The following is a 40,413-nucleotide window of genomic DNA, read 5'->3' on the forward strand; positions in this document are numbered from 1 at the left end:
CGCTGTTACTGTTGCATCATCTACAGGCGTTACTGTGATATTTACAGTTGCCGTATCTGTACCGCCGTTGCCATCACTAATAGAGTAAATGATTGTATCGCTGCCATTGAAGTCTTGATTTGGTGTGTATGTGATTGTTCCATCATTATTGATCGTCACAGTACCGTTTGCAGCAGTTGCACTTGTCACAATAAGGCTATCACCATCGACATCAGTATCGTTTCCAAGGACACTAATAGTTACGGCAGTATCTTCATCAGTTGTTGCTGTGTCATCTGCCGCTACCGGGTTGTTATTATTTGGATTATCTATCGGGGTCTCAGTATCTTCTTCTGTATTTGTTAATAGAACAGGAGTTCCATCTATATCCACCCCATTATCAGGAGAATTAAACTGTGCATCTCTTAAACTACTTTGCACATCAACAAAACCATTATCACGTGCTAGGAAGCTATCTTCTTGGAGGTGCCCTACTACTGCTTCGCTTCCTGCAGCAGTTTCATCATCGATGCTTCCTTCTTTTTCTTTGTCTGTTGCATCATCTTCAGCATATACACCTGTTTTTTCAATTGCTTTGTCTATATTATTTGGAGAGATAAATTCATCTAGATTGTTGTCTTCGATAAGAGAGAGGTCAAAGATCTGTTTTTCAAGCCCCGTCAGTTCAAGAGCCTGTTCAAGATTCATCATGCCTATTTTTATATGTGCACTTGGGCTGTTGCCATCTGCACCAAAGACAAGCATATCTTTGCTGATTTTATCTCCAACATGCAATTCTACGATATCACCATGTTCATCTTTGGCATAAAATTTTCCGCTTATCTCTTTGACTGTTCCGATAATTACCTTCATTTCTCTCTCCTAAAATATAGACAATTTCCTAGTTTGTTAGATTATAGGCAAAAAAAGAAAGCAATACTATTGTCCCTAGGGACAGTATGGAAAATGTATTAAAAAAATTATTTTAAAAGGAGTGCGAGACCGAGTCTGTCTTTTACATCAAGCTTTTGATAAGTTGCCTGTGCATGGGCTTTGACAGTTCTTGCTGAAATATCAAGTCGCTCTGCTATCTCATTATAGGTAAGTCCCTCTTTTAAAAGGAGTGCGACCTCTTTTTCACGTGGCGTTAATTTTTGTAACATGATTTCGTTATTTTTTTCTTCACTCTCCGGAAGTTCTAAAATAAGTTGGGATGTGAGTTCGGGATAAAGCCAAATCATACCCTCACGCAGAGCATCAAGTGCAGAGAGTATAAAGTGCGGTCGCATCAAAGCATTGCCATATCCAAATGCACCAAACTTCAGTACTCTTTTTGCTCTGTTTAGCTCAGGTAATCTATCAAGCACAAGAACACGGTTGTCTCTTTCACGGGATACTTTTAAAAATTTTTCACAATCTCTCTTGCATGATTCATAATCTATGATGATTATGGAGTTTTGTATATCTTCTAATTGATATAACTCATCAACACTTTTGTATGTCTCATTTTCAAGAGCTTTTTCCCAATGGGCTAAGAGATTAATATCATCACTGTAGAGGATTATTGACATTAATTTATCGCTCCGTGAATGTATACTGTTTTGTTTTTAGTATCGGTTTTAAAATATAGTCAAGCACAGTTTTTTGTCCTGTAATAATATCTACACTTGTTGTCATTCCAGGAATGATTTTGAGTTTTTTCCCATGTCTTCCTATGTAGTTCTTATCTGTTTTGATACGTACTTCATAAAAGACATTCCCTTCTTCATCTTTAATACTGTCAGGAGAGATAAGAACTACTTTTCCTTCAAGTCCACCATAAATAGAGAAATCATAAGCGGTAAATTTTACTATGGCGCGTTGCCCAAGATAGATAAATGCGATATCTTTTGGTTTTATCTTCACTTTTACCAGTAAAGTCTCATCACTTGGAACGATTTCCATGATGTCCTGACCCGGTTTAATTACACCCCCTATTGTATGTACATAAAGTTTTTGTACGATTCCCTTCATCGGAGATTTTACAATGGTACGGGTTACCTGATCTTCCAAAGCCGTTGAAGTCACGCGCAGGCCTCTTAGCTCTGCGACAGCCTCATTGAGTTTTGTTTTTGCTTCACTTTGAAAGTTTAACTTTGTCTCTTTGATATTACTTTTTACCTCTTTGATGGCAGACTTGAGCCTTGGAATAGATTTTTTAGCCGCATCATACTTAGAAGCGATCTCATTGGCCTCACGCTGCAGTTTTAAAAAGTCGATTTTTGAGCGCACCCCTTTTGCCACCATTGGTTTTGTCATACGAACTTCACGTGATATCATTGAGTAAGATGATTCTAAATGGTCACGTTGTGAATATGCTTCTGCCAACTCTTGCTTCTTTTGTGCAAGTTTCTCACGCAGTGCATTGAGTTTTGAATTAAGCTGTTGTTTGTTTGTATTGTAAAGACTTTTTTCATTGTCAATAAATTGTGCCAGTCTCTCTTTGAGGTCAGCAGGAACGATAAAGTCCTGACCGGTAGACTCTGCTTTTAAACGTAGTATCTGTGCCTGCAGAGCATCGGCTTTTATCTCGTTTGAACTATAAGAAGAGATAGATTTTTGATTGTCAATTTTGAGAAGTACCTGTCCTTTTTCAACGGGGTCACCTTCTTGGACAAGAATCTCCTCAACAATCCCACCTTCAAGATTTTGAATCATCTGGTTTTCACCGCTTGGAATGACTTCCCCCTGACCTCTTGCTATCTCATCAATATAGGCAAAATTTGCCCATGTAAGAAACATTATAATTGCTGCAAGCCAAAAATAGAGCACAATACGCAGTCGTGTCGGAGCAACCTCTAAAATGGCAGCACTCAAAGAGTGCATAAACTCATAATCACGTTTTGAGAGGTTCTTTTTTATCTCTTTTTTAGCCATTGGAAGCTCCACTTAGCTGCTTGAGAACCAGCTCTTTTTTATCATCTAGCAGTACTTGGGAATTATGCATGACTATCACTCTATCTACCATATCAAGGAGCGCTAGTTTTTGCGTAATGATCACGAGAGTCTGGTCTCTTAACTCCACTTTTAGTTTGTCCATCAAACACTTCTCTGTGGTTTGATCCATGGCATTTGTTGGTTCGTCCATAATCATAATAGAGCTGTCCTGCATTAGTGCACGTGCCACACCTACACTTTGTCTCTGTCCTCCAGAGAGTCCTGCACCACGCTCACCGATTGGCATATCATAACCCAATGGATGTGTGCGAACAAACTCTTCAACACCACTGACCTGAGCAGCATAGATAATATCTCCCACATCGGGATGCTGCTCTGATGAGACAATATTTTCTTTAATAGTACCTTTAAAAAGATGGATATCCTGCGGTACATAAGAGATAAATTTACGCAGATCTGCCGGGTCAATTTGCGTGATATCGATATCATCGATTAAAATTTTTCCACTTGTTGGCTCATAGAGTTTTAAAATCAATTTTGCAATCGTACTTTTTCCTGAGCCAATACGTCCAATAATGGCCACTTTCTCTCCGGCCTCTATCACGAAACTCACATTGCTAAGAGCTGGTACTTCTGTACCCGGGTAGTTAAAACTAACATCTTTAAACTCTATTTTTCCTTGAAATTTCGGACGTTCTACAAACTCTTTTCCAGCAGGACGTTCCACCTCACGTGAAATGATCTCATTGAGCGTATCATACGCTGTCTTTGCATCAGAATAGTTTGAAATAAGTGCTGCAGCCTGCCCAATCGGTGCTACTGTTCTTGAAGTCAAAATCACAATTGCAATAAGCCCACCCATTGTAAGTTCAAACTCTTTAATAAGATAGACTCCAAAAACAACTACAAAGACAGTATTGAGCTGAATAAAAAGATTTGTCACATTTGGAATAGAAGAGGAAAGCAGACGAGACTTCAGGTTTTTCTCTGCAATCTCACCTGTTGATTCTTCCCACTCCCACTGTTTTTTTCCATTCATACGCATCGTTTTAACCGTCTCGATATTTTGGAGTGTCTCAATCAGTATGCCGTTTTTCTTTGCACTTGCTTCATGCGATGCTTCGATACTCTCTTGTAAAGGTTTTCGAATGATCAATGAGTAGCTTAAAATTAAAAATATTGTAATTATAGGTACTAAAACGAGCAATCCACCAATATAATAGATGACAGCAAGAAAGATAATGGCAAATGGCAGATCTATAACAGCTGTCATCGTTGCTGTTGTAAAAAAAGAACGAACAGCTTCAAAATCTTTGAGGTTATTGGCAAATGAACCAACTGATGGAGGATATTCTGCCATTTTCAGATCAAGAACTTTTTCAAAGATAATAGAGGACATAATGATATCACTCTTTTTACCAGCAAGTTCTAAAAGGTATGCTCGAGTAAACTTTAAAAAGAAGTCTAAGATGTAAACAAGAACAATCCCAATAGTAAAGACCATTAAGGTCTCTTCTGCGTTGTTGGGAATCACCCTGTCATAAACATTCATCGTAAAGAGCGGTGTTGCCAAAACAAACAGATTTATTAAAAAAGATGCGATTAAAACATCACGATAGATTGGAATAGAGAGCTTGAGTGTGCTCCAAAACCAATGTTTTTGTTTGAGTTGCAGTGTACGTGAGCTTTTTTTATCATACTCAAACTCTTTTTTGAGAATATAAGCAAAGCCAAGGTACTCTTTTTCCAAATCATGAACATTTACCCACTGCTCTAGTCCATCACCTTCAGGATAGATAATCTTTGCCTGTGTCTTATCATCATTAAATTTTTCCAATATACAGACATTATCATTACTTAAGAGCAAAATTGCAGGAAGATGCAAAGAGAGCATATCTTCAATAGAGCGTTTGATGAGGGTTGATTTGAGTCCTGCACGGGCTGCCACACGTGAGAAAAGAGATTTTGAACTATCTTTAGAGAAAAGCTTTTGAGAATCATGAATAGGAAGACCTGCTAAGAGAGCCTCTTTACTAAAAGGCTTATGAAAGAGCTTAATAAAAAGGACAAAAGTATCTAAGAGTGTATCTTCATGTACCGTAATCTTATGTTCGTTCATGCTTTTCCTAAACTTTTAGTTGAATAACTTTATCTCAATACGACGATTCGCTTTTCGCCCCTCTTTTGTTCTGTTAGACTCTATCGGATCAAGCTCACCCCGACCTGTTGCTACAATTCTTGACGCATCAATACCCTCCGCAACTAAAGCAGCTTTAACCGCTTGGGCTCTTTTAATGGAGAGTGCCATATTTGTTACTGCTTTACCTATACTATCCGTATGTCCTATAATTTTTACTTTATAGCCTGGATTCTTTTTCAAAAACTCTGCAAATCTTTGCACTTCAGCGTATGAGTTTTTGAGTATTTTATCAGAACCAGTTTTAAAATTTAATTTTAATGTCTGTTTTACTGCACAGCCATGTGGATCTACATTTACGCCGGCAGGTGTGTTTTCACACTTGTCTTTGTAATCAACAACTCCATCATGGTCACTGTCAAGAGGGCAACCATGTGCATCCACACTTACACCTTCTGGTGGTGTATCTGGACATCTATCTTTATAGTCTAAAACCCCGTCATGGTCACTGTCAACCGGACATCCATTTTTATCCACTTTTGAGCCACGAGGAGTTCCTATACATCTGTCATATCTGTCATACACTCCGTCTCTATCACTGTCAATATCTTCAGGTTTGAGTACATAGACACTCAACATTACACGGTCTGAGAGTCTGCCACTCTCTTGTATCTCATCGCTAAAGCCCAGTACTTTACCTCTTTTTGAGTATAAAGAGAGTGTTTTTTCATTTACACCACTCTCTGTAAGTCTGTTTTTCACACTATCAAGATAGAGTTTTGTCTGGTTATCATTACTGCTGTTTATATTACTGTTATATGCTAAATTATTGTCTATTTTACCAACATAATAATCATCTGCACGGTAAATATGCCCAACCAATGTTATTTTTAATTTGTATGATTCATTGAGTTCTTTAATTTTTTCAATAGCAGTTTCTAAGGTTTTTTCAGACTTTTCATCAAGAGTATTCTCTGATGTAAAATGCAGCATTTCAAAACGAATAATCTCTTCAAAGTCATCATCATAGAAATTATCTTCAAGCTCTTGAGAGATAGAAGCATGCAACAGTGTTGTGATAACAAGCATCAAAAAAAGTTGTACTACATTTTTCATCCTGCTATCTCCAATCTTCAAGAGTTAACTCTACTTCAACTCTGCGGTTAATATATCTTCCCTCAGGTGTTTCATTGTCAGCTATAGGTTCTTCCTCACCTCGACCTTCTGTTGTAATTCTATCAGCAGCAATACCAAGCTTGACAAGAGCACGTTTCACTGAGTCAGCTCTTCTTTTTGAAAGTTTTTTATTGAGTACAGTATCACCGCGTGAGCTTGTATGCCCTACGATATGGATTCTATACTGTTTGTTTTTCTTTGCAAACTCTGCAAACTTTTCAATATTTGCATAGGAGTTTTTATCGATAACATCACTATAGTAGGCAAAATTAACACCAAGGTTCAGTGAAATCGCACAACCATCTTCATTGACATTGTATCCAAGCGGTGTATTTGGACATTTATCTTTGTAGTCTTTTACACCATCCATATCAACATCAACTGCACAGCCATCAGACGATACTTTTGCATTTTTAGGTGTATTTGGACACTTGTCTTTTGAGTTGATAATACCGTCACCATCACTGTCACGTGTCATCTTCACACAACCATATGGCATGATATTATTTTCTAAAAGAGAGTTGTCACACAGATCTTCATCATCTGCTATTTTGTCATTATCAACATCATATTTTACAGGCAATGTATCTATGACCTGGTCTGCATCACTGTTGATATAAAGATTTACTCTGGCATCAAACTCTTTTGTATCTCCGATAATGGCTAATGGTAAGAGTCCCATTGCATCAAGTATTCTATACTTAGCAAGTAGATAATCATACTCTGCTTTAATGATTTGCGCACGGGAGTTGATAACATCATTTTGTGCCGTTAAAAGATCAAGCAAAGAGCGACGTCCTAAATCATACTCTTCTTTATAAAGCTCTAAAGTCTTCTCTGCAAAAACTTTATAATCTCGTAAATCTTTGAGTTGCAGAGCTATCATCTCATAAGCATTCCAAGACAAGTCAAGCGCTTCAATGACTTGACGTTTCAAGTCTCGTTTTGTCTCAACTTCTTGGTTTATTTTACTCACATCTTTTTGCACTGTTGCTCTGTCAGCAAAACCTCTAAAAAGATTATAAGAAAGTACAACACGCGCTTTAAATCTGTCATCGGGCTGATCAAAAGCATTTGTCTTTTGCACATCATTAAAGTTTTGTGTCACTTCCAAATCGATTTTTGGATAAAACTCTTTTTGGTGCTGCTTCCAAATTGCCTGTGCACCTTTAATGTTATAACGACTTACCAATAAAGAGGGATTATGATTGATTGCATACTCAGCAGCACGTTCAACAGAGCTTGGCATACTGACATTAAGATCAGGCTTTTGCATCTCTGCGACGTGAGGCATACGACCAAGAACTCTTCTGAAGTTGTACTCTTTGTCTCTTGTGTTATTTTTTTGTACTGTCAGGTTTGAGCGAGCCAAAGAGAGTGCTGATTCGATCTTTTTTACTTCAGAATCCGTTGTAAGACCAGAGTCATAGAGGTCTTTTACCTTCTTGAAAATCTCTTCATTTATCTGCACATTTTCACGAGTAGTTTGCAAAAGCTCATATTCACGCAGTACATTCAAGTAGGCATTAGTCATCTTATAGGCGATATCATTGGCTTTTTCTATGTAGTTATATGCAGCAGCTAATATTCTTGCCTCTTGATACGAGACTTTGTATGTCGTACCAAAACCATCAAAAAGATTTTGCGTTAGCACTAAAGAAGATTCATAATTACCATAACTTTCATCACCTACGGCATGATTCCAACTACTATTAGCACCTTTTAGTAAACCGGCTTTTGTATAACCTAGACTTGCTCTAAAATCTACACTTGGCAGGTACTCTGCATTTGCAATATTTAAATCTTCTCGTGTAGCTCTATAGTTACGTAATCTCTCTTGAACAACAGGGTTAGTATCCATAACTTCAACAACACTCTCTTTAATTGTTAAAGCTGTTAACGTGTGTATGTTTATTAAAGTAAAAAGACCAATAATTATGACTCTTTTAACCACTAAGTTCCCTTTTGCAATTTTAATTTGTATTATATCTTAAATCCTGTGATTTCTTGATTATATTATGTGTTTTATATATAAAAACAAGAGAATCTCATTACATAAACATGGAGTTAACACAAAATTAACACATTTTCGCTATCTTTTATGCAAGTAATGTACCAACTTCTAATCTTCGATCCATGCATCTGTTTTGATAACTCTATTATCGTCAAATATTTTTAATTTATAAGCAGATCTACAACTCCCGGAGCTTATCTCCATAATGGCAATCTGCAGTATCTTTTTACACTTTTTTGGAACATCAAAATGGCCTTTCATTCCCGTTAAAAATTGCGTTAATGGTACTTTTTTATCCATCCCTATAACATTGTCACGACATCCGGTAAGTCCAATATCACTGAGGTATACAGTTCCCTGTACAATCTGAAAATCATCACTGCTGACATGTGTATGTGTCCCAATGATAGCGCTTACCTGTCCTTCAAGAAGCATCATCATTGCCCGTTTTTCGCTTGTGGCCTCTGCATGAAAATCAATAAATATATTTTCTACTCCATCCTCACGCAGACGCTCTACACTCTTCTGTGCACAGCGAAAAACATTATCAGCATATGGCATACTGTAATGTCCCATCAGATTAAGCACAGCAAGCTTCTCACCTGCGACATCATAAACTCTGCAGCCCGTTCCTGCAACTTCCTCAGGATAGTTATGCGGACGCAGTATCTCATGGGTCTCAAAAAGGGGTAAGATATCTTTTTTATCCCAGGAGTGATTGCCGCCTGTCATCACATCAACACCGTAAGCAAAAAGCTCATTACAGTTCTTTGCAGTCAGGCCAAAACCATGTGATGCATTTTCATAGTTTGCTATAACAAAATCTAACTTCTCTTCTTCTCTTAATTTTGCCAAATGCATCTTGAGCATATCTCGCCCAGGACGTCCTACGATATCGCCAATAAAAGCTATTTTCATTATAGTACCTTTGGTTTGTTGTTTCTAAGATAAAAGAGCGTTGCTTTGATGATGTCATCATCATCTTTGCTCTCTGATTTTATCGTCTCTTTTGAGTCATTGAGATAAGTAAAGGTGATATTTTGCCCATAGTTTCCGATGAACTTTATCTTCTTATCAAGTGCTAAGAGTTTAATGACCATTAACTCAAAAAACTGCTTTGTCGGCATATCAAGTTCACCAAAACGGTCAATCACCTCCTCTTCTATCTCATAAATTTCAACTGCCTCTTCACATTGTGAAAGACGACGGTAAATATCTAAACGGAGCCTATCTTCTTGTACCACATCATCAGAGATATATGCCGAAATAGTCAGTTTGATATCTACTTTTATCTTCTGACTCTCTTTTGTATTGCTAAGCTCTTTGATGGCATCCTCAAGCATACGCAGATAGAGCGAATAACCAATATTTTTGATATGTCCGCTCTGTGCATCACCTACCAGGTTCCCACCACCACGAATCTCTAAATCATGATGTGCGAGAACTGAACCTGAACCTAAAAATGAGTTGGACTCCAGTGCCAAAAGGCGTTTTTTCGCTTCATCTGTGAGAGCTTCTTTGTTTTGAACTATAAAATAGGCAAAACCCTCAACATGTCCACGTCCAACACGTCCACGCAACTGATGCAAATCTGCTATACCAAATCTATCCGCACCGTCAACAATGATAGTGTTAACCTTTGGCATGTGAATTCCACTCTCGATGATAGATGTTGCAATCATCATATCATACTCACCCGCTTCAAACTTTAAAAGCTCTTTTTCTGTTTCGACCGCTGAGATTTTAGAGTGTAACATCAAAATTCTCAAATCTGGAAGTAGTGCTTTTAACTCACCCATTTTAATAGGCATATGGTCAATTGAGTTATGTACATAAAAAACCTGTCCGCCACGACGAAGCTCACGCAGGATGACCTCTTTGATGAGTTTTTCATCATACTCTTTTACAAAAGTACGCACTCCTTGACGCTCACTCGGTGGTGTTAAGAGCTGACTCATGGTTTTAATGGAGCTGAGTGCCTGATTGAGACTTCTTGGAATCGGCGTTGCTGACATTGAAAGCAGATGCACATTATGATAGAGCTCTTTTATCTTCTCTTTTTGTTTCACACCAAATTTGTGTTCCTCATCAATGATAACAACACCCAGTTTTTTAAACTCCAGACCAAAAAGAGTATGCGTACCAACTACACAATCTATCTCTCCACTAGCCAAACCTTTGATGATGGCATTTTTTTCTTTCGTGCTTACAAATCTGTCAAGTTTTGCATAACGAATCCCCAGCTCACAAAAACGCTCATCCAGACTCCTAAAATGCTGTGCTGAAAGGAGTGTCGTCGGTACGATAAAGGCTGACTGATATCCTGATTTATAAGCGGCATAAATAGTATTAAGTGCGATTTCTGTCTTTCCAAAACCAACATCACCACTGAGCAGTCTATCCATAATATGCCCGGAGCTCATCTGCGTGAGGATTTCATTGACTGCCTGTGTCTGGTCCTCTGTATATTCAAACCCTGAGAGTGCCTGAAACTCTTGAAGTTCTTTTTTCGCAAGTGTAATTTTTGGAGCTTTTATTAAAGCCCTTACTGCGGCAGTGTTTACAATCTGTCCGGCAATCTCTAAAAGGCGTTTACGTACTTTGGCTTTGAGCTTTCCAAAGCTTCCTTTGCCAAGTCTGTCAAGCACAGGCACACTTCCACCACCTGCAATGTAACGGTCAATATAGTCAAGATTTTCAACCGGCAGTAAAATCTTATCATCACCAATATACTTGATCACGATAAAATCTTTTACCCCGCCTAAGATCTCTGCCTGTTCAATCTTTTCAAAAATTCCAACACCATAATCTTCATGAACGACATAATCGCCTGCCTTTAAATCATCAAGCAGGATTGAACTTTTTCTTCTACGTCGCTTCTTTTGAGGCTTGTTGAGCGATATAACAACCTCATCATCGGTAATAATATTTAAGATATAAGGCGCTTCCACAACTTCGATGTTTGTTGTATCATAAATCCCAGCTTGTTTTATGGTCGCTTTGTTTGCAGCGATAAGTATGATTTTTTTCTCTTGATGGACTTTGATAAGCTGCGCTGCATTAGCAACTACGAGCTCTTTTACCCTCTCATCTTCACTCAATACTGCAAGATTAAATACCTCACGTGAGATTATTGGGTTATTAATGGCATAGGCATCAATAAGAGCATCATCCATCTTGCATGAGAAGATCGCTTTCTTATCTGCTAAAAAGTTCTCTGCCATCTCTTCAAGATGCCAAAAACCAAGTGATGCGATATCACGAGAAAGTGCATCAAATTCACTCTTTTGTATCCGTTCATTGAGCCTTGCATATTCTGTTTCATTCAAAGCAAAAAATGCACTTGTAATCTCTATGGAGTCCAGTTCATCACCCACTGTCCGCTGCGAGTCAAGATCAAACGCTTTTATCTGCTCTATCTCTGTATCAAAAAGAGAGATTCTGACAGGATTTTGACTTGATGGAACAAAGATATCTATGATATCTCCACGGTGTGATATCTCTCCAGCAACCTGAACCATATCTACAAAAGTATAACCCCAAAAGAGCATCTTCTCTTTAAAGCTTTGCAGATCTATCTCACTGCCAAATTCCAAATTCATCGAGTCTAAAAACTCTTTTTTAGGAAGAGGGAAAAGGAATGTTTTCAGTGGTGAAATTATCAATGGCTTTTTTTGGGCTTCATGATAATTTCGCAAAGCAGCTAAAAGCTCATGCAACTCTTCTTTATAAGAGCGTAGATCATCCCCAAGGGATGGACGAAAATCCACAAAGGTGATAATATCTTTGTTAAAAAATTTTGCTACATTTTCTAACTTGTGAACCTCTTTACTATCCTCGCATATAAGGATGTCAAACTCTTCATGAGAGTTTTTAAAATAGTTATAAAGTGCGGCTTGAGACATTCAGTTCCTGTATTATGCTTTTTTTACTGCAGCAGTTTTATCTATAACGGCATGATTGGAGCTGTTCTTGACAATAGAATTCCCTTCAAAAATACCTTTTGACTCTATAACTAGCTCAATTGAAGTAATCTCACCATTGACATGACCAGCTGCTTTTATCTCTACTCTGTCAGCTTCGACACTCCCTTCAACATAGCCCTGAACAACAAGTCTATTTGTTACGATATTACCTTTAACACGCCCGTTTTTTCCCACATTGACCTCTTTGGAAGAGTTGATACTGCCGTCGAGTTCACCATCGATATATAAGTTACAAGAGAGCTCTACTTCCCCAGTGATTTTTGCACCTGCTGTGATGATTGCTGTGTTTGAATCTGTGGGGTTACTTTTAGTCGCGACGTCGCTGTTATTAAAGATTGCCATGGTACTTTTTTCTCCTTTTGGAATATTTCATTATAATTTTGCTGTGTCCATTTTATAAAATAGAACGGATTAAGTGCTCTATGAATAAAACGTACTTCATAATGCAGATGTGGGCCATTACTCAGACCTGAATTTCCACTGTATGCTATGAGGTCACCCTTCTTTACAAATTGACCAGATTTTACCACAACTTTGTTTAAATGCCCGTAGTACGACTTAAAGCCATACATATGCTCCAATATAACAAGTTTTCCAAATCCACTGCGCTTATGGTATCCTGACCACTCCACAATGCCATCGGCTGTAGCATAAACTGGAGTATTGAATTTTGCTTTCATGTCTGAGCCACGGTGAAACTCACGTTTTAGTAATGTTGGATGGACTCTATACCCAAACTTACTTGTAATTCCATGATACTCAATTGGTGAGCCACTTGGGATGAGTTGCAGAAGTGTTGCTCTTTGGGAAGAGCTGAGTTTGGCAATGCTTACCCGCTCACGCAAAGACTCATCCCCGATAGGTTTGAGACCTATGAGTGTCTCAATCTCTGCAAGTGAATCAGAGAGCTCATTCAACTCTTGTTTCTTGACAAGCAGTGAGTAACGTGTTGCTTTCATTGTCTCTTCAAGCAGTTCATTTTGCTCTTTGAGGTTTTCATAAGCATGCTCTATTGCATCTTTTTTATGCTGCATTGTATCGACACTGTAATCGAGGTACAAGATTGTCGCAACTGCAATAAGTCCCAGTGTTAAAAGAAAAAGCCCCGCATACAAAAAAGCTTTTTTGACAAACTTATGCAGATTAAACTGTTTGACACCATTATCATCATGAATAGTAATAGTAAAATGTTTATCCACGATACACCTTCAAAAATGCCTCCACTACACTAAAAGAACCAAATACCAAATAGTGCTCTTTTTTATCTATCTTCTTAAACTGACTATATTCTATACCTAATTTTTCAAGAGTCTCTTGTAAAAAGGTACTTTCAGCAACGCGAGCATTATAAACATCAATCAACTCTACTCTTGAAATTATGGGTTTTAAAATCGATAATATCTCTTTGTAATTTTTATCTTTGTAGCTATTATAGACTAAAATATATTTTTTATCTTTTAAACTCTCTAAAATTGATTTCGCTGCAAGTACGTTATGACCTACATCGACTAAAATATTTTTCTCTAAAACACTCAGTCTTCCAAATAACCTTGCATTATAAAAATTTTCTGCCGAGTAGTTAATTTCCAAATAGTTCAAGGCTGCTATTGCAAGAGAGAGATTTTGCACCAGATATGGCACCAGTCCCTCATGCTTTGTTATGTTCTCAATCTTTCTATGATCTTCATGCCCAAGCAGTTCTTCATACGAATATGTAGTGATATTATTATGCTCTTGTATCATCTGCAAACTTTTATATACTTCTTCATATTTCTGTTTTGCAAGAATTGCACTGCTTTGAATAGCAGAGAGTTTTGTTTGTGCAATATCACTGATATTTTCTCCTAAAAATGCCTCATGATCTCTGTCTATAGGAGTAACAAGTGTAAGTATATTTTCAAAAACGGCCGTGGCATCATGCTCACCTCCAAGACCGGCTTCTAAAATAATAAAATCACTCCTTTTACTAAAAAAGAGCATTGCAAGGAGTGTTGTATATTCAAAGTAGCTTAATGCCTCCGCTTCATCCTGCGTGAGGATAGATAAAAGTTCTTGATGAACAGTTTCTAAAATGTCCATAGAAACATTGTGACCATTAAACCAGATACGTTCATTAAATTCTACAATATGCGGGGAGGTGTAGTGTCCAGTGTTATATCCCAGTTTATACAGTGCTGTTGCTAGGAATCTCCCTGTAGTTCCTTTACCGTTTGTACCGATGATATGAATAACTTTTGGAAGCTGAAACTTCTCTTTTATACGTGCATATACACGTGGCATACGTGTGTAATCTATCTCATCATAGAAAAGAGGTTTTGCATCAAGAAACGCTGATAACACTACTTTTTATACTCTACTCTGTTACGTCCGTTTTTCTTGGCAATATAGAGATATTCATCTGCAGAATTGATTGTTGCCTGCAGGGAGACGTGTTTTGCTCGCTCACTCACCCCTGCACTTGATGTAATTGAAAGACGTTGTTTTTTATACATAAAACGGGCTTTTTCTACATGTTTTAGAACTTTAGTAGCAAAAGTAACTCCACCTTGCATATCTGTATCACTAAGGAGTGCCAGAAATTCCTCTCCACCAAAACGCCCGACAATATCAACACTGCGTGCCTCTTTTTTGAGTATTTTAGCAAAAGCTGCCAAAACCGCATCTCCCGCTTCATGTCCAAAAGTATCATTTACATCTTTAAAGTGGTCTAGATCAAACATAACAATAGCATAGTTACGGTTATACCGCTGATACTCGGCCTCTTTTAACTCTAAAAACTCATCAAGTGCCCGTTTATTGTAAAGCTTTGTCAAGAAGTCCTCTTTAGACTCTTTTTTTGCCTCTTCAAGCTCAGCTTCGAGTTTTTTTACTCTTTTACTAAGTGCTTCTACATCTTCGTTGTGTCCTTTTAAATTTTTGCTCAGCAATTGTGTATTTTCTTCCAAAGCAACAGCTATAGTAAAGAGCTTTTTATGTGCAATTTTAAAATTACTACTTGATTCTACTGTGTACAATTCCAACTCTTTTTTAATAGCCTGAATCTCCGCATTTGAGTTATCAGAACTTTCAATCATATCTATCAGACGAAGAGAGAGCTTGTCAAGAACACCATCAATGGATTCAACCATCTCTTTAACACTCCCTTTATCTAAAGCAATACGCAGTGATATGGCTGATTTTATCTCTTTTTCTATATTGTCATCATCTAATATTGCAGGATTCTTTGTGATCTTTTCACTTACATTTGCTATTGTATCATTGACACTTGAAGCGATAGAAGGAACAAATGATGCGACTAAGAGCTTGGATATTCTTTGCAGATTTATTGTTTCATTTTCTGAACTCTCTGCTGCCTTAAAAACCTGCAGGTTCTCTATCGTTTTTTGCAAGTCACTGCTGTCAACATCTCCGAAACTCTTTAGTTTTTGTAAAAAAGTATCATCGTAAGTTGTGAGAAAATTGACCCAGCGTTGACGAAAATTATCCAACTGTTCAGGAGTGGGAGCATTCTCAAGCAGATCAATACTATTTTTTGCCAACTCTGCAGCCTCTTTATTATGCAGTACTGTTATAACCTGCAAAGCACGTTTACACAAGATTGTTTGTGCCTCCAAGGTATCAGAGCATTGTGTAGGATTGGTACGATTGAGTTTAGAGATAAGAAAACGGACAAATTCACTCATTGTCTTGATGCGGTAGTTTTTCAAATCTTTTTGAAAATCTTTTGAGAGCATGTTTTTAAATTTTTCTACATGATTACAATCTTCTACACTCATTTTGGCATGCTCGACCTCTTTACAAAAAGCCTCTGCATAAAAGTCGGGAGTTAAAAGTCTCCCCTCTGCTTTGAGTCGTTTTACTGCATTGTTTATAATCGTCTGTATTGTCATTACTCTCTCCTAGGGTTGTCTTGAGCCTTCAGCTGAAACCTGTGCTATAAAAGCTGCAATCGCTTTTTGTGTACTGTATTTAATAGCATCAAATCTCTCTTGATCTGTAATCACTGCATTTGGAGCAATAGCGAAATCATAAGTGCCTACGGCATTATAGTTCTTTTTCACATCTTTTGTCTCTCGCGTGATATGCATTGTAATTGTAGCACGATAAGCGATAACAAAACCATCTGCATTATATTGAATCGGTGTATATCTTGGCTCAGAGATACTAAAACTCAAATCTGTATCAGCATATCTCTTTTCAACCAAAGAGGCACGAAAAACCTCAATAATAGCCTTGTCTACAGCATCTTTGATAAGAACTGTATTTTCGGGGTCTTGCGCAGAGATTACAACATTTGTACTAATTTTTTCTCCGACAACTACTCTAGAATATTTTGAGCTCGGTTTATAACCACATCCGCTAAACTCTAACAATAAAAAAGAAAAAAGAAAAAGCGGAAGCAAAGATTTCATGATTTAACCTTTAATTACCAGGTTGACAAGTTTTTTAGGAACAACAATCTCTTTGACTATCTCTTTATCCTCAAGCCACTTGGAAACTTCAGCTTTTGCGGCTTCTATGATATCCTCTTTTGAAGCATCGTGTGCAACTTCAATCTCTCCACGTTTTTTCCCGTTAACAGAAACACCTAAAGAGATACTCTCTTCTACAAAAACTTCTTCAATAATCTCCTGTTTTGTAAAGTTTTTGAGATTAAAATATTTTTCACTTATCTCTGAGGCTGTATGTGGAATGACAGGCTCCATTATAGAAGTCAAAATCCAATACGCTTCACTCCATACATCAACATTGCTTTGCGCATTGAGTGCATTCATCGCTTCCATAACACCTGCTATCATCGTATTAAATGTATAACGCTCGTTATAAACTTCTTCGGCACGTTTTAAGGCTTCATAAACTTTTTTACGAGCAAATTTTTCCTCTTTTCTTAGACTTGCATGTTCAATTTCAGGTTTTTGCTCACATGCAACTACATTAGCGCTTCTCTCATAAAAACGTTTGATAAATCGAAATGCACCCTCAACAGCACTGTCATTCCACTCTAACTCTTGTGTTGGCGGTGCAGCAAAAAGAATAAAAAGACGGGCAGTATCTGCACCATACTTTTCAATGATAGCATCAGGATCAACGGTATTGCCTTTTGATTTAGACATTTTAGCACCATCTTTTAGCACCATTCCCTGCGTGAGCAGTCTATCAAATGGTTCATCAAAATCAAGGTATCCCAAATCACGGAAGACTTTTGTAAAGAAACGTGCATAAAGTAGATGAAGTACCGCATGCTCAATTCCACCGATGTAGTGATCAACACCCATCCAGTACTTAATCTGTTCAGCAGAAAACGCCTCTTTTTCCCAGTTCTGCGGTGATGCACAAAAACGTAAGAAGTACCAGCTAGATTCAACAAATGTATCCATAGTATCTGTCTCACGAGTCGCATCTTTGCCACACTCAGGACATTTACAGTGTTTCCATGTTGGATGTTTTTCAAGTGGATTACCCTCACCTGTAATCTCAATATCTTCAGGAAGTGCGATAGGGAGGTTCTCTTTTTTCTCCATCACAAGACCACACGAGTCACAGTGAACAAAAGGAATCGGTGCACCCCAGTAACGCTGACGGCTCACACCCCAATCTTTGAGTTTATAGTTTGTTGTCTTCTTCCCTAGATTTTTTGCTTCAAACATCTCGATGATTTTAGCTTGTGCCTCTTTAGAATTCATGCCCTCAAACTCATCAGAGTTTATAAGCTTTCCAACTTCCGTAAATGCTGATTTGCTAAAGTCATGCTCACCCTCATACGGCTCAATTACCGGATTGATTGGAAGGTCATATTTTTTAGCAAAATCATAGTCTCTCTCATCATGAGCAGGTACTGCCATAACAGCCCCGCTACCATAATCCATCAACACAAAATTTGCTATCCACACAGGAACAGTTTTACCCGTAAGCGGATGTACAACATTCAGCCCCAACGCCAAACCTGATTTCTCTTTTTGTCTATCAATTGAAGAGGCATTTTTCATCGTATTGATTGCTGCTACTGTAGTCTCATCAAGTAAGCCATTATCGATCATATACGTAACGATTTCATGCTCAGGGGCTAAAGCTGTATAGCTTACACCATAGATAGTATCCGGACGTGTTGTAAAGACATCAAAGCTCTCAAACTTGCTATCAAGTTTTGCTTTGCTTGCTTCATCAAAGTAGAGGTCAAATGCCAAACCATTTGATTTACCTATCCAGTTCTCCTGCATTGTAAGAACTTGCTTCGGCCAGCCATATTCTAACTTTTTGAGGTCTTCTAAAAGCTCATCAGCATACTTCGTAATTTTAAAGTAGTACTGATTCATATCTTTTTTCACTATCGGAGTATCACAGCGCCAACAGCATCCGTCAATCACCTGTTCATTTGCAAGAACAGTCTGGTCATGCGGACACCAGTTAAGCATCCCTTTTTCACGGTATAAAAGCCCTGCATTGTACATATCTATAATAAAGCCCTGCTCAAATTTCGTATAGAGCTCATCCGAAGTTGCTAGTTCACGTTTGCGTGAAAATGAAAAACCAAGCGAATAGAACTCGTTTTTCATATAGTCTATATTGTCATAAGTCCAAGATTTTGGATGACTTCCGTTTTTGATAGCTGCATTTTCCGCAGGCATACCGAAACTGTCAAATCCGATTGGATGCAGAACATTTTTGCCCTGCTGTCTGTGATATCTTGCAAAAGCATCAGAGATTGAGTAGTTTCTCACATGTCCCATATGTAATCTTCCACTCGGAAATGGAAACATCGAAAGGATATACTTCTTCTCTTGTGTGAAATCTTCACTCGGCTCAAAACTCTCGTTTTTTTTCCAATACTCTTGCCATTTTTTTTCTATATTTTTTGCACTATATTCCAAGGTCATTATTCCTATTTATTTAAATCTTTTAATACTCTTCGTGTGTTTTTGAACTCTCAATGTAGACAAGTCCCATTGAAAACAGATTTGCAATGAGAGCCCCAATCGAGAGCGCAATTGCCCACGAGTCATCATGAACTATCACTAAAAACACAAATGCAGGAATAAGGTGTAAGTCTGCTACAAGTGATGAAGCCAAAAGCTCCGCTGAAAGCAGATTTCTTACCCCGATCTTTAAAATTGTCGAGATTAGATTCACACTTGCTGCCATAAACAACGAAATCGCTGTATTTTCATATAAAAAACCTGCTATTGATGTTAAACTCATCAATGAAAAAAATACGTAAACTACTTTACCCCAATCCATTACATTACTCCTGATTCAAATTGTGCTCTCATTCTCTCTTTTTCAGCTTCACGTTTTGCTTTTTGGGCCAGTTTTGTGTGATATTTTTTCACATCAAAACCAAAAAGCATCAATATTGGAGAAGCAACAAAGATTGATGAATATGTACCAACAATTATACCCACAAGAAGCGTAAATGCAAAAGCATGAATAATCTCACCACCAAACATAAAGAGTGTAAATACCACAAAGAATGTTGTCAATGAAGTCAGTGTCGTACGCGCCAATGTTCTCGTAATGGACTCATTGATAATCTCAGCCAAATTCACATTTTTGGACTTCACTATACCCTCACGGATACGGTCAAATACAATGATGGTATCGTTAAGTGAATACCCAAGCAGTGTGAGTATCGCAGCAAGGACATCAAGGTTCACATCAATTTTAAAGAGTGCCACGGCACCCATTGCAATCGAGACATCATGAATCAGTGCTACGATTGATGCAATCGCAAAACGCCACTCAAATCGAAATGCCACATAGATTAAAATTGCAGCAACAGAGAGAAAAAGTGCCATAAGCCCTTTCTCTTTTAACTCATTTCCAACTTTTGGACCAACAATGTCCACACGACGAATCTCAAAATTTCCTGTCCCTTTAAGAGCTTCACGTGTTACATCACCGATATCCTGTGTTACATTGCCTGTCGTTGTCTTCATACGGATAACAACCTCATCAGGCGAACCAAATTCCGTGATAGATGCATTATCAAAAAGTTTGTTGCCTTTTAACTGCTCACGCATCTCTTTGATTGGTGCTTCTGTATCATACTTTACCTGAACGATTGTTCCACCGGCAAAGTCAATACCGTAATTGAGACCTTTTGTCGCCAGAATTGCATACGAAGCAAGAATCAGGATAATAGAAATTGCCATAGCAATTTTTGATTTACCCATAAAATCTAGTGGGTGTTTATATTTAAAAAACTCCATAATTATCCTTTAATCCCAAACCAAAAACGGTAGTTTTTACTTTTGTTCATTTTAGACTCAAGCATCTGGTAGATTCCATGTGTACCTAAAATAGCTGTGAGCATTGAAGCTAAAATACCAATACTCATCGTAATTGCAAAACCTTTAATAGCACCTGTACCATACACATAAAGGACAATTGACGCAATTAACGTCGTAATATTTGCATCTAAAATAGCACGCATCGCATTTGCATATCCATCTTCGATAGCTTTATGCATCGATTTGCCTTCATAGATAAGCTCACGGATCCTCTCAGTGATAATTACATTGGCATCAACTGCCATACCGACAGTTAATACAATACCAGCCATACCAGGAAGTGTCAGTGTCGCACCAAAAAGACTCATTACCGCTAAAAGAATAAAAAGATTGGCAATAAGCGCAATATTTGCAATAATACCAGCCATACGATAGTAAATAATCATAAAGACAATTACTAAAACAAAACCACCGATTAGTGCTACCATAGAAGCCTTAATACTATCCGCTCCCAAGCTTGGTCCAACGGAGCGTTTCTCCATCAAATAAATCGGTGCAAGAAGTGCTCCTGAGCGAAGTGCAATCGCTAAATCTTTTGCTTCTAAAACTGTATAGTTCCCAGAGATCTGTCCAGCACCACCACCAATACGCTCGTTAATATTTGGAGCTGAAAAAACCTTCCCGTCTAAAACAATCGCAAGACGTTTACCGACATTTGCTCCGGTAAAGTCACCAAATATCTCTGCACCTTCGGCATTGAGTTTAAAGTTAATGACCGGACGGTTATTTTGGTCAAAGCCGACATTTGCATTGGTAAGCATACTGCCGTCTAAGATAGGAATCTCATGAACAAGATATTTGATTTTAGGATTTTTTGCATCCGGTAAAATCACATCACCATACGATGCGGCATCTGCATCACTCATATTATAAACACGAGCATTTCTATCTTCATCAACAGCCATAAGCTCTAATTTTGCAGCACGGCTGATAAGCTCACGTGCACGCTGCTCTTCTTCGGGAGTCTTGATACCTGCAAGTTCTACAAGGATCTTCTCCTCTCCTTGACGTGCAACGATTGGCTCTGAAAGTCCAAATTGGTCAAGTCTGTTTCTGATTGTCTCGATTGCCTGCGTGATTGCCAGTTTTTTGATTTTCTCAATCTCTTGCGGTGTAAATGAAACAGTGATCACACTGTCGTTTGTTGCAACTTTTGCACCCTCGATTTTAGATAAAAACTCATCAAATGATTTTATCTCATCACTGTCAAGCACTTCAACACGTACACTGTTTTCATCAAATGTCAGTCCATCTATCAAGATGTCATTTCTATCTGCAAAGTGCTTGACACTCGCAGCGATGGACTTGATACGGGATTTTAACGCTTCATCGGTTTTTACGCCCAAAAGCATATGCAGACCACCTTGAAGGTCAAGGCCTAAAGTTATTTTTTTTCCACCTTGCGTCTGCAGAAGTGATGGGACAGAAAAAACTACCCCAAATACAATTGCTAATGCAAAGATGACTATTCTGTAATTAAGCTTCATCCTCATACTTCTTTGCAATGGAGTCTTTTAAAATTTTTACGATTGTATCATCGTTCATTTTTACAGTAAAAAAGTTCTCTTCAACCTTATGAACAACAACGATAAAACCACCATTTGTAACTACTTTATCACCTTTTTTCAAAGACTCCACCATCTCTTTTTTGGCTTTAGCCTCTTTTTGCTGTGGACGAATAATTACAAAATACATAATTGCAATTAAAAATATAAACGGTAACAGTTGAGAAATAATTTCCATGACTGGCATATCCTTTAGTTAAAATTGTAGGGATTATACAAAACTTATACTAACATACTTATAAATTGTGTACAATTTCATCATGAATAAATTAATAAAAGAGATTTTACTAGGAATTTTCACAGCATTTTTACTCGGTGCATTTATCTATTTAGAACATTTTGGACTGAGTTATAAAATCATCAATACAGCTCTTGGTTTGGCTGCCTTTGCAATGCTTTTATATCTACCCAAAAAATCTATTCTTGTTTTTGGTTTTTTTACTGGTCTGCTTTGGTTTTACTGGATAGGCTACAGTTTTAAGTATCAGGGTATCAGCTATATGGAACCCATCATTACTGTTGCTTTTGGTTTTATCTATCTGCTTTTTTTTCTACCGCTCTATTTTACAAACAATGCTCTTATCAGAGCTTTTTTACTCTTTGGACTTAGCTTTTTTGAGCCCTTAGACTGGAACTGGATGCAGTTAGAGCTCCCTTTTGTTAACAGCTATATCGGTATCTATAAATACCAGTTTGCTGCAGTGCTTTTAGCACTTTCATTACCCTCGCTTATGCCAAAGAAGTATAAATATCTACCTCTTGTTTTACTCATTGCAGCACTCAATTATGGATACCCTCCACAATATGATGCACCTCTTAAGATAAAACTTATCCAAACAGAGATAAAGCAAGAGGACAAATGGCAAAGAGAAAACCTTTATCCAACAGTTTATGCAATGTTTCAAGAGATACAAAAAGCAATCAAGGAAGGCTATGATGTTATAATCTTACCTGAGTCGGTGTTCCCTCTTTTTATGAACAAAACACCAAAACTCATAGAGAACTTAGAAAAATTTTCTCAAAAAATCACGATTGTTGCAGGTTCACTTTTAAAAGAAAACAGGAAAAATTACAATGTGACCTATATGTTTCAAAACGGCTCTTATAAAATTGCAAAAAAACTGGTTCTAGTCCCTTTCGGCGAATATATTCCCCTGCCAAAGTTTGCACAAAAATTTATTAATGATACTTTTTTCAATGGTGCAAGTGATTTTGTAACAGCAACAAAGCCGACAGATTTTCTCATCAAAGGCGTAAAATTTCGAAATGCTATCTGCTATGAAGCGACCTGTCAAGAGATCTATGAAGGTGATGTGAAATATCTTATAGCAATCAGTAATAATGCATGGTTTGCTCCGTCAATAGAGCCAACGCTGCAAAAACTTCTTTTAGAGTATTGTGCCCGTAAAAATGGTGTTACAATTTATCATTCAGCCAATTATAAAGGTACAGGGGTCATTAAATAATCTTACTATAATCTACATTAGATATAATAAGGAAAAATACAGAGGATTACGATTAATATGTTAAATTTAAAAAATCCAAATCTTTATAATAACCGTGAAATATCTTGGCTACAGTTCAATACAAGAGTTTTAAAACAAGCGCAAGATGACTCACTTCCTCTGCTAGAACGCCTTAAATTCCTTGCAATTTATGGAACAAATCTTGATGAATTCTATATGATCCGTGTTGCAGGGCTTAAAAAGCTTTTTGCCGCAGGTATCATTGTCTCAGGACCAGACAAACTCACGCCACTGCAACAGTTGCGTGAGATTCGCTCTTATTTACATCAAGAGCAACAGGTAGTAGAGCATTGCCGTAGTGAGATTCTCAAAAAGCTTGAACCTGAAGGTATCAGTGTAAAGATATATGAAGAACTCAATAATCAAGAAAAGCATAAAGTAAATCAGTACTTCAATGAAAATATTTATCCTGTTATTATCCCTATTGCCGTAGATGCGACACACCCTTTCCCACACCTGAACAATCTTAGTTTTGGGCTTATAGTAAAACTGCGTGACAATGACAATGAAAATATTGAGCGTTTTGGTATTATCCGTGTTCCACGTGTACTGAATCGTTTTGTAGAACTTGAAGGCGGTGTTTATGTTCCTATTGAGAGTGTTGTAGAGAAGCATGTCGATGAACTCTTTCCAGGCTACAGTCTTATTAAGTATGCACCATTTCGCGTAACAAGAAATGCGGACATTGCCATCGAAGAGGAAGAAGCCGACGACTTTATGGAGATACTTGAAGAGGGACTCAAACTTCGCCGTAAAGGAGAGATGGTCCGTCTAGAAGTGGGTTCCAACGCCGATGCGGAGATTATCAATTTTATCAACAAACATACCAATGTCTATAAGGATGATATCTATACTTTCCATACATTCTTAAATCTTGCATCGCTGTGGCAGATAGTCTCCAACCGAGATTTTGCACATCTTCTACTGCCACCATTCAAGCCAAAACTTCTACCACCATTTGATACGAGTGAAGATATCTTTGCAACTTTAGAGAAGCAAGATATCTTAATGTACCACCCGTATGAGAGCTTTGAACCGGTTGTCAAACTCATTCAAACAGCAGCAAAAGACCCCGATGTCGTATCTATCAAGATGACACTCTATCGTTCCGGGACAAACTCTCCAATCGTTAAAGCCCTCATGGATGCAAGTGAGAGTGGTAAACAGGTAACTGTTATGGTTGAACTAAAAGCCCGTTTTGATGAAGAGAACAACCTTATCTGGGCAAAAGCGCTGGAGAAATCAGGTGCACATGTTATTTACGGTATCAAAGGCTTTAAGGTCCATGCAAAAGCAGCTCTGGTCACGCGTAGAAAAAATGGTAAACTCAAACAGTACGCGCACTTAGGCACAGGAAACTATAACCCTAGTACGGCAAAAATATACACAGATATGAGTTATATGACAAGTAAAGATGTTGTCACAAACGACCTAACCCGTTTTTTCCACTTTTTAACAGGCTTTAGTAAAAAAGGAAAGCTCAACGAGCTCTATATGGCACCCTCACAGATAAAACCAAAACTCCTTTCACTCATTCATAATGAAACACGTCAGGGTAGTAATGGGCATATCATTGCAAAAGTGAACTCTTTGGTTGATGAAGATGTTATCCGTGCACTCTATAAGGCAAGTCAGGCAGGTGTAAAAGTAGAACTTATTGTTCGAGGTATCTGTTGTTTGAAACCGGGTATCGAAGGCGTGAGTGAGAACGTCAGAGTTATCTCCATTCTAGGAAAATATCTTGAACATGCCCGTGCATTTTATTTTAAAAATGATGCCGCACAGGTATACATCTCAAGTGCAGATTGGATGCCAAGAAACTTAGTGCGAAGAATAGAACTTTTAACAGCTGTTAAAGATGAGTCAGCACAACGAAAAATCATTCAAATCCTTAAACTTCAATGCTCAGACAATGTACTTGCACATGAGCTCAAAAATGACGGGACATATACAAAACTCAAAGCTGATGGAGACAAAGCAATTAACAACCATAAACTGTTAGAAGATTATGTTAACAAAATCGCAAAAGCAACGAAAAAAGAGACTTCAACCTATGTTCAGCAACTCGTAAATCGTCTCTTTATAGAAAGCTAGGAGGACGTATGCTTCATAAATTTAAAGATATAACTCCACGTGTAAAAGAAGGAACATGGATAGCACCATCTGCTGATGTTATCGGAGAAGTAACCGTAGGTAAAGATTGTTCCATCTGGTTTAGCTGTGTTGTGCGTGGAGATGTTCACTATATAAGCATTGGAGATAGAACAAATATTCAAGACCTCTCAATGATTCATGTCACACACTATAAAAACGGTGACAAATCGACCGGAAATCCTACTATCATAGGTAATGATGTAACTGTTGGTCATCGAGTAATGTTGCATGGATGCACGATAGAAGATGCCTGTTTGATTGGTATGAGCGCAACGATTTTAGATGGTGCAGTTATCGGCAAAGAGAGCATTGTAGGTGCAGGTGCACTTGTAACGAAAAACAAAGTGTTTCCACCACGAAGTTTAATAGTCGGTAGTCCTGCTAAAGTAGTACGAGAGTTAAATGATGAAGAGGTAGCAGAGCTTTATGCTTCTGCTAAAAGATATGTGGAATTTAAAAAGGATTATGAAGCATAGATTATAAAAATCTATGTTCTGTAATCTGCATTGATCTCCACATATTTATAACCTAAATCACATCCATAGGCTTCAAAACTACCATCTGCGATACCTAAATCACAAGAAATCGTAAAAGCATCTTTTTTCATAACTGCAGCTGCCTTTGCTTCCATAGCTGCATCAAAAAAGAGCTCACCTTTTTTATAGACACATACATCATCAAATGAGATGCTTAAACTCTCTTCACAAGCTTCTGCCCCACTAGCTCCTACTGTTGAAGCGATACGCCCCCAGTTAGGGTCTTCGCCGTAAAGAGCTGTCTTTACAAGCAGAGAGTTAGAGAGTGCTTTTGCAACAATCTCTGCTTCTTGATCATCTTTTGCCCCTGTCACATTGTAAGTTACAAGTTTAGTAGCACCCTCACCATCACGCACCATCTCACGTGCTAAGAATTTCATGATATTGTGTAGTGCCTCTTCAAAAGCTTTGGCATGATATGTATCAGACTTACCGTTACTCAGAAGCATTACCGTATCATTTGTAGAGGTATCACCGTCAACACTTGCTGCATTAAATGTAGTCACTGTAACTTTGTCTAAAATTGCCTGCATCTCCGTACTTGAGACCTTTGCATCTGTAGTAATAAAGCAGAGCATAGTAGCCATAGCAGGGTTGATCATCCCCGCACCTTTTGCCATAGCACCTATGTGAAAACTGCTTCCATCTTCAAGTTCCACCCTGTAGGCTTTTTCTTTTGAGAAGCTGTCCGTTGTCATTATTGCCTGTGCCGCTGCGTGAGGCTCACATTTACTGAGATCAAAAAGTTTAGCCCCATTGATGATCTTTTCTTTTGGCAGACGTACACCGATAACTCCCGTTGAACTCATTATAGGATTGTTCACGCAAGATGGCAGTGTTGCAAGGATATCATCAATATCACTCACCCCTGCTTCACCTGTCATCGCATTGGCATTTTTAGAGTTAATCAGTACAAAGTTTGTCTGAAACTCCCCTTTTGCTTTAAAATGTTTAATCGGAGCTGCCGCCATTTTGTTTGTCGTAAAAACTGATGCAATTTCACACAGAGTTTCAGAATAGACAAATGCCATATCTTTTGCACCATTAGGTTTGAGTCCGGCACTTATACCATCAGCAAAAAAACCTTCAGCGGCACAAACACCGCTTTTTAATTCTACTAACTTATACAAATTTCAACTCCTTCGGTTTTACCCTTTTTCTTAAAAGGTCTTTTGTTATTTTTATACCATCTTGCGTACCGATAACAAGGAGTTTTGATTCACTTGTAACTAGGGTATCACCCTTTGGCATACTTAAAAATTTCCCATCTTTTTTTCTTATACCTACAACAGAGGTATTTGCAATCTCACGGATATGTGTCTCTTTGAGTTTTTTCAGCACTGCCCATGAATAACGCGGTACTTCAATCTCCTGCATATCAAGTGGGTTATCACTTTTGTATAAAAACTCTTCAAGCAGATTTTCCATATCTGGTCGTGCTGCCATAGCACTCACACGCTGTGCTGTCAGTTTTGTTGGGCTCACAACTGTGTCAGCTCCTAATTTTTTGAGCTTTTCAACATCACTCATACTCTCTGCGGCAGAGATGACATAATAAGGACGCGGAAGAAAATGCTCTTTTTCAAAAAGCCTTACAGAAGCAATCAGGGCAATATTATCAGCGATTGAATCTGAAAGTGTTATCAGACCTTTTGCAGAAGAGAGATGTGCTTTTAACATTGCAAGCTCTGCGTGAGGTTCTGCTTGCAAATATTGCGGGTATTTGTATTTAGCTGCCCACTCATGTATCTCTTCTCTTGGGTCAATGACCACAAAAGGTATATGATTCTTACGAAGTTGTTTTGTTACCTCAATCGTATAGTCATTATGGTAACAGACAACAAAGTGTTTTTTGAGCCTTGCGATTTTATATAACATTCTTCGCTCCTTAAGTATGGTAACAATATGCCCTTTATTTATCTCTGCAACTAAAATACCTATAGCACTTGAAAAAACTGCAAATCCGGCAATGATTAAATTAATCGTAAAAATTCTACCCTCTTCTGAAATAGGAGCAATCTCTCCAAATCCAACAGTAGTAAAGGTAATAGCAGTTTGGTATATTGCATCAATTATTGGAAAATCATCTATAAGTACATAACCTATAGTTCCAACAAGCATAACAAATACAGTAAGTATCAGGGGTAAGCGGAAAGCTTTAAGATGGGGGTAAACTTCTGGAAGAAGTTTTTTATCTGGTTTGGGAGCAATCTCCCAATTTAGGAATTTACGAATCCTTTCTAAAAGATTCAAAACAAATTCCTAAAGTTTACGAATTTTTCTTAAGTGTGCGTAATTCTCTTGCAGAAATCTTAATTTTTTTCGTTGTACCATCTTCTAATGTGATACGCACTGTTCTTAGGTTTAATAAAAAACGACGCTTTGTTCTGTTTTTTGCATGAGAAACATTGTTCCCACTCATAGGGCCTTTGCCGCTAATAGCACATCTTCTTGCCATTTGAGTATCCTTGAATGATATTTTAAAGTTGCGAATTGTACCAAATCAAAGCAAAACTTCAACTTAAGCCAAAACTATTTTGATGAGAAGCAACTCTTTTAGAATTCTTTTATCTAATTGTAGCTAAAATATACAATATTTCACAAAGAAGAGTAAACCATTTTGATTACCAAAGAAAAAATTGATGCATTTATAGAGAAGATTCCTCCCTCTCCACAGGCTCTGCGCAAAACAATCCTTGCCTTAAATGCAGGAGATTTAACAAAGGCTGCAGAAGCTGCGAAAGAAGATAAAGCACTCAGCCACTATCTTAAAGAGCTCGTTAACAAACCCATCTACGGATTTAGAAATGAAGTCAGTGATGTCTCTCAGATCTTTGGAATACTTGGAGTATCACAATCACAGCAAGCAGTTTACAACTATATGCTCACACTGCTTTCACCTGCGAAATGGAAGCTTTTTAAACTCAATAGAAACTCTTTTAGTGATCTCCAAGCCGAACTCTCAATCCAATGGCAAAAAATATTAAAACATCTTCATATTGAAGATAAAGAGATTGAGAGTGCCATCGCCTTGCTTCCTGCGAGTATTATTGTCTCTGAAGCACTCTTTTGCGAGAAGATTGATGATGTAGAGCTACTGCGCTCAGTGAACAATATCGACCTCAATACAATTCTAAAAAGACTCTGCGGTATGGATTTGTTCGATATCTGTGAACGCATTGCACAAAAATGGGAAATGGATGAAAAGATTGCAAATATCATTCAAGCTGCAAGTGGGATTAAGCCATCAGATGATGAGAAAATAGATCTACTCGGTAAATGGATGCATCTCCTTCTCTTTTTTACGCTTTCAAAGCCTCAGTTTATTGATGCAGGACTGAATGATTTTATCGATTTTCAAATAGAATATGTTTCAGATATCTATGATGAATTCGCAACACTAATGGAGATAACATGAGAGCAACTGTAAAAGATGGTGTTGGTACTTTTCATCCCCAAGGTTTTTTAGATGGCAACGCAAGTGCTTCACTACTGAGTATAGAAGATATCGAAGCGACACTCAAACTTAATGCTGATATGATTTTAGTCTCACTCAAAAACGTCATCTTCTTTAACCGAAACGGACTTGATGCCTTTGTAAAACTTTTTCAAAAAGTACGTTCTGCAAACCATATAATCGTCGGATTCTGTGATTATGATACAAAGAAATACCAGACTATTATGAAGTTTTACAAAGATGAACTGATGTTTTCACTCTTTAAGACACAAGAGATTGCTACGCTCTTTGCCTCAAGTTTTAAAAATCAAAGTAAAAATGTTTTGCTCTACAGCGATGACAAATCCCAACGTGCTGCCATGGCAATAGAGTTGCATGACAACGGTCACAACCCAATAGTCGCTCAGACAAAAAAAGAGTTTGATGAAAAGGCAAAAGCAGAGAATGCCTATGATGTCATCATAGATGATACCTTTTTAGGACAGATGGGACAAAAAGTCGCTACCCGGGTTACCGGCAATGCAATCATCTATACCGTATCTTCTTTTTTAGATGCGGAAATAGGCAATACTTTTAATATTGCCTATCATAATAATTCGCTCAATGTCGGTTTTCGCCTTTTTATCTTCGATGCCTATAAAGTTGTCAGTATGAATGTCCATGCACTCAATTTTTTCTCCAAACTCGCTTCTGCGGCAGCTGAGTATAATGCAACCATCTGTTTTGTAGGTATGACTTTTGAGAAAACTCCCCTCTCTTTTAAAGAGACTCTCGAAGATTCGGGAATTATGTTTTTTGAACAGATGGATGATATTTTGGGCGATAAAGAGCTGCTAGAAGAGTTAGGCGCAAGCTCTGCTACTGCCATTAAAAGCAAACGGGCCTTAAATAAAGAAATAGTAACAGAGATTCCAAACTTTATCGATGCTACTGTTGCAACCATTGAGATGATGACAAACTCTAAAGCACTCAAAGAGGCTGTCAAAATCGATAAGCTTGAGATTACCGACAGAGAGAACAAAATTGCAAGCTCCATTGGTTTTTATGGAGATATTGACGGTATGGTCATTCTTGTGTTTCCAGATGGTATCGCGAAAAAAGCATGTGAGTTGCTCATCGGTGAGGATACAGATGATAAAGAGCTCATTTTAGACACTTTAGCTGAGCTTGTAAACATTGTTGGAGGAAAAGTAAAAACACTTCTTAACGATGAAAGTATCAGTGTAGATATTACCCTTCCTCGTACCTACCCTAATGTTGAGAGTCTTTTAGAGATTGCACAGGATAAAAAAGGTGTCCAGGTTGATCTCAATTTTAACAATGATAACTTTTTATTCTTCTTAACTAGATAAAAGTAAGTTCAGTATATAATTCCTTAATAATTTTGAAGGATAAAAATGATTCAAGTAGCTCCTAGTATTTTATCTGCTGATTTTGGGAATCTTGCACGTGATGTCAAAGAGATTTGTGAGGGAGGCTGTGACCTGGTTCATGTCGATGTCATGGATGGACATTTTGTACCAAACCTGACAATCGGTCCTGTCGTAGTCTCTGCTGTTGCAAAAGCTGCCACAAAACCTCTTGACATTCACCTGATGGTTGAGAACAATACATTTTTTGTTGAACTTTTTGCTCCACTTAAACCTGAATATATCTCTTTTCATATAGAAGAAGAGAAACATCCGCACAGACTTATCCAAAAAATCCGCTCTTACGGAATCAAGCCTGCTATCGTTTTAAATCCAAACTCAATTCCTGAAGAGTTGGAGTATATCTTAGCTGACTTGGATATGGTTCTGCTGATGAGTGTAAACCCGGGTTTTGGCGGACAAAGCTTTATCGATTCTGTCATACCAAAGGCAAAGAAACTTGATGCTATGCGAAAAAGACTCAATCCAAACTGTCTTATAGAAGTCGATGGTGGGGTAAGTGATAAAAACATTCAATCTTTAAAAGATGCCGGTGTCGATGTTGTTGTAGCGGGAAGCTATGTATTTAAACATCAAGACCGTGCCCAAGCTATAAAGAGTCTGCAAATCTAATGCGTACAAAAATCTGTGGTATTACAAATTATGAAGATGCAATGACAGCCATAGAGGCTGGTGCAGATGCACTTGGTTTTGTTTTTTATGAAAAATCCCCCCGTTATATCTCCCCAGAAAATGCAGCAGAGATCATCAAGCAACTACCTCCTTTTGTAGAGAAAGTAGCACTCTTCGTCAATCTTGATGCACCAACGATTGATACTATCTGCAAAACTGCAGGTGCTACACTCGCACAGATTCATTTTGAAGCAGATAATAATCTCTATGCATCTTTGCAAACACCGCATATAAAAGTTGTCCGTGCAAAATCAAAAGAAGATATTTTGCTCTATAGTGATGAATACAGACTAGTTGATGCTTACTGTGAAGCTTATGGCGGTGCAGGAAAACGTATCAATACAGAATGGTTTGAAGGTATAGACTGCTCAAAGATCATTCTTGCAGGTGGACTCTCACCTGATAATGTGGCATCGGTGAAAAAATTTGGCTTTTACGGTGTTGATGTCAGTAGTGGTGTAGAACTGTCTCACGGGAAAAAAAATGCACAAAAAGTAAAGGATTTTATCGTTCATGCTAAGTCATAACATCACTCTTGATGCAAAAAGTATCTCCCGGCTCTCCTCACGTGGACTCTCTCTTAAAATACTCAAAGACCAACTAGAACATGAACTAGAACTCTCACTTGAGCTTTGGCGTGCTCAAGGTCTTAATGTTGTTAAGCATCAAGGATATTATTACTTTGATACGGCATTCATTCCTATTGAAGAGGCAGAGTTTTGCATCGTCGATATTGAAACAAATGGCTCAAAAATAGAAAAACACCAGATTATAGAACTTGCCGCTGTCAAAGTAAGAGATGGTAAGATAATTGACAGATTTGAATCTCTCGTATATACGAAAGAGATAAACCCTCACATAACAGAGATAACAGGAATAAAAGCCGAAGATACAAAAGATGCTCCCCAGTTAAAAGAGGTACTTAAAGCATTTAGACTCTTTTTGGGCAATGCTATCTTTGTCGCGCATGATGTAAAATTTGATTATATGTTCATCTCAAAAAGTATGGAAAAAATCGGACTCGAACCACTACTAAACAGAAGTCTTTGCTCGCTTGCATTTGCCGAGAGAACAATAGTCTCCTACAGATATGCGCTCTCTTATTTAAATGATGCACTCAAACTCAATCCAAACGCACAGCACCATCGTGCTATGAGCGATGTTTTAACAACATACGGACTCTTTTTACTGTCACTGCAAAATTTAGATGAAAATGTAAAAACAGTAGAAGATTTAATTCGATTTTCAAAAGAGGCCAAAAGACTGAAGCGTCCTAAGTTTGATCCTCTTTTAGAGGAAAAAGAAGCCTAAACTACGTTTCTGGAAGTGTTTCTAGTTCAGCAAAAGCACCTGGTGCTGTAAGTTTGGCATAACGTGCTGCCATTCTCTCTTCTTCGCTCATAGCTTTTAATTTTCCTACTTCTTCTAGGAAATAATCAGCGATGGCAGAAGCGGCCGCTTCTTTCTCACGATGTGCACCGATTAACGGCTCATTGATAATATCATCGATAAGATTCAAATCTTTCAAGTCTTGTGATGTAATTTTGAGTGCATTTGTAGCAGTTTCGACTTTTTTCGGGTCATTCCATAAGATTGCCGCACAACCCTCAGGTGAAATAACAGAAAATACTGAATAACGCATCATTGCAAATCTGTCAGCAACACCGATAGCAAGTGCACCACCAGAACCACCTTCACCGATTACTATTGAGATAGTAGGAGTTTTGAGCTCAGCTAACTCTAAAAGGTTTCTTGCAATTGCTTCTGATTGGTTTCTCTCTTCTGCACCGATTCCTGGATATGCACCCGGAGTGTCAATCAGCATCAAAAGTGGAAGATTAAACTTCTCGGCAAGTTTTGCTGCACGAAGTGCTTTACGGTATCCTTCAGGGTGCGGCATACCAAAGTTACGTTTTAACTTATTTTTTGTTCCACGCCCTTTTTGCTCACCGATTACCACGACTTTTTCATCACCGATGTAACCCATATAGCAGATAATCGCAGCATCATCACGGAAGTGTCTGTCTCCATGGATCTCATACTTATCTCTCATTATAAGATTAATATAATCAAGTGCATAAGGACGGTCAAGGTGACGTGCAAGCTGTAGTTTTTGAAAGTCAGAAAGATTTTTGTAAATCTTTTCAACCTCTTTATCTAGTTTCTTTTTTAACTCTTCAACAGCCGCATAATCATGACGTACCTGTGCAGAGATGATATCTTCTTGAATAAATTTAATCTTATATTCAAAGTCTAAGTATGTAGCCAAATCAAATCCTTCTTAGATTTTTTTGAAAATAAGAACGCCGTTAGTTCCACCAAAACCAAATGAGTTAGACATAACTACATTTAAGTCAGCTTTTCTTGCACCTTCTGTAACATAGTCAAGATCACAGTTTTCATCAGGAGTCTCATAGTTGATCGTTGGAGGGATGAGACCGTCTCTCATAGCCATCAGACATGTAACAGCCTCAATACCACCTGCAGCACCAAGACAGTGACCAATCTGTCCTTTGATAGAACTCATTGGAGGGCAGTTCTCTTTGCCACCAAGTAGCTCTTTTACTGCCAATGTTTCGTTCTTATCATTGATAGGTGTTGAAGTACCGTGTGCATTTACATAGTCAATCTTTGGTTCACCAGCCATTTTGTATGCTGCTTTCATAGCACGTGCAGGACCATCAAGACTTGGAGTAGTAATGTGATTTGCATCACCACTTTCACCAAAACCGATAATCTCACCATAGATCTTAGCACCACGTGCCACTGCATCATCATATGCTTCAAGAACAAGTGCTGCTGCACCCTCACCCATAACAAAACCGTCACGACCTGCATCAAATGGACGAGATGCATGTTTTGGGTCATCATTTCTAGTAGAGAGTGCTTTCATAGCAGCAAATCCACCAACACCAACACCAGTAACTGCAGACTCAGCAGAAACAACAAGCATCTTGTCAGCACCACCACACATAATTGTTTTACATGCTTCACTTACAGCATGCGTTCCTGCAGCACAAGCAGTAACAGACGATAAGTTCGGTCCTTTTGTTCCATGCTCAATAGAAACAAATCCTCCAAGCATATTCACAAGTGCACCAGGGATAAAGAACGGAGAAATTCTTCTTGGTCCGCGAGAATCTAAAATGATAGAGTTTTTCTCGATTGATGGAAGCCCACCAATACCACTCCCTGCAGAGATACCAAATCTCTCCATATCTGTATCTTCTGGAAGTGCTGCATCTTCCATAGCTTCTTGAGCAGCTTTAAGACCTAAGTGAATAAATCTGTCCGCTTTTTTCACCTCTTTTGCCGGCATTACAGTTGCTGGGTCAAAATCTTTCACCTCACCTGCAATCTTCACACTAAATGCTTCCGGGTCAAAAAGAGTAATAGTGTCAATTCCACACTCGCCTTCACATATCGCTTTAAATGCACTCTCTTTGTCATTTCCTACAGAATTTATCATACCAAGGCCAGTTACTACTACTCTTCTCATTTAAATATTCTCCATAAATAAAATACTTTTAAAAATTAATTAACCAAATTAACTACTAAAAATATTTACTTCCAAGAAGCAGAACTCCTTGGGTAAGTAAACTACGACTATTTGCTTTCTATATAGTTAACAACGTCTTGAACTGTTTGAATCTTTTCAGCTTCATCATCAGGAATTTCGATATCGAATTTTTCTTCAAGAGCCATTACTAATTCTACAACATCAAGGCTATCTGCACCTAAATCTTCTACAAATTTTGAATCTTCTTTTACCTCATCTGGGCTCACGCTTAGTTGTTCAACTACTACTTCTTTAATATCGTCTAAAAGTGCCATTATAGCTCCTGTCTTTAAGTTTAAAATCCCGTAATTATAGCATAAATATCTTAATCAATTTGGAAACAAGCCAAAATAAATCAAGAAAATTACGCCATATTCATCCCACCATTTACTTTTAAAGTCTCTCCTGTGATGTAAGAAGCACTGTCTGAAAGTAGAAATGCCGTTGCTTCAGCAACCTCTGCTGGGTTACCAAAACGATTCATTGGAATCTTGTCCGTAAAACTTTTCTTTACCTCATCACTAAGCACTTCTGTCATCTCTGTTGCAATAAATCCGGGAGTAACTGTGTTGTATCTGATACCACTTGTTGCTGCTTCAATCGCGAATGATTTACTCATCGCAATCACTCCACCTTTACTTGCCGCATAGTTTGTCTGACCACCATTTCCTGTTTCACCAACAATCGAAGCGATATTAACTACTGAGCCAAATTTCTTTTTACGTGCAGCCTTAAAAAATTCACGACAACCGATAAATACTGATGTCAGATTTGCGTTAATTACAGACATGAAATCTTCTGTCTTCATACGAAGCGCAAGCTTATCGTTTGTGATGCCGGCATTGTTTACAAGATAGCTAAGCTCACCGTCAGAATCAATGATAGTTTTAATCGCATCGATAAATGCTGCCTCATCACTCACATCAAAACCGATAACTGCTGCCTCACCGCCTGCAGCTTCAATAGCCTCTTTTACAGCATCTGCTTCTGCTGCACCACTACGATAGTTAATCCAAACTTTCAGACCATAACCTGCTAAAACCTTTGCAATCTCTGCACCGATACCACGACTTGAACCTGTTACTAAAACATTTTTACCTGAGAATTTCATATTCTGTATTTTCCTTTTTATTAAAATTAGACTAAAGAGTGATCCATCTCTGCTGGAATCTCTAAATTCATAAGTTTTAAGACTGTCGGTGCAATGTTATTAAGCCCACCGTTATCAACTTTCTCTACACCATCTGCATCAACGAAACACCATACTTTTCCAACTGTATGGTTTGTAAGAACATTGCCTGCATCATCTTTCATCTCTTCACAGTTTCCATGATCACTTGTAAGAACAAAAGAATACTCATTCTCTTTTGCTTTGCTCCAGATTTTTCCCAACTGCTCATCAACTGCCTCAACAGCTTTTTTCGCTGCTTCAAAATCTCCTGTATGACCTACCATGTCGCCATTTGCAAAGTTCACTACGATAAAGTCATACCCTTCATCCATAGCCTTCAGCACTGCTTCACCTACCTCGTGCGCACTCATTTCCGGTTTCATATCGTAAGTTTTTACATCCGGTGAAGGAATAAGCACACGCGTCTCATTGGCGTACGGTTCATCAATACCACCATTTAAAAAGAATGTCACATGCGCATACTTTTCCGTCTCCGCAGTATGAAGCTGTCTAAGTCCTGCATTAGAGATCACCTCTGCAAGAGTATTTTTTGGTGGCTCTTTTTTAAATAAAACAGGATAATTAAAGCTCTTATCATACTCTGTTATCGTTGCAAGATGCACTTTGATAGGTTTATGTTCAAACTCTGCAAAATTCTCACCTGCCAAAGCTGTCACCATCTCACGCATACGATCACTTCTAAAGTTGATCGTAAGTACCGCATCTCCATCTTGCATGCCTTCATAATCTTCAAATGCAGTTGGTTCTACAAACTCATCTGTCTCGCCCTGTGCATAAGAGTGACCGATGTAAGCTTCAGGACTCATTGAAGTCTTTGGCTCAGCATTTACGATTGCATCATATCCGCGTTTGATTCTCTCCCAGCGGTTATCTCTGTCCATTGCATAAAAACGTCCTGCTATTGTTGCGATAGTCACATTTTCATTCAAGTGCTCTTGTACTTTTTCTATATACTTTTGTGCAGATGTAGGAGAGACATCACGACCGTCAGTGATAAGATGTAAAAAAACTTTTTTGTCGTTTTTTGCCGCGATATCCGCTAAACCCATAAAATGGTCTATGTGCGAATGTACACCACCGTCACTTAAAAGTCCGATAAGATGAATTCTATCTGATCTACCAAAAAGATCTTGGAGTACTTCATTGGACTCTAACGTTCCCTCTTGGAGTGCCAAAGATATCTTTACCAAATCCTGATACAAAACACGTCCGCTTCCTATACTCATATGTCCTACTTCAGAGTTCCCCATCTGTCCTTCTGGAAGTCCAACGCTCAAACCAAAAGTATCGATTAGAGAGTGAGGTACCTGACTAAAGAGTTTATCATATGTAGGTTTGTTTGCATTATAAAAGGCATTATGCTCTGTGTTAGCACAAAAACCTATCCCGTCTGTGATGACCAATATCGCTTTTTTACTCAATACAACTATCCTGTTCATTAATAATTCGTTTGCGGATTATACTATAATGTCACTTTGATTTTACAAATGAATAGGAAATATATTGCTATATTGGTTACATGATTTTTTAGATATTAACATTTTGGGATACATCACTATCCGAGCCGGTGTTGCATTTTTTATCGCACTCTGTCTTACACTTTTTTTACTCCCTCGTTTTATAAAATGGGCACAAAGAACTTCCAGTGTACAACCTATCAATGACTGGGCACCCGAACGTCATCAAGAGAAGCACTCGACCCCTACAATGGGTGGTATCGTTTTCATAGGTGCGACTATATTTGCGTCTCTCTTATCGATACGCTGGGACAATGCTTATGCACAAGCAGGAATCCTTACTCTGTTTCTGTTTTCACTGATTGGTTTTTATGATGACTTTGCAAAGATAAAAAAAAGTGAAAACCTGGCAGGATTTAAAGCAAGAACAAAACTTTTTTTACAAATTCTCTCAGCCTTTGCAGTAGCAGCTTTTTTATGTCTCTTTGCAGACTTTAATACAGATCTCTACATTCCATTTCTAAAAAACCCTGTTATGGATATGGGTGTTTTTGCCATCTTACTATGGGTTTTGGTCATCATTGCAACATCAAATGCGGTTAACCTGACAGACGGACTTGATGGTCTTGCAACGGTACCTTCCATTGTTGCACTGACAACATTTAGCATTATCATTTACATCACGGGAAATATAAAAATCTCTTCTTACCTTTTAATGCCACACTTTCAAGTGAGTGAAGTTGCCATTATGGCCAGTGCACTCATCGGTGCACTTACAGGATTTCTCTGGTATAACTGCCATCCGGCAGAGGTCTTTATGGGTGATAGTGGCTCTTTGACAATCGGAGCATTTTTAGGCTATCTTGCCATCATCTCAAAAAGTGAGATTCTACTTTTTCTTATTGGTTCTATCTTTGTTATTGAAACGCTCTCCGTTATTTTACAGGTTGGAAGTTTTAAGCTCAGACAAAAAAGAGTCTTTTTAATGGCACCGATTCACCATCACTTTGAGATGAAAAACTGGGCAGAGAACAAAATCATTGTCCGTTTTTGGATTATTGCCATCCTATCAAATATCTTGGCACTTATAACACTCAAAATAAGATAATGAATCTCGCAGTTTTCGCCTCTCACAACGGTAGCGCCTTAGATGTTATCTACACTGCCATTGAAAAAGGAGAATTGCAGTTCAATCTAAAGCTTGTCATCTCAAATAACTCAGATGCAAAAGTACTTAAAAAAGCAAAAAACTACAATATAAAGCACACCGTTATCAATGCAAAACTTTTTGAAAGTCCGGACCTCGTAATCTTTGAACTTTTAAAACGTGAAAATATAGCGTGTGTCTTTCTTGCCGGTTATATGAAGAAACTCTCACTTCTCATTACAAGGAACTTCAAGGTTATCAACTCCCACCCTGCACTGCTACCAAAGTTTGGTGGAAACGGAATGTATGGACGCTTCGTTCATGAAGCAGTGATAAAAAATAAAGAAAAAGTAAGTGGCGTTACTATTCATGAGGTAAATGAGAACTATGATGAAGGCAAAATTATTTTACAGAAGTCTCTAGAGATCCACCCAAATGAGACTGTAGAGAAACTTGAAGAACGCATCAAAGAGCTTGAAAAAAGCACAATTCTTGAAGGTCTGCAGCAATGTTTGAACTAGCAGAATACATCGGTATCATCGCTTTTGCCATGAGTGGTTTTTTTGTGGCTGTACGCAATCATCTTGACCTGCTTGGTGTACTCATTGCTACTTTTTTAACGGCACTTGGCGGTGGAATACTGCGAGACATTACTGTAGACAAAATCCCTTTCACCTTTTCACACAACTACCCTGCCGTTATCGTTATCTCTGTTATGCTGCTTTTGATTGTTTTTAAGTTTCATAAACGTAACTCACTGGAGAACAAACCTCTTTTTATTTTAAGTGACTCCATAGGACTGGTCTCTTTTAGTATCTCCGGTGCACTAATCGCCATAGAAGCAAATTTTAATTTGACCGGTGTAATTGCCATGGGGTTTATCACTGCTGTTGGAGGAGGAATTGCCAGAGACGTCATCATCAATGAAGTACCTTTTGTTTTAAAAACCGGTTTTTATGGGACTGTTTCTATTTTTATCTCCATAAGTCTCTATTTTTTACATCTGCAAAATGCAATCTCTTTCATTGCTATCAGCACTATTTTCGTTCTTGCACTCACACTCAGACTCCTTGCCTATTATAAAAAGTGGTCTATTCCTCTACAATAATATAAGCTTACTTTCAGTACCAACGGGGTATAATTTCGCTCTTTTAAAGATGGCCTGTTAGCTCAGTCGGTAGAGCAAGTGACTGAAAATCAC

The 40,413-nt window shown here is 38.1% G+C and carries 37 protein-coding genes; 11 read left to right on the plus strand and 26 right to left on the minus strand.

Going from position 1 to position 40,413, the window contains the following annotated elements; translation table 11 throughout:
* The 18 genes from ES948_RS06445 to yajC all read right to left on the minus strand — a co-directional run.
* Window positions 1–852 (minus strand): Ig-like domain-containing protein (locus ES948_RS06445; RefSeq protein WP_188109471.1); only part of this gene is annotated, 852 nt, incomplete at its 3' end.
* A gap of 107 nt (window positions 853–959) precedes the next feature.
* A complete protein-coding gene (locus ES948_RS06450) occupies window positions 960–1,550 on the minus strand; it encodes a response regulator transcription factor (RefSeq protein WP_152184134.1) in 591 nt (196 codons plus the stop codon).
* A gap of 4 nt (window positions 1,551–1,554) precedes the next feature.
* Window positions 1,555–2,895, minus strand: a complete 1,341-nt coding sequence (locus ES948_RS06455; RefSeq protein WP_152184135.1) for an HlyD family type I secretion periplasmic adaptor subunit — start codon at window positions 2,893–2,895, stop codon at window positions 1,555–1,557.
* Window positions 2,888–5,035: a type I secretion system permease/ATPase gene (locus tag ES948_RS06460; protein WP_152184136.1), complete on the minus strand. Its 2,148-nt coding sequence runs from the start codon at window positions 5,033–5,035 to the stop codon at window positions 2,888–2,890. The genes ES948_RS06455 and ES948_RS06460 overlap by 8 nt, the downstream gene beginning before the upstream one ends.
* 15 nt (window positions 5,036–5,050) lie before the next feature.
* On the minus strand, window positions 5,051–6,169 hold the full coding sequence (locus ES948_RS06465; protein WP_152184137.1) for an OmpA family protein: 1,119 nt from the start codon (window positions 6,167–6,169) through the stop codon (window positions 5,051–5,053).
* Between the two features lie 4 nt (window positions 6,170–6,173).
* Entirely contained in the window at window positions 6,174–8,183 is a 2,010-nt protein-coding gene (locus ES948_RS06470) for a TolC family outer membrane protein (protein WP_188109472.1), read from the minus strand.
* 168 nt (window positions 8,184–8,351) lie between these two features.
* The gene (locus ES948_RS06475) at window positions 8,352–9,161 is read right to left on the minus strand and encodes a TIGR00282 family metallophosphoesterase (RefSeq protein WP_152184139.1); all 810 of its coding nucleotides are present in this window, start codon (window positions 9,159–9,161) and stop codon (window positions 8,352–8,354) included.
* On the minus strand, window positions 9,161–12,148 hold the full coding sequence (mfd, locus tag ES948_RS06480) for a transcription-repair coupling factor (RefSeq protein WP_152184140.1): 2,988 nt from the start codon (window positions 12,146–12,148) through the stop codon (window positions 9,161–9,163). Before mfd ends, ES948_RS06475 begins: the two co-directional genes overlap by 1 nt.
* 12 nt (window positions 12,149–12,160) lie before the next feature.
* The gene (locus ES948_RS06485) at window positions 12,161–12,571 is read right to left on the minus strand and encodes a bactofilin family protein (RefSeq protein WP_152184141.1); all 411 of its coding nucleotides are present in this window, start codon (window positions 12,569–12,571) and stop codon (window positions 12,161–12,163) included.
* A complete protein-coding gene (locus tag ES948_RS06490; RefSeq protein ID WP_152184142.1) occupies window positions 12,472–13,428 on the minus strand; it encodes a M23 family metallopeptidase in 957 nt (318 codons plus the stop codon). The genes ES948_RS06485 and ES948_RS06490 overlap by 100 nt, the downstream gene beginning before the upstream one ends.
* Window positions 13,421–14,569: a folylpolyglutamate synthase/dihydrofolate synthase family protein gene (locus ES948_RS06495; RefSeq protein WP_246153835.1), complete on the minus strand. Its 1,149-nt coding sequence runs from the start codon at window positions 14,567–14,569 to the stop codon at window positions 13,421–13,423. Before ES948_RS06495 ends, ES948_RS06490 begins: the two co-directional genes overlap by 8 nt.
* On the minus strand, window positions 14,569–16,119 hold the full coding sequence (locus ES948_RS06500) for a GGDEF domain-containing protein (protein ID WP_152184143.1): 1,551 nt from the start codon (window positions 16,117–16,119) through the stop codon (window positions 14,569–14,571). The genes ES948_RS06495 and ES948_RS06500 overlap by 1 nt, the downstream gene beginning before the upstream one ends.
* A 9-nt stretch (window positions 16,120–16,128) precedes the next feature.
* The gene (gene lptE, locus ES948_RS06505) at window positions 16,129–16,641 is read right to left on the minus strand and encodes an LPS assembly lipoprotein LptE (protein WP_152184144.1); all 513 of its coding nucleotides are present in this window, start codon (window positions 16,639–16,641) and stop codon (window positions 16,129–16,131) included.
* 3 nt (window positions 16,642–16,644) lie between these two features.
* Window positions 16,645–19,098 (minus strand): leucine--tRNA ligase, encoded by a 2,454-nt coding sequence (gene leuS, locus ES948_RS06510; protein WP_152184145.1) that lies wholly within the window; start codon window positions 19,096–19,098, stop codon window positions 16,645–16,647.
* Between the two features lie 28 nt (window positions 19,099–19,126).
* Entirely contained in the window at window positions 19,127–19,465 is a 339-nt protein-coding gene (locus ES948_RS06515) for a DUF6394 family protein (RefSeq protein ID WP_152184146.1), read from the minus strand.
* Window positions 19,465–20,436 carry a protein translocase subunit SecF gene (secF, locus tag ES948_RS06520; RefSeq protein ID WP_152184147.1) on the minus strand — a complete coding sequence of 324 codons (972 nt, stop codon included), beginning with the start codon at window positions 20,434–20,436 and terminating at the stop codon, window positions 19,465–19,467. The genes ES948_RS06515 and secF overlap by 1 nt, the downstream gene beginning before the upstream one ends.
* A gap of 2 nt (window positions 20,437–20,438) precedes the next feature.
* Window positions 20,439–22,004: a protein translocase subunit SecD gene (gene secD, locus ES948_RS06525; protein ID WP_152184148.1), complete on the minus strand. Its 1,566-nt coding sequence runs from the start codon at window positions 22,002–22,004 to the stop codon at window positions 20,439–20,441.
* A complete protein-coding gene (yajC, locus tag ES948_RS06530) occupies window positions 21,994–22,260 on the minus strand; it encodes a preprotein translocase subunit YajC (RefSeq protein ID WP_152184149.1) in 267 nt (88 codons plus the stop codon). The genes secD and yajC overlap by 11 nt, the downstream gene beginning before the upstream one ends.
* An 82-nt stretch (window positions 22,261–22,342) precedes the next feature.
* Here yajC and ES948_RS06535 point away from each other — a divergent pair, with 82 nt between their 5' ends.
* From ES948_RS06535 to ES948_RS06545, 3 genes are read left to right on the plus strand one after another with little or no spacing between them, the layout of a single operon-like run.
* Window positions 22,343–23,548, plus strand: coding sequence for an apolipoprotein N-acyltransferase (locus tag ES948_RS06535; RefSeq protein ID WP_152184150.1), 1,206 nt, complete (start codon window positions 22,343–22,345; stop codon window positions 23,546–23,548).
* Between the two features lie 57 nt (window positions 23,549–23,605).
* Window positions 23,606–25,702 (plus strand): RNA degradosome polyphosphate kinase, encoded by a 2,097-nt coding sequence (locus ES948_RS06540; protein WP_152184151.1) that lies wholly within the window; start codon window positions 23,606–23,608, stop codon window positions 25,700–25,702.
* A gap of 8 nt (window positions 25,703–25,710) precedes the next feature.
* Entirely contained in the window at window positions 25,711–26,238 is a 528-nt protein-coding gene (locus ES948_RS06545) for a gamma carbonic anhydrase family protein (RefSeq protein WP_152184152.1), read from the plus strand.
* 11 nt (window positions 26,239–26,249) lie between these two features.
* On the opposite strand, the gene argJ is transcribed toward ES948_RS06545, so the two are convergent.
* Genes argJ through rpmB form a run of 3 tightly spaced genes read right to left on the minus strand, consistent with a single transcriptional unit; the run spans window position 26,250 to window position 28,756 of the window.
* The gene (gene argJ / locus ES948_RS06550; RefSeq protein WP_152184153.1) at window positions 26,250–27,428 is read right to left on the minus strand and encodes a bifunctional glutamate N-acetyltransferase/amino-acid acetyltransferase ArgJ; all 1,179 of its coding nucleotides are present in this window, start codon (window positions 27,426–27,428) and stop codon (window positions 26,250–26,252) included.
* Window positions 27,421–28,551, minus strand: a complete 1,131-nt coding sequence (locus tag ES948_RS06555) for a potassium channel family protein (protein ID WP_188109473.1) — start codon at window positions 28,549–28,551, stop codon at window positions 27,421–27,423. The genes argJ and ES948_RS06555 overlap by 8 nt, the downstream gene beginning before the upstream one ends.
* A 16-nt stretch (window positions 28,552–28,567) precedes the next feature.
* The gene (gene rpmB, locus ES948_RS06560) at window positions 28,568–28,756 is read right to left on the minus strand and encodes a 50S ribosomal protein L28 (RefSeq protein ID WP_013326380.1); all 189 of its coding nucleotides are present in this window, start codon (window positions 28,754–28,756) and stop codon (window positions 28,568–28,570) included.
* 162 nt (window positions 28,757–28,918) lie between these two features.
* Between rpmB and ES948_RS06565 the strand changes: the two genes are divergently transcribed.
* From ES948_RS06565 to ES948_RS06585, 5 genes are read left to right on the plus strand one after another with little or no spacing between them, the layout of a single operon-like run.
* On the plus strand, window positions 28,919–29,716 hold the full coding sequence (locus tag ES948_RS06565) for an HDOD domain-containing protein (RefSeq protein WP_152184154.1): 798 nt from the start codon (window positions 28,919–28,921) through the stop codon (window positions 29,714–29,716).
* Window positions 29,713–31,107, plus strand: a complete 1,395-nt coding sequence (locus tag ES948_RS06570; protein WP_152184155.1) for a chemotaxis protein CheX — start codon at window positions 29,713–29,715, stop codon at window positions 31,105–31,107. Before ES948_RS06565 ends, ES948_RS06570 begins: the two co-directional genes overlap by 4 nt.
* A gap of 48 nt (window positions 31,108–31,155) precedes the next feature.
* A complete protein-coding gene (rpe, locus tag ES948_RS06575; protein ID WP_152184167.1) occupies window positions 31,156–31,797 on the plus strand; it encodes a ribulose-phosphate 3-epimerase in 642 nt (213 codons plus the stop codon).
* Window positions 31,797–32,384, plus strand: coding sequence for a phosphoribosylanthranilate isomerase (locus ES948_RS06580; RefSeq protein ID WP_152184156.1), 588 nt, complete (start codon window positions 31,797–31,799; stop codon window positions 32,382–32,384). The genes rpe and ES948_RS06580 overlap by 1 nt, the downstream gene beginning before the upstream one ends.
* On the plus strand, window positions 32,371–33,168 hold the full coding sequence (locus tag ES948_RS06585; protein WP_152184157.1) for a 3'-5' exonuclease: 798 nt from the start codon (window positions 32,371–32,373) through the stop codon (window positions 33,166–33,168). Before ES948_RS06580 ends, ES948_RS06585 begins: the two co-directional genes overlap by 14 nt.
* Before the next feature lies 1 nt (window position 33,169).
* Here the strand turns inward: ES948_RS06585 and accA are convergent, their stop codons facing one another.
* From accA to gpmI, 5 genes are all read right to left on the minus strand, one after another.
* Window positions 33,170–34,126, minus strand: coding sequence for an acetyl-CoA carboxylase carboxyl transferase subunit alpha (gene accA / locus ES948_RS06590; RefSeq protein ID WP_152184158.1), 957 nt, complete (start codon window positions 34,124–34,126; stop codon window positions 33,170–33,172).
* Between the two features lie 12 nt (window positions 34,127–34,138).
* On the minus strand, window positions 34,139–35,356 hold the full coding sequence (locus ES948_RS06595; RefSeq protein WP_152184159.1) for a beta-ketoacyl-ACP synthase II: 1,218 nt from the start codon (window positions 35,354–35,356) through the stop codon (window positions 34,139–34,141).
* Window positions 35,357–35,463: 107 nt separating this feature from the next.
* Window positions 35,464–35,691, minus strand: a complete 228-nt coding sequence (gene acpP / locus ES948_RS06600) for an acyl carrier protein (protein WP_152184160.1) — start codon at window positions 35,689–35,691, stop codon at window positions 35,464–35,466.
* Between the two features lie 89 nt (window positions 35,692–35,780).
* The gene (fabG, locus tag ES948_RS06605) at window positions 35,781–36,527 is read right to left on the minus strand and encodes a 3-oxoacyl-ACP reductase FabG (protein WP_152184161.1); all 747 of its coding nucleotides are present in this window, start codon (window positions 36,525–36,527) and stop codon (window positions 35,781–35,783) included.
* Window positions 36,528–36,553: 26 nt separating this feature from the next.
* Complete coding sequence (gene gpmI, locus ES948_RS06610) at window positions 36,554–38,029, minus strand: 2,3-bisphosphoglycerate-independent phosphoglycerate mutase (RefSeq protein WP_152184162.1); 1,476 nt, start codon at window positions 38,027–38,029, stop codon at window positions 36,554–36,556.
* Between the two features lie 82 nt (window positions 38,030–38,111).
* On the opposite strand from gpmI, the gene mraY reads away from it, so the two are divergent.
* From mraY to ES948_RS06625, 3 genes are read left to right on the plus strand one after another with little or no spacing between them, the layout of a single operon-like run.
* Window positions 38,112–39,173, plus strand: coding sequence for a phospho-N-acetylmuramoyl-pentapeptide-transferase (mraY, locus tag ES948_RS06615; protein WP_152184163.1), 1,062 nt, complete (start codon window positions 38,112–38,114; stop codon window positions 39,171–39,173).
* Window positions 39,173–39,733: a phosphoribosylglycinamide formyltransferase gene (purN, locus tag ES948_RS06620; RefSeq protein ID WP_343029873.1), complete on the plus strand. Its 561-nt coding sequence runs from the start codon at window positions 39,173–39,175 to the stop codon at window positions 39,731–39,733. Before mraY ends, purN begins: the two co-directional genes overlap by 1 nt.
* Window positions 39,721–40,320: a trimeric intracellular cation channel family protein gene (locus ES948_RS06625; RefSeq protein ID WP_152184164.1), complete on the plus strand. Its 600-nt coding sequence runs from the start codon at window positions 39,721–39,723 to the stop codon at window positions 40,318–40,320. The genes purN and ES948_RS06625 overlap by 13 nt, the downstream gene beginning before the upstream one ends.
* Window positions 40,321–40,413: the final 93 nt, after the last annotated feature.

Origin of the sequence: Sulfurimonas indica, from assembly GCF_009192995.1 — a bacterium.
GTDB classification, from domain to species: Bacteria; Campylobacterota; Campylobacteria; order Campylobacterales; family Sulfurimonadaceae; genus Sulfurimonas; species Sulfurimonas indica.

Coding starts and splice junctions, on each gene's coding strand:
- ES948_RS06545 (WP_152184152.1), top strand. CDS start 25,711: ATGCTTCATAAATTTAAAGATATAACTCCACGTGTAAAAGAAGGAACA.
- ES948_RS06595 (WP_152184159.1), bottom strand. CDS start 35,356: ATGAGAAGAGTAGTAGTAACTGGCCTTGGTATGATAAATTCTGTAGGA.
- ES948_RS06625 (WP_152184164.1), top strand. CDS start 39,721: ATGTTTGAACTAGCAGAATACATCGGTATCATCGCTTTTGCCATGAGT.
- fabG (WP_152184161.1), bottom strand. CDS start 36,527: ATGAAATTCTCAGGTAAAAATGTTTTAGTAACAGGTTCAAGTCGTGGT.
- ES948_RS06540 (WP_152184151.1), top strand. CDS start 23,606: ATGTTAAATTTAAAAAATCCAAATCTTTATAATAACCGTGAAATATCT.
- rpmB (WP_013326380.1), bottom strand. CDS start 28,756: ATGGCAAGAAGATGTGCTATTAGCGGCAAAGGCCCTATGAGTGGGAAC.
- ES948_RS06500 (WP_152184143.1), bottom strand. CDS start 16,119: ATGACAATACAGACGATTATAAACAATGCAGTAAAACGACTCAAAGCA.
- ES948_RS06585 (WP_152184157.1), top strand. CDS start 32,371: ATGCTAAGTCATAACATCACTCTTGATGCAAAAAGTATCTCCCGGCTC.
- ES948_RS06485 (WP_152184141.1), bottom strand. CDS start 12,571: ATGGCAATCTTTAATAACAGCGACGTCGCGACTAAAAGTAACCCCACA.
- yajC (WP_152184149.1), bottom strand. CDS start 22,260: ATGGAAATTATTTCTCAACTGTTACCGTTTATATTTTTAATTGCAATT.
- ES948_RS06460 (WP_152184136.1), bottom strand. CDS start 5,035: ATGAACGAACATAAGATTACGGTACATGAAGATACACTCTTAGATACT.
- ES948_RS06535 (WP_152184150.1), top strand. CDS start 22,343: ATGAATAAATTAATAAAAGAGATTTTACTAGGAATTTTCACAGCATTT.
- lptE (WP_152184144.1), bottom strand. CDS start 16,641: ATGAAATCTTTGCTTCCGCTTTTTCTTTTTTCTTTTTTATTGTTAGAG.
- secD (WP_152184148.1), bottom strand. CDS start 22,004: ATGAAGCTTAATTACAGAATAGTCATCTTTGCATTAGCAATTGTATTT.
- ES948_RS06465 (WP_152184137.1), bottom strand. CDS start 6,169: ATGAAAAATGTAGTACAACTTTTTTTGATGCTTGTTATCACAACACTG.
- ES948_RS06455 (WP_152184135.1), bottom strand. CDS start 2,895: ATGGCTAAAAAAGAGATAAAAAAGAACCTCTCAAAACGTGATTATGAG.
- purN (WP_343029873.1), top strand. CDS start 39,173: ATGAATCTCGCAGTTTTCGCCTCTCACAACGGTAGCGCCTTAGATGTT.
- secF (WP_152184147.1), bottom strand. CDS start 20,436: ATGGAGTTTTTTAAATATAAACACCCACTAGATTTTATGGGTAAATCA.
- acpP (WP_152184160.1), bottom strand. CDS start 35,691: ATGGCACTTTTAGACGATATTAAAGAAGTAGTAGTTGAACAACTAAGC.
- ES948_RS06515 (WP_152184146.1), bottom strand. CDS start 19,465: ATGGATTGGGGTAAAGTAGTTTACGTATTTTTTTCATTGATGAGTTTA.
- ES948_RS06475 (WP_152184139.1), bottom strand. CDS start 9,161: ATGAAAATAGCTTTTATTGGCGATATCGTAGGACGTCCTGGGCGAGAT.
- mfd (WP_152184140.1), bottom strand. CDS start 12,148: ATGTCTCAAGCCGCACTTTATAACTATTTTAAAAACTCTCATGAAGAG.
- ES948_RS06570 (WP_152184155.1), top strand. CDS start 29,713: ATGAGAGCAACTGTAAAAGATGGTGTTGGTACTTTTCATCCCCAAGGT.
- ES948_RS06450 (WP_152184134.1), bottom strand. CDS start 1,550: ATGTCAATAATCCTCTACAGTGATGATATTAATCTCTTAGCCCATTGG.
- ES948_RS06580 (WP_152184156.1), top strand. CDS start 31,797: ATGCGTACAAAAATCTGTGGTATTACAAATTATGAAGATGCAATGACA.